Annotated in this window: 61 protein-coding genes, 1 tRNA gene, 1 rRNA gene, 1 other RNA gene and 6 pseudogenes (1 of these 70 running past the window's edge); 63 read left to right on the forward strand and 7 right to left on the reverse strand. The window is 41.5% G+C overall.

The genetic code is table 11. The annotated features are described in order from the left end of the window. Positions 1-10 precede the first annotated feature (10 nt). Both rrf and PCY12_RS05540 read left to right on the forward strand, forming a co-directional pair. Positions 11-126: ribosomal RNA gene (gene rrf / locus PCY12_RS05535) — 5S ribosomal RNA — on the forward strand. Between the two features lie 5 nt (positions 127-131). Continuing rightward, positions 132-205 (forward strand) — tRNA-Asn (locus PCY12_RS05540). A 76-nt stretch (positions 206-281) separates the two neighbouring features. Here PCY12_RS05540 and PCY12_RS05545 read toward each other — a convergent pair. Then, positions 282-578 (reverse strand): annotated as a pseudogene (locus tag PCY12_RS05545) (transposase family protein); the annotation flags it as partial. Positions 579-707: 129 nt separating this feature from the next. Continuing rightward, positions 708-899, reverse strand: a pseudogene (locus tag PCY12_RS05550) (transposase); the annotation flags it as partial. A gap of 235 nt (positions 900-1,134) precedes the next feature. On the opposite strand from PCY12_RS05550, the gene comW reads away from it, so the two are divergent. From comW to PCY12_RS05615, 13 genes and pseudogenes are all read left to right on the forward strand, one after another. Continuing rightward, on the forward strand, positions 1,135-1,371 hold the full coding sequence (gene comW / locus PCY12_RS05555; protein ID WP_301351963.1) for a sigma(X)-activator ComW: 237 nt from the start codon (positions 1,135-1,137) through the stop codon (positions 1,369-1,371). 230 nt (positions 1,372-1,601) lie between these two features. Continuing rightward, positions 1,602-2,888 carry an adenylosuccinate synthase gene (locus tag PCY12_RS05560; RefSeq protein ID WP_301352065.1) on the forward strand — a complete coding sequence of 429 codons (1,287 nt, stop codon included), beginning with the start codon at positions 1,602-1,604 and terminating at the stop codon, positions 2,886-2,888. A gap of 199 nt (positions 2,889-3,087) precedes the next feature. Continuing rightward, entirely contained in the window at positions 3,088-3,555 is a 468-nt protein-coding gene (gene tadA / locus PCY12_RS05565; RefSeq protein ID WP_301351965.1) for a tRNA adenosine(34) deaminase TadA, read from the forward strand. A 32-nt stretch (positions 3,556-3,587) separates the two neighbouring features. Next, positions 3,588-3,686, forward strand: an RNA gene (gene ffs, locus PCY12_RS05570) — signal recognition particle sRNA small type. Between the two features lie 55 nt (positions 3,687-3,741). After that, complete coding sequence (locus PCY12_RS05575) at positions 3,742-4,185, forward strand: dUTP diphosphatase (RefSeq protein WP_060805345.1); 444 nt, start codon at positions 3,742-3,744, stop codon at positions 4,183-4,185. Beyond that, positions 4,145-4,702: a histidine phosphatase family protein gene (locus PCY12_RS05580; protein WP_180948763.1), complete on the forward strand. Its 558-nt coding sequence runs from the start codon at positions 4,145-4,147 to the stop codon at positions 4,700-4,702. The genes PCY12_RS05575 and PCY12_RS05580 overlap by 41 nt, the downstream gene beginning before the upstream one ends. Before the next feature lie 10 nt (positions 4,703-4,712). Next, entirely contained in the window at positions 4,713-6,077 is a 1,365-nt protein-coding gene (gene radA / locus PCY12_RS05585; RefSeq protein ID WP_135783528.1) for a DNA repair protein RadA, read from the forward strand. Between the two features lie 72 nt (positions 6,078-6,149). Continuing rightward, entirely contained in the window at positions 6,150-6,647 is a 498-nt protein-coding gene (locus PCY12_RS05590; protein WP_301351967.1) for a carbonic anhydrase, read from the forward strand. A 24-nt stretch (positions 6,648-6,671) separates the two neighbouring features. Beyond that, a complete protein-coding gene (locus tag PCY12_RS05595) occupies positions 6,672-7,487 on the forward strand; it encodes a PrsW family glutamic-type intramembrane protease (protein WP_301351969.1) in 816 nt (271 codons plus the stop codon). Between the two features lie 145 nt (positions 7,488-7,632). Then, positions 7,633-8,601, forward strand: a complete 969-nt coding sequence (locus PCY12_RS05600; RefSeq protein WP_033682853.1) for a ribose-phosphate diphosphokinase — start codon at positions 7,633-7,635, stop codon at positions 8,599-8,601. 117 nt (positions 8,602-8,718) lie between these two features. Beyond that, the gene (locus PCY12_RS05605; protein ID WP_301351970.1) at positions 8,719-9,657 is read left to right on the forward strand and encodes an Rpn family recombination-promoting nuclease/putative transposase; all 939 of its coding nucleotides are present in this window, start codon (positions 8,719-8,721) and stop codon (positions 9,655-9,657) included. A 7-nt stretch (positions 9,658-9,664) separates the two neighbouring features. Beyond that, positions 9,665-10,096 (forward strand): annotated as a pseudogene (locus PCY12_RS05610) (hypothetical protein); the annotation flags it as partial. Between the two features lie 1,630 nt (positions 10,097-11,726). Beyond that, a pseudogene (locus tag PCY12_RS05615) lies at positions 11,727-12,059 on the forward strand (N-acetylmuramoyl-L-alanine amidase family protein); the annotation flags it as partial. A 179-nt stretch (positions 12,060-12,238) separates the two neighbouring features. Here PCY12_RS05615 and PCY12_RS05620 read toward each other — a convergent pair. Both PCY12_RS05620 and PCY12_RS05625 read right to left on the reverse strand, forming a co-directional pair. Next, positions 12,239-12,664 (reverse strand): annotated as a pseudogene (locus PCY12_RS05620) (hypothetical protein); the annotation flags it as partial. Beyond that, entirely contained in the window at positions 12,665-13,639 is a 975-nt protein-coding gene (locus PCY12_RS05625) for an Rpn family recombination-promoting nuclease/putative transposase (RefSeq protein WP_301351971.1), read from the reverse strand. Between the two features lie 147 nt (positions 13,640-13,786). Here PCY12_RS05625 and polA point away from each other — a divergent pair, with 147 nt between their 5' ends. Together polA and PCY12_RS05635 are read left to right on the forward strand one after the other, a co-directional pair. Further along, positions 13,787-16,420, forward strand: coding sequence for a DNA polymerase I (polA, locus tag PCY12_RS05630; RefSeq protein ID WP_301351972.1), 2,634 nt, complete (start codon positions 13,787-13,789; stop codon positions 16,418-16,420). 84 nt (positions 16,421-16,504) lie between these two features. Continuing rightward, positions 16,505-16,942, forward strand: coding sequence for a CoA-binding protein (locus tag PCY12_RS05635; protein WP_301351974.1), 438 nt, complete (start codon positions 16,505-16,507; stop codon positions 16,940-16,942). Between the two features lie 182 nt (positions 16,943-17,124). Here PCY12_RS05635 and PCY12_RS05640 read toward each other — a convergent pair whose 3' ends face one another. Then, positions 17,125-18,135 (reverse strand): YeiH family protein, encoded by a 1,011-nt coding sequence (locus PCY12_RS05640; RefSeq protein ID WP_301351976.1) that lies wholly within the window; start codon positions 18,133-18,135, stop codon positions 17,125-17,127. 148 nt (positions 18,136-18,283) lie between these two features. On the opposite strand from PCY12_RS05640, the gene PCY12_RS05645 reads away from it, so the two are divergent. Genes PCY12_RS05645 through PCY12_RS05660 form a run of 4 tightly spaced genes read left to right on the forward strand, consistent with a single transcriptional unit; the run spans position 18,284 to position 21,448 of the window. Beyond that, a complete protein-coding gene (locus PCY12_RS05645; RefSeq protein WP_301351977.1) occupies positions 18,284-19,453 on the forward strand; it encodes a pyridoxal phosphate-dependent aminotransferase in 1,170 nt (389 codons plus the stop codon). Beyond that, complete coding sequence (gene recO, locus PCY12_RS05650; RefSeq protein WP_301351978.1) at positions 19,450-20,220, forward strand: DNA repair protein RecO; 771 nt, start codon at positions 19,450-19,452, stop codon at positions 20,218-20,220. The genes PCY12_RS05645 and recO overlap by 4 nt, the downstream gene beginning before the upstream one ends. After that, positions 20,217-21,209 carry a phosphate acyltransferase PlsX gene (plsX, locus tag PCY12_RS05655; RefSeq protein WP_301351979.1) on the forward strand — a complete coding sequence of 331 codons (993 nt, stop codon included), beginning with the start codon at positions 20,217-20,219 and terminating at the stop codon, positions 21,207-21,209. Before recO ends, plsX begins: the two co-directional genes overlap by 4 nt. Positions 21,210-21,214: 5 nt before the next feature. After that, a complete protein-coding gene (locus PCY12_RS05660) occupies positions 21,215-21,448 on the forward strand; it encodes an acyl carrier protein (RefSeq protein WP_000136445.1) in 234 nt (77 codons plus the stop codon). 45 nt (positions 21,449-21,493) lie between these two features. Here PCY12_RS05660 and PCY12_RS05665 read toward each other — a convergent pair whose 3' ends face one another. After that, positions 21,494-21,685 carry a hypothetical protein gene (locus PCY12_RS05665; protein WP_301351981.1) on the reverse strand — a complete coding sequence of 64 codons (192 nt, stop codon included), beginning with the start codon at positions 21,683-21,685 and terminating at the stop codon, positions 21,494-21,496. A 293-nt stretch (positions 21,686-21,978) separates the two neighbouring features. Here PCY12_RS05665 and PCY12_RS05670 point away from each other — a divergent pair, with 293 nt between their 5' ends. The 37 genes and pseudogenes from PCY12_RS05670 to purB all read left to right on the forward strand — a co-directional run bounded on the left by PCY12_RS05670 (position 21,979) and on the right by purB (position 50,698). Then, the gene (locus PCY12_RS05670; protein ID WP_301351982.1) at positions 21,979-23,088 is read left to right on the forward strand and encodes an N-acetylmuramoyl-L-alanine amidase family protein; all 1,110 of its coding nucleotides are present in this window, start codon (positions 21,979-21,981) and stop codon (positions 23,086-23,088) included. Between the two features lie 157 nt (positions 23,089-23,245). Further along, positions 23,246-23,428: pseudogene (locus PCY12_RS05675) on the forward strand (LytTR family transcriptional regulator DNA-binding domain-containing protein); the annotation flags it as partial. A gap of 242 nt (positions 23,429-23,670) precedes the next feature. Next, positions 23,671-23,799, forward strand: coding sequence for a smi_0059.1 family bacteriocin-like peptide (locus tag PCY12_RS05680; protein ID WP_000658222.1), 129 nt, complete (start codon positions 23,671-23,673; stop codon positions 23,797-23,799). Between the two features lie 11 nt (positions 23,800-23,810). Then, positions 23,811-23,951: a hypothetical protein gene (locus PCY12_RS05685; RefSeq protein WP_261061981.1), complete on the forward strand. Its 141-nt coding sequence runs from the start codon at positions 23,811-23,813 to the stop codon at positions 23,949-23,951. Between the two features lie 110 nt (positions 23,952-24,061). Then, the gene (locus PCY12_RS05690; RefSeq protein ID WP_061439961.1) at positions 24,062-24,244 is read left to right on the forward strand and encodes a class IIb bacteriocin, lactobin A/cerein 7B family; all 183 of its coding nucleotides are present in this window, start codon (positions 24,062-24,064) and stop codon (positions 24,242-24,244) included. Positions 24,245-24,263: 19 nt separating this feature from the next. Next, positions 24,264-24,452, forward strand: a complete 189-nt coding sequence (locus PCY12_RS05695) for a hypothetical protein (RefSeq protein WP_301351983.1) — start codon at positions 24,264-24,266, stop codon at positions 24,450-24,452. A gap of 32 nt (positions 24,453-24,484) precedes the next feature. Continuing rightward, positions 24,485-24,685 carry an SPPN_00645 family bacteriocin-like peptide gene (locus PCY12_RS05700; RefSeq protein ID WP_301351984.1) on the forward strand — a complete coding sequence of 67 codons (201 nt, stop codon included), beginning with the start codon at positions 24,485-24,487 and terminating at the stop codon, positions 24,683-24,685. 193 nt (positions 24,686-24,878) lie between these two features. Further along, the gene (gene blpU / locus PCY12_RS05705; protein WP_049512844.1) at positions 24,879-25,109 is read left to right on the forward strand and encodes a bacteriocin-like peptide BlpU; all 231 of its coding nucleotides are present in this window, start codon (positions 24,879-24,881) and stop codon (positions 25,107-25,109) included. A gap of 2 nt (positions 25,110-25,111) precedes the next feature. After that, a complete protein-coding gene (locus tag PCY12_RS05710) occupies positions 25,112-25,237 on the forward strand; it encodes a PncF family bacteriocin immunity protein (protein WP_007284823.1) in 126 nt (41 codons plus the stop codon). 606 nt (positions 25,238-25,843) lie between these two features. Further along, positions 25,844-26,431, forward strand: a complete 588-nt coding sequence (locus PCY12_RS05715; RefSeq protein ID WP_061439959.1) for a recombinase family protein — start codon at positions 25,844-25,846, stop codon at positions 26,429-26,431. A gap of 198 nt (positions 26,432-26,629) precedes the next feature. After that, positions 26,630-27,802 (forward strand): CAP domain-containing protein, encoded by a 1,173-nt coding sequence (locus PCY12_RS05720; RefSeq protein ID WP_301351986.1) that lies wholly within the window; start codon positions 26,630-26,632, stop codon positions 27,800-27,802. Between the two features lie 46 nt (positions 27,803-27,848). Then, complete coding sequence (locus PCY12_RS05725; RefSeq protein ID WP_301351988.1) at positions 27,849-28,730, forward strand: N-acetylmuramoyl-L-alanine amidase family protein; 882 nt, start codon at positions 27,849-27,851, stop codon at positions 28,728-28,730. A 30-nt stretch (positions 28,731-28,760) separates the two neighbouring features. Further along, positions 28,761-29,321, forward strand: a complete 561-nt coding sequence (locus PCY12_RS05730) for a DUF6287 domain-containing protein (RefSeq protein WP_134990278.1) — start codon at positions 28,761-28,763, stop codon at positions 29,319-29,321. A gap of 242 nt (positions 29,322-29,563) precedes the next feature. Further along, positions 29,564-29,692 (forward strand): smi_0059.1 family bacteriocin-like peptide, encoded by a 129-nt coding sequence (locus PCY12_RS05735; RefSeq protein WP_000658224.1) that lies wholly within the window; start codon positions 29,564-29,566, stop codon positions 29,690-29,692. 11 nt (positions 29,693-29,703) lie between these two features. After that, positions 29,704-29,859 (forward strand): hypothetical protein, encoded by a 156-nt coding sequence (locus PCY12_RS05740; protein ID WP_001004584.1) that lies wholly within the window; start codon positions 29,704-29,706, stop codon positions 29,857-29,859. Positions 29,860-29,893: 34 nt separating this feature from the next. Next, positions 29,894-30,088, forward strand: coding sequence for a class IIb bacteriocin, lactobin A/cerein 7B family (locus PCY12_RS05745; protein ID WP_000180815.1), 195 nt, complete (start codon positions 29,894-29,896; stop codon positions 30,086-30,088). A gap of 236 nt (positions 30,089-30,324) precedes the next feature. Then, on the forward strand, positions 30,325-30,492 hold the full coding sequence (locus PCY12_RS05750; RefSeq protein ID WP_001047582.1) for a class IIb bacteriocin, lactobin A/cerein 7B family: 168 nt from the start codon (positions 30,325-30,327) through the stop codon (positions 30,490-30,492). A 3-nt stretch (positions 30,493-30,495) separates the two neighbouring features. Then, positions 30,496-30,711, forward strand: coding sequence for a bacteriocin immunity protein (locus PCY12_RS05755; protein ID WP_261061575.1), 216 nt, complete (start codon positions 30,496-30,498; stop codon positions 30,709-30,711). Positions 30,712-30,791: 80 nt separating this feature from the next. Then, on the forward strand, positions 30,792-30,971 hold the full coding sequence (locus PCY12_RS05760; protein ID WP_042900083.1) for a hypothetical protein: 180 nt from the start codon (positions 30,792-30,794) through the stop codon (positions 30,969-30,971). Positions 30,972-31,049: 78 nt separating this feature from the next. After that, positions 31,050-31,280 carry a bacteriocin immunity protein gene (locus tag PCY12_RS05765; protein WP_301351990.1) on the forward strand — a complete coding sequence of 77 codons (231 nt, stop codon included), beginning with the start codon at positions 31,050-31,052 and terminating at the stop codon, positions 31,278-31,280. 543 nt (positions 31,281-31,823) lie between these two features. Beyond that, on the forward strand, positions 31,824-33,977 hold the full coding sequence (gene comA, locus PCY12_RS05770; RefSeq protein ID WP_301351991.1) for a peptide cleavage/export ABC transporter ComA: 2,154 nt from the start codon (positions 31,824-31,826) through the stop codon (positions 33,975-33,977). A 12-nt stretch (positions 33,978-33,989) separates the two neighbouring features. Then, positions 33,990-35,339, forward strand: coding sequence for a competence pheromone export protein ComB (gene comB, locus PCY12_RS05775; protein WP_301351993.1), 1,350 nt, complete (start codon positions 33,990-33,992; stop codon positions 35,337-35,339). Positions 35,340-35,508: 169 nt separating this feature from the next. After that, the gene (purC, locus tag PCY12_RS05780; protein ID WP_301351995.1) at positions 35,509-36,216 is read left to right on the forward strand and encodes a phosphoribosylaminoimidazolesuccinocarboxamide synthase; all 708 of its coding nucleotides are present in this window, start codon (positions 35,509-35,511) and stop codon (positions 36,214-36,216) included. A gap of 1 nt (position 36,217) precedes the next feature. Continuing rightward, positions 36,218-36,361 carry a phosphoribosylaminoimidazolesuccinocarboxamide synthase gene (locus tag PCY12_RS10320; protein ID WP_134990285.1) on the forward strand — a complete coding sequence of 48 codons (144 nt, stop codon included), beginning with the start codon at positions 36,218-36,220 and terminating at the stop codon, positions 36,359-36,361. A gap of 54 nt (positions 36,362-36,415) precedes the next feature. Further along, the gene (locus PCY12_RS05790; RefSeq protein ID WP_301351997.1) at positions 36,416-40,141 is read left to right on the forward strand and encodes a phosphoribosylformylglycinamidine synthase; all 3,726 of its coding nucleotides are present in this window, start codon (positions 36,416-36,418) and stop codon (positions 40,139-40,141) included. A 93-nt stretch (positions 40,142-40,234) separates the two neighbouring features. Continuing rightward, positions 40,235-41,677 (forward strand): amidophosphoribosyltransferase, encoded by a 1,443-nt coding sequence (gene purF / locus PCY12_RS05795; protein ID WP_140834211.1) that lies wholly within the window; start codon positions 40,235-40,237, stop codon positions 41,675-41,677. Positions 41,678-41,889: 212 nt separating this feature from the next. Next, positions 41,890-42,909: a phosphoribosylformylglycinamidine cyclo-ligase gene (gene purM / locus PCY12_RS05800; protein WP_301351999.1), complete on the forward strand. Its 1,020-nt coding sequence runs from the start codon at positions 41,890-41,892 to the stop codon at positions 42,907-42,909. Continuing rightward, complete coding sequence (gene purN / locus PCY12_RS05805; RefSeq protein WP_049512606.1) at positions 42,906-43,460, forward strand: phosphoribosylglycinamide formyltransferase; 555 nt, start codon at positions 42,906-42,908, stop codon at positions 43,458-43,460. The genes purM and purN overlap by 4 nt, the downstream gene beginning before the upstream one ends. Then, a complete protein-coding gene (locus PCY12_RS05810; RefSeq protein WP_001017821.1) occupies positions 43,457-43,831 on the forward strand; it encodes a hypothetical protein in 375 nt (124 codons plus the stop codon). Before purN ends, PCY12_RS05810 begins: the two co-directional genes overlap by 4 nt. 43 nt (positions 43,832-43,874) lie before the next feature. Continuing rightward, positions 43,875-44,348 carry a GNAT family N-acetyltransferase gene (locus PCY12_RS05815; protein ID WP_049512608.1) on the forward strand — a complete coding sequence of 158 codons (474 nt, stop codon included), beginning with the start codon at positions 43,875-43,877 and terminating at the stop codon, positions 44,346-44,348. After that, the gene (gene purH, locus PCY12_RS05820) at positions 44,341-45,888 is read left to right on the forward strand and encodes a bifunctional phosphoribosylaminoimidazolecarboxamide formyltransferase/IMP cyclohydrolase (protein WP_049512610.1); all 1,548 of its coding nucleotides are present in this window, start codon (positions 44,341-44,343) and stop codon (positions 45,886-45,888) included. Before PCY12_RS05815 ends, purH begins: the two co-directional genes overlap by 8 nt. A gap of 121 nt (positions 45,889-46,009) precedes the next feature. Continuing rightward, positions 46,010-47,275 (forward strand): phosphoribosylamine--glycine ligase, encoded by a 1,266-nt coding sequence (gene purD, locus PCY12_RS05825; protein ID WP_049512612.1) that lies wholly within the window; start codon positions 46,010-46,012, stop codon positions 47,273-47,275. A gap of 102 nt (positions 47,276-47,377) precedes the next feature. Continuing rightward, positions 47,378-47,494 (forward strand): phosphoribosylaminoimidazole carboxylase, encoded by a 117-nt coding sequence (locus PCY12_RS05830; protein WP_079114924.1) that lies wholly within the window; start codon positions 47,378-47,380, stop codon positions 47,492-47,494. Positions 47,495-47,525: 31 nt separating this feature from the next. Continuing rightward, positions 47,526-48,017, forward strand: a complete 492-nt coding sequence (gene purE, locus PCY12_RS05835) for a 5-(carboxyamino)imidazole ribonucleotide mutase (RefSeq protein ID WP_049512614.1) — start codon at positions 47,526-47,528, stop codon at positions 48,015-48,017. Continuing rightward, a complete protein-coding gene (gene purK, locus PCY12_RS05840) occupies positions 48,004-49,095 on the forward strand; it encodes a 5-(carboxyamino)imidazole ribonucleotide synthase (protein ID WP_301352001.1) in 1,092 nt (363 codons plus the stop codon). The genes purE and purK overlap by 14 nt, the downstream gene beginning before the upstream one ends. Before the next feature lie 9 nt (positions 49,096-49,104). Beyond that, on the forward strand, positions 49,105-49,332 hold the full coding sequence (locus tag PCY12_RS05845) for a phosphoribosylaminoimidazole carboxylase (protein WP_301352003.1): 228 nt from the start codon (positions 49,105-49,107) through the stop codon (positions 49,330-49,332). 70 nt (positions 49,333-49,402) lie between these two features. Further along, positions 49,403-50,698, forward strand: a complete 1,296-nt coding sequence (purB, locus tag PCY12_RS05850) for an adenylosuccinate lyase (protein ID WP_301352005.1) — start codon at positions 49,403-49,405, stop codon at positions 50,696-50,698. Positions 50,699-51,075: 377 nt separating this feature from the next. Here purB and PCY12_RS05855 read toward each other — a convergent pair whose 3' ends face one another. Continuing rightward, the gene (locus PCY12_RS05855; RefSeq protein WP_049512623.1) at positions 51,076-51,792 is read right to left on the reverse strand and encodes a GntR family transcriptional regulator; all 717 of its coding nucleotides are present in this window, start codon (positions 51,790-51,792) and stop codon (positions 51,076-51,078) included. A 347-nt stretch (positions 51,793-52,139) separates the two neighbouring features. Between PCY12_RS05855 and PCY12_RS05860 the strand changes: the two genes are divergently transcribed. The 5 genes in view from PCY12_RS05860 to PCY12_RS05880 are tightly spaced (at most 27 nt apart) and all read left to right on the forward strand, a layout consistent with a single transcriptional unit that may run on beyond the window. Continuing rightward, on the forward strand, positions 52,140-53,927 hold the full coding sequence (locus PCY12_RS05860; protein ID WP_301352006.1) for a beta-galactosidase: 1,788 nt from the start codon (positions 52,140-52,142) through the stop codon (positions 53,925-53,927). Then, positions 53,924-54,400: a PTS system mannose/fructose/N-acetylgalactosamine-transporter subunit IIB gene (locus PCY12_RS05865; protein WP_000156958.1), complete on the forward strand. Its 477-nt coding sequence runs from the start codon at positions 53,924-53,926 to the stop codon at positions 54,398-54,400. The genes PCY12_RS05860 and PCY12_RS05865 overlap by 4 nt, the downstream gene beginning before the upstream one ends. 27 nt (positions 54,401-54,427) lie before the next feature. Continuing rightward, entirely contained in the window at positions 54,428-55,333 is a 906-nt protein-coding gene (locus tag PCY12_RS05870) for a PTS mannose/fructose/sorbose/N-acetylgalactosamine transporter subunit IIC (protein ID WP_172931688.1), read from the forward strand. After that, positions 55,320-56,135, forward strand: a complete 816-nt coding sequence (locus PCY12_RS05875; RefSeq protein WP_301352008.1) for a PTS system mannose/fructose/sorbose family transporter subunit IID — start codon at positions 55,320-55,322, stop codon at positions 56,133-56,135. The genes PCY12_RS05870 and PCY12_RS05875 overlap by 14 nt, the downstream gene beginning before the upstream one ends. A 6-nt stretch (positions 56,136-56,141) precedes the next feature. After that, positions 56,142-56,429, forward strand: the 5' portion of a protein-coding gene (locus PCY12_RS05880) for a PTS sugar transporter subunit IIA (protein WP_000167446.1). Its footprint extends 117 nt past the window's final position; only the first 288 of its 405 coding nucleotides appear in the window; it begins with the start codon at positions 56,142-56,144; the stop codon falls past the right edge of the window.

Genomic DNA, 56,429 nt, shown 5'->3' on the forward strand with positions numbered 1-56,429 from the left:
TTACTCAGAGTTAAGTGACGATAGCCTAGGAGATACACCTGTACCCATGCCGAACACAGAAGTTAAGCCCTAGAACGCCGGAAGTAGTTGGGGGTTGCCCCCTGTGAGATATGGAAGTCGCTTAGCTTTATTCCGCCATAGCTCAGTTGGTAGTAGCGCATGACTGTTAATCATGATGTCGTAGGTTCGAGTCCTACTGGCGGAGTAGTTAATTAAAAGAGGTTTTGACCTCTTTTTTGTTATATAATTAATCATCTATCTCTCACCTAATGAAGCGAGATATTTTTCTTGACGATAGAAGTTTCAGACACCATCATTTTTGAACAGTGATAGCACTTGAATCGACGCTTTCTAAGGAGAATTCTAGTAGGCATACTAGTCGTTTCGAGGTAAGGGATCTTAGAGGTTTTTTGAAAGTCATATTTTTTCATTATACTTCCACAATCAGGACAAGATGGGGCATCATAATCCAATTTAGCAATGATTTCTTTGTGGGAATCCCTATTGATGATATCTATAATTTGAATATTAGGGTCTTTAATGTCTAGTAGTTTTGTGATAAAATGTAATTGTTCCATATGAATCTTTCTAATGATGGTTTGGTCGCTTTTCATTATAAATCTTATGGAATTTTTTTCTACCCTAAAATAGGTTCCATAATATCCATAGGGGATTTACCCACTACAAATATTATAGAGCCAGAAAAGCTAATCTCGAGAAAAGGCAAATTTCGTCCTTTCTTTGAAGTTTTTAAAGTTCCAAAAACCAAAGGCGTTGCGCTTGATAAGTTTGATGAGATTATTAGTGACTTCTAGTTTGGCGTTAGAATAGGCTAGTTTAAGGGCATTGACAATTTTCTTGTTATCTTTGAGAAATGTTTTAAAGATAGTTTGAAAAATTTGATACTATGCGTTTTTCTTATTTTAAGATTTTTACCTCAGTCTCTTTTAGTATTTACCTCAGTTAATAAGGTCTATAATAGTCTAATTTAGGTAGTAAATTTGTTTCTATTCTGTCAACTTTTCCTATTTTTTATCTTATTGAGGTTGGTATTTTAACAATTCAGGAATTATTAATGATTAATTAAAATTTTTTGTTAGAATAAGATCATAAAAAGTAAAGGAGTGTATGCTTATGCTAAAAAGTATTTATGAGCAGATGGCGGATTTCTATGACAGTATCGAAGAAGAGTATGCTACTTTCTTTGGTAATAGTTGGGACTGGGAACATTTTCATTTTAAATTTTTGATTTATTATTTAGTTCGATATGGCATTGGGTGTCGTAGGGATTTTATCGTTTACCATTATCGTGTTGCTTATCGTTTGTATCTTGAAAAATTGATAATGAAACAAGGTTTTGTTGCTTGTTGAGACAATATGAGTTAATTTCCGAACAAATTTAACTTTTTGTGGGAAAATAATGATAAATAGCCGGAATTTTTTCTAAAACATTTTTTAATAGTTGGAAATAGCAAATCTTTCTATTGTTTCTTCTTGATAAAAAGGCGATTTTTTCTTATAATAAATTGTAAGATATAATTGCAGGTGAGAGTCCTGCCATGTATGTGAGAAAGGAAGAGCCTGAGGGCTCAGACAAGATTATGACTTCAGTTGTTGTTGTAGGTACCCAATGGGGGGATGAAGGTAAAGGGAAGATTACAGACTTCCTTTCAGCGAATGCAGAAGTGATTGCACGTTACCAAGGTGGTGATAATGCAGGGCACACGATTGTGATTGATGGCAAGAAGTTTAAATTGCACTTGATTCCATCCGGAATTTTCTTCCCTGAAAAAATTTCTGTTATTGGGAATGGTATGGTTGTAAATCCTAAATCTCTTGTGAAAGAGTTGAGCTATCTTCATGAGGAGGGTGTGACAACTGATAACTTGCGTATTTCTGATCGCGCGCATGTTATTTTGCCTTATCATATCGAGTTAGACCGTTTGCAAGAAGAAGCTAAGGGCGACAATAAGATTGGGACTACAATCAAGGGAATTGGTCCAGCTTATATGGACAAGGCTGCTCGTGTTGGAATTCGTATCGCCGATCTTTTGGATAAAGATATTTTCCGTGAGCGTTTAGAACGTAACCTTGCTGAAAAGAATCGTCTTTTTGAAAAATTGTATGACAGTAAAGCTATTGCTTTCGATGATATTTTTGAAGAGTATTACGCATATGGTCAACAAATCAAGAAATATGTGACAGACACATCTGTCATTTTGAATGATGCGCTTGATAACGGGAAACGTGTGCTTTTTGAAGGTGCACAAGGTGTTATGCTAGATATTGACCAAGGTACTTATCCATTTGTTACTTCTTCAAACCCTGTGGCTGGTGGTGTTACGATTGGTTCTGGTGTTGGTCCAAGTAAGATTGACAAGGTTGTTGGTGTATGTAAAGCCTATACGAGTCGTGTAGGAGACGGTCCTTTCCCAACTGAGTTGTTTGATGAAGTGGGAGAACGTATCCGTGAAGTAGGTCATGAATATGGTACAACAACTGGTCGTCCACGTCGTGTAGGTTGGTTTGACTCAGTTGTGATGCGTCATAGCCGTCGTGTTTCTGGTATTACTAATCTTTCATTGAACTCTATCGATGTTTTGAGTGGTTTAGATACAGTGAAAATCTGTGTGGCCTATGATCTTGATGGTCAACGTATTGACTACTATCCAGCTAGTCTTGAGCAATTGAAACGTTGCAAGCCTATCTATGAAGAGTTGCCAGGTTGGTCAGAAGATATTACTGGAGTTCGTAATTTGGAAGATCTTCCTGAGAATGCGCGTAACTATGTTCGTCGTGTGAGTGAATTGGTTGGAGTTCGTATTTCTACTTTCTCAGTAGGTCCTGGTCGTGAACAAACAAATATTTTAGAAAGTGTTTGGTCCTAAGAGAATTTTAAGATTTGTTTAAGATAGGTCGGGTATACTATAGACAGTTACAAGAAGACCTCCTAACTTGTTGTAACAAATATCCTAAACTTTTCTTTTTCATAATAATCTCCCTATAAAGTCACCGCATTCGGTGGCTTTTTTTGTCTTGGGATTCATGATATAATAATAAAATCGACAAGTAGAAAAAGGGAAATTGATGAATTATACAGTTGAAGAAAAAGAAAGCTTCATGAGAGAGGCATTGAAAGAGGCTGAGATTGCTCTTGAACACGATGAAATTCCAATTGGTTGTGTGATTGTTAAGGACGGAGAAATCATTGGTCGCGGGCATAATGCACGTGAGGAATTGCAACGAGCGGTTATGCATGCGGAGATTATGGCTATAGAGCATGCGAACCTTAGTGAGGAGAGCTGGCGCTTGCTGGATTGCACTCTTTTTGTGACCATTGAGCCTTGTGTCATGTGTAGTGGGGCGATTGGACTTGCCCGTATTACAAACGTGGTCTATGGGGCTAAAAACCAGAAATTTGGCGCTGCTGGAAGCTTGTACGATATCTTGACAGATGAGCGTCTTAATCATCGTGTGGATGTTGAAACGGGAATTTTGGAAGATGAATGCGCAGCTATTATGCAGGACTTTTTTAGAAATAGACGGAAAAAATAATTTTGCTTTTAAAATGAATAGGAATGTGATATAATTAATAGTGGAGCAACAGTTCTGCGTGAAGCGGGTCAGGGGAGGAATCCAGCAGCCCTAAGCGATTTGAATTGTGTGCTCTTTTTTTCGTGCTTTTTCCGAATAAATAAGATAGAATAATCTAGAATAAATGATAATAGAAAAGAGAAGATGATGAAAATTCGTGGTTTTGAATTAGTTTCGACTTTTACAGATGAAAATTTATTGCCGAAGCGTGAGACGGCGCATGCGGCTGGTTACGATTTAAAGGTTGCTGTGCGTACGGTTATTGCGCCAGGAGAGATTGTCTTGGTTCCGACAGGGGTTAAGGCTTATATGCAGCCGACTGAGGTTCTTTACCTTTATGATCGTTCTTCAAATCCTCGTAAGAAGGGTCTGGTCTTGATTAACTCGGTTGGTGTCATTGATGGGGATTATTATGGAAATCCTGGAAATGAAGGGCATATTTTTGCGCAGATGAAGAATATCACAGACCAAGAAGTGATTCTCAAAGTTGGGGAACGTGTGGTCCAGGCTGTCTTTGCTCCTTTCTTAATTGCAGATGGAGATGCGGCTGATGGCGTTCGAACTGGTGGATTTGGTTCAACAGGGCACTAGAATGAAGATTATCTTTGTACGTCACGGGGAGCCAGATTACCGTGAGTTAGAGGAACGTTCTTATACGGGTTTTGGGATAGATTTGGCGCCCTTGTCTGAGAAGGGACGGCAGCAGGCTCAGGAACTGAGCAAAAATTCTTTACTCTCGTCAGCTGAAATAATCGTATCTTCTGCAGTCACAAGAGCTTTAGAAACGGCTTCTTATGTAGTTTGTACTACGGGACTTCCTTTGAGAGTAGAGCCATTATTGCATGAATGGCAGGTCTATGAAAGTGGCACAGATAATTTTGAAAAAGCTCGTACTATGTTTCTAGAAAATAAGGGGGAATTACTTCCTAATAGTCCTATTCAATATGAGACAGCTGCGGAGATGAAGTCTCGGTTTCTAGAATGTATGTCTAAGTATCGAGAACATCAGACTGTGGTAGTTGTTGCTCATCGAATGCTCATGCGTCAGTTTGTGCCAAATGAGAAGATTGATTTTTGCCAAGTGATTGAGTGTGAGTTAGAAATATAGAAAGAGGTTTATTATCGCAAAGAAAAAAGCGACATTTGTATGTCAAAATTGTGGCTATAATTCCCCTAAATATCTGGGGCGTTGTCCCAACTGTGGGTCTTGGTCTTCTTTTGTAGAAGAGGTTGAGGTTGCCGAGGTCAAGAATGCGCGTGTGTCCTTGACAGGTGAGAAAACCAAGCCCATGAAACTGGCTGAGGTGACGTCAATCAACGTCAATCGAACCAAGACGGAGATGGAGGAATTTAACCGTGTACTTGGAGGCGGAGTGGTACCAGGAAGTCTCGTACTCATAGGTGGGGATCCTGGGATTGGGAAGTCAACGCTTCTCCTACAAGTCTCAACCCAGTTGTCCCAAGTGGGGACAGTTCTCTATGTCAGTGGGGAGGAGTCTGCCCAGCAAATTAAGCTACGAGCAGAGCGCTTGGGAGATATTGATAGCGAGTTTTATCTCTATGCAGAGACCAATATGCAGAGTGTTCGCGCAGAGGTAGAAAGAATTCAGCCAGACTTTCTCATCATCGACTCCATTCAAACCATCATGTCTCCTGAGATTTCAGGGGTACAGGGATCTGTTTCTCAAGTGCGTGAGGTAACCGCTGAGCTTATGCAGTTGGCTAAGACCAACAATATTGCTATTTTTATCGTAGGCCATGTGACCAAGGAAGGAACCTTAGCTGGGCCGAGAATGTTGGAGCATATGGTGGATACAGTGCTTTACTTTGAAGGAGAGCGCCACCATACCTTTCGTATTTTGAGAGCGGTCAAAAACCGTTTTGGCTCCACTAATGAGATTGGGATTTTTGAGATGCAGTCAGGCGGATTGGTTGAGGTACTCAATCCGAGTCAAGTTTTCCTAGAAGAGCGTTTGGATGGGGCGACTGGTTCATCAATCGTTGTGACCATGGAAGGGACGCGTCCGATTTTGGCGGAGGTTCAGGCTTTGGTGACACCTACCATGTTTGGAAATGCCAAGCGTACTACGACAGGACTTGATTTTAATCGTGCTAGCTTGATTATGGCTGTTTTGGAAAAACGGGCAGGTCTTCTCTTGCAAAATCAGGATGCTTATCTTAAATCTGCTGGCGGTGTTAAATTGGATGAACCTGCCATTGACTTAGCTGTTGCGGTTGCTATTGCTTCGAGCTATAAAGACAAGCCAACTAATCCTCAGGAATGTTTTGTAGGAGAACTTGGCTTGACGGGAGAGATTCGGCGCGTGAATCGTATTGAGCAGCGCATCAATGAAGCTGCTAAACTGGGTTTTACTAAGATTTATGTACCTAAGAATTCCTTGACAGGAATCACTCCGCCTAAGGAAATTCAGGTTATTGGAGTGACAACGATTCAGGAAGTTTTGAAAAAGGTCTTTGCATAATCCGTGACAAATCTTCTTAAAAATGATAAGATAGGAGAAATATTTGACTATCAAATTTTCGAGGAGGGAATCGTGTCGTATTTTGAACAGTTTATGCAAGCCAATCAGGCTTATGTTGCCCTACATGGGCAGTTAAATCTGCCACTTAAACCCAAAACTAGAGTAGCCATTGTGACCTGTATGGACTCACGTCTGCACGTTGCTCAAGCTTTGGGATTAGCACTTGGGGATGCTCATATCTTGCGGAATGCAGGTGGTCGAGTGACAGAAGACATGATTCGTTCGCTAGTTATTTCCCAGCAACAAATGGGGACAAGAGAGATTGTGGTATTGCACCATACAGACTGTGGTGCTCAGACCTTTGAAAATGGTCCTTTTCAGAAGTATTTAAAAGAGGAACTAGGTGTCGATGTGTCAGATCAGGACTTTTTGCCCTTCCAGGATATAGAGGAGAGTGTACGCGAGGATATGCAACTCCTTATCGAGTCTCCCCTAATACCAGACGATGTCATTATCTCTGGTGCTATTTACGATGTGGATACAGGAAGTATGACAGTCGTAGAATTATAAATACTTCATTTAGAAAGAAAGTGTATGAAGAAAAACAGTACTTTATTTATTTTTATCTTGTTGCTATGTATTGGTTTGCAGTATGAAACCATCTACTATACGGACGGTTCGATGTCAGGTGCGGAATATGGACTAATGGGAGTTTCTATCTTTCTAGCTCTCTTTTACATGATTCCGGCTCTTTATTTCCTTTTCCGTATTGGGAAAAAATGGGAATTGCCAAAGAACTCCTTGATCTTGTCTTTATTGGGGGGAATGTTCCTTTCAGGCTGGTTGTCTAGCTTTGCTAATACCTATATCCATGATTTACTGGGTGTTCTTTTCCCAGATAGTGCATTTTTAAATGCTTTTGAAAGTGCTATTGTGGCTCCTTTGGTAGAAGAACCCTTGAAATTGTTGCCACTTGTTTTTGTTTTAGCTTTGATTCCTATACGAAAATTAAAATCTTTGTTTTTACTAGGCATTGCTTCTGGTTTGGGATTCCAAATGATTGAGGATATTGGTTATATCCGTACAGATTTGCCAGAGGGATTTGACTTTACTATTTCGAGAATTTTAGAGCGTATCATCTCAGGTATTGCCTCTCACTGGACTTTTTCAGGTCTGGCTGTAGTAGGTGTTTACTTGCTTTACAGAGCCTATAAAGAACAGAAGGTTGGCAAGAAAGATGGGCTTATTTTCCTAGCTTTAGCCTTAGGAACTCACTTCTTGTTTAACTCTCCTTTTGTAGAATTAGAGACAGAGTTGCCTTTAGCAATTCCATTGGTTACGGCTATTGCTCTCTATGGTTTTTATCAGGCTTATCGCTTTGTTGAGAAGAACGATGGGTTGATGAACTAGAATACTTTTCAAAAGAATGATGCAAGGGCACAAATATGCTGCCCTTCTTTTATTTTTGATTGAAAAATAGTGTAAAAAGCGCTACAATGGTAGATGGAAAAATCTTGTGAAAAGCACAAGCGATACATATATACCGGAGGAAATCATGTCTTTTTCTGATTTAAAGCTGTTTGCCCTTTCTTCTAATCAAGAATTGGCAAAACGTGTGGCGCAGGAGATTGGGATAGAGTTGGGGAAATCAAGTGTTCGCCAATTTTCAGATGGAGAGATTCAGGTCAACATCGAAGAATCAATCCGTGGGAAACACGTCTTTATCCTACAATCAACTAGCTCACCTGTAAATGACAATCTGCTTGAAATTTTGATTATGGTAGATGCTTTGAAGCGTGCGAGTGCAGAATCTGTCAATGTTGTCATGCCTTACTATGGGTATGCACGTCAGGATAGAAAGGCGAGAGCGCGTGAGCCAATCACTTCAAAACTTGTCGCAAATATGCTTGAAGTAGCTGGAGTGGATCGTTTATTGACAATCGACTTGCATGCTGCGCAGATTCAAGGATTCTTTGATATTCCTGTGGATCATTTGATGGGAGCTCCTCTGATTGCGGATTATTTTGAGCGTCGTGGCATGGTTGGTTCTGACTATGTGGTTGTCAGTCCAGACCATGGAGGGGTGACTCGTGCCCGTAAGTTGGCAGAATTTTTGAAAACATCTATTGCTATCATTGACAAACGTCGTAGTGTTGATAAGATGAATACCAGTGAAGTCATGAACATCATCGGTAAGGTAGAAGGCAAGACTTGTATCTTGATTGATGATATGATTGATACTGCTGGAACGATTTGTCATGCGGCAGATGCTCTTGCGGAAGCTGGTGCTGTTGAAGTCTATGCAAGTTGTACGCACCCAGTTCTTTCTGGTCCTGCTATGGATAATATCCAAAAATCAGCTATCAAGAAATTGGTTGTTTTGGATACCATCTATCTGCCAGAAGAGCGTTTGATTGATAAGATTGAGCAGATTTCAATCGCTCATCTCCTAGGGGATGCTATCGTACGTATTCATGAAAAACGACCACTTTCTCCACTTTTCAGTATTGAGAAAAAGATTTAATGACCAAGCCTGAGATAATTCTCAGGTTTTTTCGTCTCTTTTGCGAATAAATAGATAGTAGCAGTGAATCTAGTAAACCTAGATTTAAAAATGTGCTATAATGAAAGGAGAAGAAATATGACTGTACGTCATCCGGGCATCAGCCCAACCAATGACTTGGTTGCTAAGAAAATCTTTAGCAATCCAGAAATCACTTGTCAATTTATCCGCGATATGCTAGACTTGCCCGCAAAAAATGTGACCATTTTGGAGGGAAGTAATATTCACGTCTTGCCATCTCTGCCCTACTCGGCTCAGGATTTTTACACTAGTATAGACGTCTTGGCGGAGTTGGATAATGGGACACAGGTTATTATTGAAATCCAAGTCCATCATCAGAATTTTTTCATCAATCGCCTGTGGGCTTACCTATGTAGTCAGGTCAATCAAAATCTTGAAAAAATTCGCCAACGAGAAGGTGACACCCACCAGAGTTACAAGCATATCGCACCAGTATACGCTATCGCAATTGTGGACAGCAACTACTTCCAAGATGAATTGGCTTTTCATAGCTTTAGTATGCGAGAGGACACGACAGGTGAGGTCTTAACCATCACAAATAACGGTCAAGCAAACCATCTGGTTAAAATGGCGTTCTTAGAATTAAAAAAATATAGAGAAACCAGCAAAGATAAGGTTCGCAAGCCGTGGTTGGAGTTTTTCGGGAACAAACCCTTTACCCAAGAACCCGAGCGAGCCATCAGCCAAGCAGATCAACTGCTGGACTACAAGAGCTGGTCCGAGGAGGACAGGAAAATGTTTAGTCAACTACGTATGCGCGAAGAACAGGCATTGTTGGCACAGGACTATGCCTTGGAACAAGCAGAGGAAAAGGGCTTAGAACTTGGACTTGAACGTGGTCGTGCAGAGGGGCTTGAACAGGGTTTAGAACGTGGAAAACTTTTTGCCTTCTTAGACATGGTTCGCCAACATGTTTTAAGCTCTGAATTTGCCAGTCAGCAATTAGGCATGACTGTCGCTGAGTTTGAAGAATTATTGAAGGACCATCATAAATAAGACCTAAAAATACAGAGAAACCAGCAAAGACGAGGTTCGCAAACCGTGGTTGGAGTTTTTCGGGAATAAACCATTTACTCAGCAACCCGAGCGAGCCATCAGTCAAGCAGACCAACTGCTGGACTACAAGAGCTGGTCCGAGGAGGACAGAAAAATGTTTAGTCAACTACGTATGCGTGAAGAACAAGCCTTGTTAGCACAGGACTATGCCTTGGAAACTGCTAGGGCTGAAGGTCTTGAACAAGGACTAGAGCGTGGTATTGAACGTGGTCGTGCAGAGGGTCGTGAACAAGGACGAGAAGAAGGTATTGAAGAGGGATTAAAAGTAGGTTTAGTAAATCTCGTTCGCCAACATCTCCTGACTTCCGAGGTTGCCAGTCAGCAATTGGGCATGACTGTCTCTGAGTTTGAAGAATTATTGAAAGACCATCATAACTAAGAACTAAAAAATACAGAGAAACCAGCAAAGATGGCATTCGCAAACCCTGGTTGGAGTTTTTCGAGAATAAACCCTTTACTCAACACCCCGAGCGAGCCATCAGCCAAGCCAGCGGTTAGGCGTGTCCATTGCTGAGTTGGTGTCCTTTCTATGAACTCACATTTTTAATAGTAGAAAGTTGATGGGATGGCAAATTATTATAAAAATATTTGTCATTTTTGCTTGACATTTGCAGTTCTTTATTAGATAATACCAGAGAAGTAAGAATAATCTAGCAATCCATACAGCTTATATATTGAGATTTGTTCAAAGTACCGCATGCTTGAGAAAATGTTTTCCTTGTTTAGTAAAATGATGAAAAAAATTAAAAAATTAGCAGAAAACTCTTGACAAATCCTGCAAATATTTATATACTGTATGGTAGTAAGATAGTCTTACAAAATATTATAAAGAAAATGAAGGAGATAAAACGATGAAAAAAGTTTTATTGACAAGCGCTGTTGTTTTAACAGCTTTCGGTGCATATACTGTTGCAAATGCAGAGGATGTAACTATCCCATCACTCACAGCTAACACTAGTACTTATGTGCAAACTTTGAAACAAAAGATTGCAATGGTGAAATCTGGCTATCCTTATAGAAATAGTGTTACAGGAGAGATTACTGATGCTAATAAACAACAGGGTGGTCAAGATGCAGCTCTATTGGAAACCTCTGTTGAAAATGTTCAAAAAGCAGTTGCTGCATTGACAAAACTCCAAAACGAGTATAAGGTTCTTTTTACTAAGTATCACAATGCTTTGACTGAACGTCAAGAGCGTGAAGCTAAACAAGACGAATTGGCGAAAGCAGTTGGAGCTGCTAAAACAAAAGTAGATGATTTGATGTATGATCAACAAGGTTCTAAGGTTGCTAATTCAGCTTTGACTACTGAATATAATGCTTTGATTGATAGTGTTGCTAATACTAATAGTGTTGCCTATGCTCAACAACAAGTAACTACTAAGGAACAAGATTTATCTGACAAGAAGGCGGCACTTGCAACCTATAAAGCAGAAAATGTAACTGAGTTGGCAAGTAATTATCAAACTGAAGTAACACGATTGACAGGTGAAGTTAATCAAGCACAACTTGCTGTAGATGATGCTAAGAAAGAACTTGCTAAACGTTCTGCTCGCGCTGAATCATTAGAAACTGAGATTATTCTTGCATTGGACGTAGATTATGCTACTGGTTATGCAATTCGTCAAGCCAATAAAGAACTACGTGCAGCGAATAAAGCACAAGCAGAAAATGACGGTAAATTAGCAGCAGTTATTGAGTCAGTAAACAAACCTGATACAGGACTTCAAGCTAGACTTACAAAACTTAAAGGTGACGCTACTGTTGATGGTAGTATCAAACACGCACAAGCAGACTTGGATACAAAAGTTGGTGTTGCAAAAACTAATTTTGCTACTGTAGAAACAAACATTGCTAATGTTAATCCAGCAGAGGCTAAACGTGTTGGTTTGAAATTTGAATTTGAAAAACTAGCAGACGCAGTTAAAGCTGTCCTAGCAACAGAAACTCCAGATGTTCCTGCAACTCCAGCTCCAGCAAAAGCTGCTTGGGTTCAATCAGGTTCTAGCTGGTGGTACAAACACGCTGATGGTTCTTACACAACTAACGGTTGGGAAAAAATCAACGGCACTTGGTACTACTTCGACCAAGCTGGTTGGATGGCAACTGGTTGGGTTAAAGATAACGGTACTTGGTACTACCTAAACAACAACGGTTCTATGGCAACTGGTTGGGTTAAAGACAACGGTACTTGGTACTACCTAAACAACAACGGTTCTATGGCAACTGGTTGGTACAAAGTTGGTGAAAAATGGTACTACTCATACGCTTCAGGTGCCCTTGCAGTTAACACAACTGTAAATGGCTACACTGTAAATGAAAACGGTGAGTGGGTTAAATAATCCAAGATAATTTAAAACTAGGAGAGAACTCTCCTAGTTTTTTTGCTCTTTGTTAGCTATAGGGGTAGAGTTTTGGGGATTTTCCTTGGAACTTTGTCTATTGGTTAGAAGAAAATAAAAAGTGAACAAGACGATATTTCAGTCCTGTTCACTTTTATGTTATAAGTTATTCTATAGTCTTACAACAACGCCTCAAACTCAGCGACAGTCATGCCTAACTGCCGGCTGGCGAATTCGGAAGTTAAAACATGTTGGCGAACCATGTCTAAGAAGGCAAAAAGTTTTCCTTCTTCCCTTCCTTCAACTTTCCCACGCTCCAGTCCCTGTTCAATACCTTCTGCTCGACCACGTTCAAGACCACGCTCTAAGCCTTTTTCCTCCGCTTGTTCCAAGGTATAGTCATGAGCTAACAAGGCTTGTTCTTCTCGCATACGTAGTTGACTAAACATCTTCCTGTCCTCCTCGGACCAGCTCTTGTAGTCTAGCAGTTGGTCTGCTTGGCTGATGGCTCGCTCGGGTTCTTGGGTAAAGGGTTTATTCCCGAAAAACTCCAACCACGGCTTGCGAACCTCGTCTTTGCTGGTTTCTCTGTATTTTTTTAATTTTTATTTATGATGGTCTTTCAATAATTCTTCAAACTCAGAGACAGTCATACCCAGCTGCTGGCTGGCAAATTCAGAGCTTAAAACATGTTGGTGAACTAAATCAAGAAAGGTAAAAATTTGTCCTTCAACTTTCCCACGCTCTAGTCCCTGTTCAATGCCTTCTGCTCGTCCTCGTTCCAGTCCTTGTTCAATCCCCTCCGCACGACCACGTTCTAAGCCTTTTTCCTCCGCTTGTTCCAAGGCATAGTCCTGTGCTAACAAAGCTTGTTCTTCACGCATACGTAGTTGACTAAACATTTTCCTGTCCTCCTCGGACCAGCTCTTATAGTCTAGCAGTTGGTCTGCCTGGCTGATAGCTCGCTCGGGTTGCTGGGTAAAGGGTTTATTCCCGAAAAACTCCAACCACGGCTTGCGAACCTCGTCTTTGCTGGTTTCTCTATATTTTTTTAGTTCTAAGAACGCCATCTTAACCAGATGGTTTTCTTGACCGTTACTTGTGATGGTTAAGACTTCACCCGTCGTGTCTTCGCGCATGCTGAAACTGTGGAAAGCCAAGTCATCCGAGAAGTAATTGCTATCCACGATTGCGATAGCGTATACTGGTGCGATGTGTTTGTAGCTCTGGTGAGTATCTCCTTCTCGTTGGCGAATTTTTTCTAGGTTTTGATTGACCTGACTGCATAGGTAAGCCCACAGGCGATTGATGAAAAAATTCTGATGATGCACCTGAATCTCAATAATTACTTGCGTTCCATTGTCCAACTCCGCCAAGACGTCTATACTGGTATAGAAATCCTGGGGCGAGTACGGTGTAGTGGGCAAGACGTGAATGTTACTTCCCTCCAAAATGGTCACATTTTTTGCTGGCAAGTCCAGCATATCGCGGATAAATTGACAAGTGATTTCTGGATTGCTAAAGATTTTCTTAGCAACCAAATCATTGGTTGGGCTAATGCCCGGATGACGTACAGTCATATTTCTTCTCCTTTCATTATAGCACATTTTTTAATCTAGGTTTACTAGATTAAATGCTTCTATCTATTTATTCGGAAAAAGTATGAAAAATATTGGGTATGGCTCTTTCCAATGGTATTTTTTGATGCTTTCCTTTATAATGGGTGTATGGATAAGAAAAAATTATTATTGATTGATGGGTCTTCTGTTGCTTTTCGGGCGTTTTTTGCGCTCTATCAGCAGTTGGACCGTTTTAAGAATGTGGCTGGTTTGCATACCAATGCGATTTATGGTTTTCAGTTGATGTTGAGCCATTTGTTGGAGCGGGTTGAGCCTAGTCATATTTTGGTGGCTTTTGATGCGGGAAAGACGACCTTCCGGACAGAGATGTATGCGGACTATAAGGGTGGTCGAGCTAAGACTCCTGATGAGTTTCGTGAGCAATTTCCTTTCATTCGTGAGTTGCTGGATCATATGGGGATTCGTCACTATGAGTTGGCTCAGTATGAGGCGGATGACATCATTGGGACACTGGATAAGCTAGCAGAGCAGGATGGTTTTGATATTACCATTGTCAGTGGGGACAAGGATTTGATTCAGCTGACGGATGAGCATACGGTGGTTGAAATTTCCAAGAAAGGTGTGGCTGAGTTTGAGGCCTTTACGCCAGAATATCTCATGGAAAAGATGGGCATCACACCAGCTCAGTTTATCGATCTCAAGGCGCTTATGGGTGATAAGTCGGATAATATCCCTGGGGTGACCAAAATCGGTGAAAAGACGGGTATCAAGCTCTTGCTGGAGCATGGTTCACTTGAGGGAATTTATGAAAATATTGATGGGATGAAGACTTCTAAGATGAAGGAAAATCTCATCAATGATAAGGAACAGGCCTTTTTGTCGAAAACACTGGCGACCATTGATACCAAGGCACCGGTTGAGATTGGTTTAGAGGATTTGGTCTATAGTGGTCCAGATGTGGAAAATCTTGGGAAATTCTACGATGAGATGGGCTTCAAACAGCTCAAGCAGGCTTTAAATGTATCGTCGGCTGATGTGGCTGAAAGCTTGGACTTTACTATCGTTGACCAAGTCAGTCAAGATATGCTGAGTGAGGAATCTATCTTCCATCTTGAGCTTTTTGGTGAGAATTACCATACGGACGATTTGGTTGGATTTGCCTGGTCTTGTGGGGAAAAGCTCTATGCCACAGACAAGCTTGAGCTGTTGCAAGACCCAATTTTCAAGGATTTCCTAGAAAAAACACCTCTGAGAGTTTATGATTTTAAAAAGGCCAAGGTTCTCTTGAATCGTTTTGGTGTGGATTTGCAGGCGCCTGCTTTTGACAGCCGCTTGGCCAAATACCTCCTTTCGACTGTGGAGGACAATGAAATTGCGACTATTGCTAGTCTTTATGGTCAGACTTATTTGGTTGATGATGAGACTTTCTATGGTAAGGGGGTCAAGAAGGCCCTTCCTGAACGGGAGAAATTCTTGGAGCATTTAGCTCGTAAGCTTGCTGTGTTGGTCGAAACAGAGCCTATTTTGCTTGAAAAACTCAGCGAAAATGGGCAATTAGAGCTTCTTTATGATATGGAGCAACCTCTGGCCTTTGTCCTTGCTAAGATGGAAATTGCTGGGATTAAGGTTAAAAAAGAAACCTTGCTTGAAATGCAGGCTGAAAATGAGCTTGTCATTGAAAAACTCACTCAGGAGATTTACGAACTGGCTGGTGAGGAGTTTAATATCAACTCGCCTAAGCAGTTGGGCGTGCTTCTCTTTGAAAAATTGGGACTTCCTCTGGAATACACTAAAAAAACCAAGACAGGTTATTCGACAGCGGTGGATGTATTGGAGCGTCTGGCTCCGATTGCACCAATCGTTAAGAAAATCTTGGATTACCGTCAGATTGCCAAGATTCAATCGACTTATGTGATTGGCTTGCAAGACTGGATTTTGGCTGATGGCAAGATTCATACTCGCTATGTGCAGGATTTGACCCAGACTGGGCGTTTGTCTAGTGTGGATCCAAACTTGCAAAATATTCCTGTGCGTTTGGAGCAGGGCCGTCTCATTCGTAAGGCTTTTGTGCCTGAGTGGGAGGATAGTGTCCTTCTCAGCTCGGACTATTCACAGATTGAATTGCGCGTTTTGGCGCATATCTCTAAGGATGAGCACTTGATTAAGGCCTTCCAAGAGGGGGCAGATATCCATACTTCGACAGCCATGCGGGTCTTTGGCATTGAGCGTCCTGAGGATGTGACTGCAAACGATCGTCGCAATGCCAAGGCGGTCAACTTTGGAGTGGTTTACGGGATTTCAGACTTTGGCTTGTCTAATAATCTGGGCATTAGCCGTAAGGAGGCCAAGACCTACATTGATACCTACTTTGAACGCTTCCCAGGTATTAAAAACTACATGGATGAAGTGGTGCGTGAGGCGCGTGATAAGGGCTATGTAGAAACTCTCTTTAAGCGTCGTCGTGAGTTGCCAGATATCAATTCGCGCAACTTTAACATTCGTGGTTTTGCGGAGCGGACAGCTATCAACTCACCTATCCAGGGTTCGGCAGCAGATATTCTCAAGATTGCTATGATTCAGCTGGATAAAGCCTTGGTTGCAGGTGGTTATCAGACTAAGATGCTTCTGCAAGTGCATGATGAAATCGTCCTTGAAGTTCCTAAATCTGAATTGGCAGAGATGAAAAAATTAGTCAAACAAACTATGGAAGAAGCTATTCAACTCAGTGTTCCCCTCATCGCAGATGAGAATGAAGGGGCAACCTGGTACGAGGCTAAATAAAAAGGGGACTAGTCCTCCTTTTTTGTAGTAGAATTCTGCAAGCCTTTTCAAATTGTGCTATACTGATGAAAAAGGAGGATTTCTATGAGTCAAGAATTTATCAATCCAAGTGATGGCGTGATTCGTCAGTATCTAGCAACGAGCAAAACCCTTGCTGTGGTGGGCTTGTCAGACCGTGAAGAAACAACCAGTAATCGAGTGACCAAGGAAATGCAGGCTCGGGGTTATAAAATCATCCCAGTCAATCCCAAGGCAGCAGGTGGCGCAATCTTGGGTGAAAAGGCTTATGCAAGCCTCGCTGAGATTCCTTTTCCTGTAGATATTGTCAATGTTTACCGTCGCAGTGAGTTTTTGCCAGATGTGGCGCGTGATTTTCTCAAGGCTGATGCCAAGATTTTTTGGGCACAGCTAGGACTTGAAAGTCTAGAAGCGGAAGAAATCTTGCGTGCTGGTGGATGTGATGACATCGTGATGAATCGTTGCATCAAGAGAGAACATACACGCTTAATTGAGGAAGCATAAGAAAAAGGTAGCTGGTGGGCTACCTTTTGTGTTATATTCAATGAAAATCAAAGAGCAAACTAGGAAACTAGCCGCAGGCTGCTCAAAACACTGTTTTGAGGTTGTAGATAAGACTGACGAAGTCAGTCACATATATACAGCAAGGCGACGTTGACGTGGTTTGAAGAGATTTTCGAAGAGTATTAGAAAATGCCGATAAGGGTCTGCATACCAAGACTAGTGAGGATGATGGCAATCCAGCAGATGGCTCCGAGAACAATGGATTTTCCGCTGGATTTGACCATAGCGACCAGATTAGTTTTGAGACCGATAGCACTCATGGCCATGACAATAAGGAATTTGGAGAGTTGTTTGAGAGGGGTAAAGAAACTACTAGACACACCTAGAGAGGTGAGTAGTGTAGTGAGGAGAGAGGCAAGGATAAAGTAAAGGATAAAAAGTGGGAAGACTTTTTTCAGTTGTAGGCTTTGCTTGTTTTCTTGTTGGCGACTTTGCCAGTAGGATAGAAAGAGCGTGATAGGGATAATGGCCAAAGTACGTGTGAGTTTAACAATGGTTGCAGACTCGAGGGTATTGCTTTGGTAAAGACTGTCCCAAGCGCTGGCGGCAGCCGTTACAGAGGAAGTGTCGTTGACCGCAGTCCCTGCAAAGAGGGCGAAGCCTTCATTGGATAGATGAAGCCAGGTGCCGAGGGTTGGAAAGATGAGCGCAGCCAAGACATTGAAGAAAAAGATAACGGAAATGGATTGGGCTACTTCCTTTTCCTTAGCATCAATAACGGGCGCTGTCGCTGCAATGGCAGAGCCACCACAGATTGAAGAACCTACTCCAACCAAGGTAGCCAGTTTTGTATCCAGTGCAAAGAAGCGCTGGAAGAAGTAGGCAATAATCAGAGCTATTGAGATAGTGGACAGGATGACAGGGAGTGAAGATTGGCCAACTGCGAAGACCTGCGAGATATTGAGACCAAAACCAAGCAAGACAACGGCATACTGGAGCAATTTCTTGGAACTAAAGGTCAATCCCGCATCCAGTTGTTTATAAGACGAGAGAAAGGGATGTAGGAGCATTCCCATGAAAATGGCAAAAACGGGCGCGCCAATGACAGGGAAGAATCCTCCTAAGTACCAAGATACGATAGAAATGAGAAGGCAGGCCAAGATACCTGCTCCATTTTTTGATAGAAATGACATAAAAACCTCCAAATAAAATCTTTTACCATTGTAGACATAAAAACAGGAAAAGTCAAATAGAAAGTGGAAAGCTATTCTCTAATGTATTTTTGCGGTCGGGGGGCTTTTGTAGTATAATAGAGATACGTTTTGAAAGTAGGAGGTATCTATGGATTTAACTAAGCGCTTTAATAAACAGTTAGATAAGATTCAAGTTTCGTTGATTCGTCAGTTTGACCAGGCTATTTCGGAGATTTCTGGGGTCTTGCGTTTGACCTTGGGGGAACCTGATTTTACAACGCCAGATCATGTCAAGGAGGCGGCCAAGCGAGCGATTGATCAGAACCAATCCTACTATACAGGGATGAGTGGTCTGCTGACTCTACGTCAGGCGGCCAGTGATTTTGTTAAGGAAAAGTACCAACTGGACTATGCTCCTGAAAATGAAATCTTGGTTACAATTGGGGCGACAGAGGCCTTATCTGCTACTTTGACAGCTATTTTGGAAGAGGGAGACAAGGTGCTCTTGCCAGCTCCTGCTTATCCGGGTTATGAACCGATTGTCAATCTAGTTGGGGCAGAGGTTGTCGAGATTGACACAACTGAAAATGGTTTTGTCTTGACTCCTGAGATGTTGGAGAAGGCCATTTTGGAGCAGGGAGACAAGCTCAAGGCGGTTATTCTCAACTATCCAGCTAATCCGACAGGAATTACCTATAGTCGGGAGCAGTTGGGAGCCTTGGCAGATGTTTTACGCAAGTACGAGATTTTCGTTGTCTGTGATGAGGTCTACTCAGAATTGACCTATACAGGGGAAGCCCATGTATCTCTAGGAACGATGTTGAGAGACCAGGCTATCATTATCAATGGTTTGTCGAAATCGCATGCTATGACCGGTTGGCGTTTGGGTCTGATTTTCGCTCCTGCGGCCTTCACAACCCAGTTAATCAAGAGTCACCAGTATCTGGTTACTGCTGCAAACACCATGGCTCAACATGCTGCGGTGGAAGCCTTGACGGCTGGTAAAAACGATGCGGAACCGATGAAGAAGGAATACATCCAGCGTCGGGACTATATTATCGAGAAAATGACTGCTCTTGGTTTTGAGATTATCAAGCCAGACGGTGCCTTCTATATCTTTGCTAAGATTCCAGCGGGCTACAATCAAGACTCCTTTGCTTTTCTGAAGGATTTTGCTCAGAAGAAGGCTGTTGCCTTTATCCCTGGTGCTGCCTTTGGGCGTTACGGGGAAGGTTATGTGCGTCTGTCTTATGCAGCTAGCATGGAGACGATCAAAGAAGCCATGAAACGGCTTGAGGAGTATATGAGAGAAGCATGATTCAGTCTATCACGAGTCAAGGCTTGGTGCTCTACAATCGCAATTTTCGTGAGGATGATAAGCTCGTCAAGATTTTTACAGAGCAGGCTGGTAAGCGCATGTTTTTCGTTAAACATGCTGGCCAGTCTAAGCTGGCCCCTGTTATTCAGCCCTTGGTGCTGGCTCGATTTCTCTTGCGAATCAATGATGATGGGCTCAGTTACATTGAGGACTATCATGAGGTCATGACCTTTCCCAAGATCAATAGTGACCTCTTTGTCATGGCCTATGCGACCTATGTGGCAGCTCTTGCCGATGCTAGTTTGCAGGACAATCAGCAGGATGCTCCCTTGTTTGCTTTTTTGCAAAAGACTTTGGAGTTGATGGAAGCGGGTTTGGATTATCAAGTTTTGACCAATATTTTTGAAATTCAAATCTTGACTCGATTTGGTATTAGCCTCAATTTTAATGAGTGTGTCTTTTGCCATCGGGTCGGTCAGGCTTTTGACTTTTCTTTCAAATATGGAGCCTGCCTCTGCCCAGATCATTATCATGAAGATGAGAGACGTTGCCATCTCAATCCCAATATCCCCTATCTGCTCAATCAGTTTCAAGCTATTGATTTTGAGACCTTGGAGACCATTTCGCTCAAGACTGAAATCAAGCAAGAGCTACGCCAATTTATGGATCAACTCTATGAAGAGTACGTTGGGATTCATCTAAAATCAAAGAAATTTATTGATTCCCTAGCAGACTGGGGTCAATTACTAAAAGAGGAAGACAAATGAAAAAAATCGCAGTAGATGCCATGGGGGGCGATTACGCACCCCAGGCCATCGTTGAGGGTGTCAATCAAGCCCTGGCTAACTTTTCAGATATTGAGGTTCAACTCTACGGAGATGAAAGAAAAATCAAGCAATACCTGACAGCGACAGAGCGCGTCAGCATTATCCATACGGATGAGAAGATTGATTCAGACGATGAACCTACGAGAGCTATTCGGAAGAAAAAGAATGCCAGCATGATCTTGGCGGCCAAGGCTGTCAAAGAGGGTGAAGCAGATGCTGTCCTCTCGGCTGGGAATACAGGTGCTTTGTTGGCAGCAGGATTTTTCATCGTGGGTCGTATCAAGAATATCGACCGTCCTGGCCTTATGTCGACCTTGCCGACTGTAGATGGAAAAGGTTTTGACATGCTAGACCTCGGTGCCAATGCGGAAAATACAGCCCAGCACCTCCATCAATACGCTGTCCTCGGTTCCTTTTATGCTAAAAATGTCCGTGGTATTGCGCAACCACGTGTTGGTTTGCTCAACAATGGAACAGAGAGTAGTAAGGGCGACCCGCTTCGCAAGGAAACTTATGAATTACTAGCAGCTGATACGAGTTTAAACTTTATCGGAAACGTGGAAGCGCGTGATTTGATGAATGGCGTTGCAGATGTTGTCGTGGCAGATGGTTTCACGGGAAACGCTGTGCTCAAATCTATTGAAGGGACAGCCATGGGAATCATGGGCTTGCTCAAGACAGCTATTACAGGTGGTGGTCTTCGAGCGAAATTAGGCGCCCTCCTTCTCAAGGACAGCCTCAGAGGTTTAAAAAAACAGCTTAACTATTCAGATGTTGGTGGAGCGGTCTTGTTTGGTGTTAAGGCACCGGTTGTTAAGACTCATGGCTCAAGCGATGCCAAGGCTGTTTATAGTACAATTCGCCAGATTCGTACCATGCTAGAAACAGACGTAGTTGCCCAGACTGCGCGTGAATTTTCAGGAGAATAAAAGAGATGACAGAAAAAGAAATTTTTGACCGTATTGTGACCATTATCCAAGAGCGACAGGGAGAGGACTTTGTCGTCACAGAATCTTTGAGTCTGAAAGATGATTTGGATGCTGACTCAGTTGACTTGATGGAGTTTATCTTGACACTGGAAGATGAATTTAATATCGAAATCAGCGATGAGGAAATTGACCAACTCCAAAGTGTAGGAGATGTGGTTAAAATCATTCAAGCAAAATAAAGATAAGAAGTTCCAAGGCATTTGCTTTGGAATTTTTTATTTGGCTTAATACTCTTCAAAAATCTCTTCAAACCACGTCAGCGTCGCCTTACCGTAGGTATGGTTACTGACTTCGTCAGTTCTATCCACAACCTCAAAACAGTATTTTGAGCTGACTTCGTCAGTTCTATCTACAACCTCAAAGCCGTGCTTTGAGCAACCTGCGGCTAGCTTCCTAATTTTCTCTTTGATTTTCATTGAGTATAAGTGACCGTTTAGGAACAGATTTAGTCTTTCTAGGGACAGGAGAAATCTGAGGACAAATAAGGGATATAATGAAATCAGAAAAATCAATCTCTAAAAGGAGAAAAAAGAAAGGACTTTTATAGAGTTATAGCAATACGGTATTACTTAAAATACAATTTGTAGATATTGATAACATTGTCTAATTTTTCACAATATTATTGACTTTGACAATGAAAAGTATTAGAATATAGCTAAATAAAGAGGGGAAGCCCTCTTATAGCTATTCAATAAAGGAGGAAATGGCTATGAAAAAATCTAAACTACTCACACTTGGTTTGCTTGCAGGTGCTGGTCTACTTTTATCTATCAACCAAGCACAGGCTGCAGATACTTGGGTTAAAAATGGCACTGACTGGAATCTTTCTCAAGATGGTAGTCTCGTTAAAAATAAATGGGTACAAAACGCAGGTTCTTGGTATCACTTCGACAGCACTGGTAAAATGCAGACAGGCTGGCTCAAAGACGGTGATACGTGGTATTCGCTCGCAGATAGTGGCGCCATGCGTACAGGTTGGTACAAAGAAGGGTCTACATGGTACTATCTTCATTTTAGTGGTTCTATGATGACAGGTTGGGAGTTCATAGATGGTAAATGGTCTTACTTTGAAAAATCAGGTGCTATGGTCGCAGATAGAGCTGTTCCAGCCAGTGATGGGGAAAGTTATGTCATTGGTAAGGATGGCTATCTAGCAAATAGAAAAGATGCTGGATACAATATTCATGATATTGTCAAACTTGGAGATGGGCAAGAATATTTGCTAAATGCTAAAGGTGACGATGTTATTATTGAAAAAAACACTTGGTATATCAGACCAGAGTTCAAGAAGTTCTCTAACAAATATGGGGATGAGGTTGCAAATACTACCTTAGCTTTAGTGGATAATAAAGAAGAAGGACAAGAAATTGATCCTAAGGCAGTTGTACAGAACTTCCAAAACTTACCAAATCGCTACTACTTTGATGAAAATGGACATCGTGTGGTTAATATCCCAGCAATGACAACCTATTCAGAGATTAAAAAAGTTGGCAATGATGTCTATTTAGAAAATCCAGGTGCACGACTTCGTCTTGGAGCTACCCACTTTACAATCAATAACAATAAACTATACTATTTAGAAAATGAGCAAGGTAAGCTCAAAACAGGTTACTTTGTATTAATTGATGATGGTATGGCTACAACCCACTATCACTTCCTAGCCTATGCGGATCAATCTGGTGAAATTCTTAAGATGAAACGCTTGCCATCAGGAGTTTCAGATTATCTGGATAAAGAAATCGATGGTTTATACGGTGAAAAAATTAAGATTGAATCTCCACACTCAAACGAATATTATAAAGTGGTTGTGGTTAAATAAAAATAACATCTTCACAACTAATCGTTAACACTCTAACCAATATACCATTTTCAGGAGGCTTTAGATTTCTTGTATTTTAAAAGGAAACTAAAGCCTTTTGTAGATGGAGCAGGGGATAGAGTTATCTATAAAATAATGAAAAGGAGTCTGTCATGGCAGTCTCAAGGATATCGCTGCCAAGGCTGAAAAAGATTACTTTGTCTATGCCAATCGCAATACGTTAGTCAGTTTACAGGCCATTGAAGAGATGACTGCGACAGAAGTGACCCTGTTAGAAGGTCTGCACTTCCCCGTATCACGAACAGCCAGAAGAACCCTTAAAAAACATCTCAATGTCTAATATCTGTTAGACTTGAATCAAATTATCAATAAGAATGCCGGAAAATTTTCTGATATTCTTATTTTTTTGACTTTTTTTCGAATAGATAAGTAAGAGGAAAAAGAAAGGAGCCTAGTTCATGTTTATATCAATGTTCTACCCATGGTTCACTGAGTTATTTTTTAAATAAATTTAATTTCGTTGTACATTTTCGAAATTTTTTTCGAATAGATAAGTAAGAGGAAAAGGAAAGGAATAAAATAATGAAAGAACATTATTACGGATTTGTTGAGCTAACTTCGGAAGAATTGACCGATATTCAAGGTGGAGAAAATTGGACGAAAACCCTTGTAGATTGGTACATTGGATTTCGTAGAGGTTTAGGTTTTTAGGAGGATAAGCGATGAATGAAATGAATGATAAGTATACTATTGAGGTATTAAAGGAAAGCGACTTAGCCTTGCTGGTGGGTGGTAGCAAGGAAAGCTATCAACGGGGTTTAAATACAGGTCTATGGTTACGTCGTGCATTATTTGGATTCTAAGATAATATTTAGAGAGTAAAGGTTATCTATAACAACGAATAGAATATATGAAAAAGGAAAGACAAAAAACTACCTTTTTCAATCGTTAAGAATCAAAAAAGGAGAATAAGATGGAACAAATTAAAAATATGGAAAATAGTTTTCATGTAATGAGTCATGAGGAATTGGCCGATGTAGAAGGAGGCTTGCTATTTGGTCTGGTAGTAGTTGGAGGAGTCGCAATTGCAGGAACATTTTTATTGGGTGCGGTAGATGGTGCTTCAGGAGCACATGCTAAGCGTCGTGGACGTTAACAGGGAAGGAAGAGCGCTGATGGAACGCATGATAGAAAGTTGGATTACTAGGGTAGAGAACTTTTACAGTTTGCAGTCAATTCCTGTAAAAGTATTCATTTTCATAGTTGGAGTAGTTGGGGTTTATGCTTTAGGGACCTTACTTTTAGGACCGGTTTATTGGGCAGGACAGAAGTTTGGCGAAATGGTTTACAATTATTTATTTTAATAAAAAATTATAGATAAAGAGGAACAGACATAATGAATATGATAAAAATTGAAGAAAAATTTACAAGTCTTACAGAAAAAGATTTAGCAATAGTAGAGGGCGGTCGAGTGTCATGGAGAGGTAATATTAACATCGATGTCCATAAAGTGATTGATAGTACGGGAAGATTTTTCGGTGGTATCTATAATGCTGGTAGAGCATTTGGGCGAAATGTTTACAATGCATTTTATTAATATAGTTTATTAAAACGAATATCATATATTATATTTTTGAATTCGTTTTCGAATAGATAAATAAGAAGAATACAGGGAATGATTATTTCAGTAATTCAAGATTTAGATGAAACAATTTAATAAACACTGCTATACCAAACTTGTCAAGTTTGCAACAAGACAAGCATTAAAAATACAAAAGGAGGCATTCGTTATGAATACAAAAACGATGTCACAATTTGAAATTATGGATACTGAGATGCTTGCTTGCCTTGAAGGTGGCGGATGCAATTGGGGAGATTTTGCCAAAGCAGGTGTTGGAGGAGGAGCAGCACGAGGTCTTCAGCTAGGAATTAAAACAGGAACATGGCAAGGTGCAGCAACTGGTGCTGCGGGAGGAGCTATACTTGGAGGTGTGGCATATGCAGCGACATGTTGGTGGTAATTATGGATTTTAAAAGTTTTATTATTGGTTTAGTAGTTGGTATATTTGGTCCCTATATGGATGATTTAATTAGAAAAAAATTTTTAAAGTCTTCGGAGAAGAAAACAGAAAAATTTGTCAAAAAATAATCAAAACGATAAATGATGAATCTGATTCAAAATTATCTTGCACATGTAAAGAGGACCATCTCTCCTCTTATCAGGTAAATAGGAATCTTGCAGTAGCGAATCAAAAAAAGGAGTAACTATGAATCGTAATTTAGAACGGTGTTATCTATTCTGACTAGGAATAGATCATACCAGAGGTGGCTTAGAAATAGCAGGGACATTAAAAATTGAAGTAACTTTAAATAGGATGTCGTAAATGTTACTATCAATGATTTATTTGTTCCAAGCTTGCCTAGGGTATCAGTAAAAAATCATTTTCCTTTCAATAGCATATTTTTAGTAGGTAGGACGTTTGTTCTGCCTATTTTTTGCTAAAAAGTGCAGTTGAAGTGTCTATTTGCATCATTTGGAGTTTTACATGTATTTTTGATAAAAAATAGGTATAGAAATTAGGAAAGTTGAAGAAAAGGAATGAAGAAGGTCTTAGTTTGTGATTTTTTACATACTTTTAAGTCTTGATGAACCAGCTTGAACTAATGTATAATTGATAGAAATTGAATACACTACTCCTTGAGGGCATTTTGCCCTCTTTTATATTTTACAATAAGTGTAAAAAGGAGAGTTTTTATGCGTTACGGTTATGTTCGAGTATCTACAAAAGAACAAAATATTGATAGGCAATTTTCAGCCTTAGTAGAAAACAAATTATCAAAAGAGAATATTTTTATTGATTACGTTTCAGGAAAAGATTTTGACAGAATGGAATATCAAAAATTATTAACTACCTTGAAAGAAAATGATGAATTGGTTATTAAATCAATTGATAGGTTGGGAAGAAACTATGATGAAATTTTAGAACAATGGCAAGCAATTACTAAGAAAAAGAAAGTAAATATAACTGTTTTAGATTTCCCCTTATTAAATACAAAGAATAGCAATGATAATATCACAGGAAAACTAATCTCCGATATCGTTTTACAAGTCCTATCTTATGTGGCACAGTTTGAAAGAGAACAAATCAAACAAAGACAAATGGAAGGAATACGGGAAGCACAGAAAAAAGGGAAGAAATTCGGTAGACCAAAATTGATTGTCCCGAATAATCTCCCTGATGTGATAGCTCAATATAAGAAAAAAGAAATAACCTTACGAGAAGGTGCAGACATCTTAGGAGTATCAAAAAGCACCTTTCACAATTGGATAAAAAATTCATAGTTCTTGTCAAAAAACCTAGGATTTTTTGGACAGAAAATACAGTCTATTTTAGAAGCGTTTTCGTTAGAAAAAAGGTTCTAAAATCCAGCATTTTGACCAATTATTATTACACTTCCATTTTATCAAGTTTGTCCAAAAAAGTCTAGATTTTAGGACAAACTGATTATTTTACAATAAATAAAAATAGGGGGACACGAAATGGACACCAAAGCTAAAAAGTTCACACTTGCAACGATTTCAGCTCTATCACTTCTTGGGGTAGGAATTGTTACATCACAATCAGTAGCTGCTAATGATAGGCTGGTTTCCACTCAAGCAATCAATGGTCAATCCTACAATATCTTAAACTCTGAGGTCACTAGTACTTCTTCTGGTACTACTCTAGTTGGGATTGAAGGGACTTTCTTAACGCCAGATAAACAGGCTATCTTAGATCGTATCAATGCTATTCGAAAAGAGGCAGCAGATGAAGGTCTAGTTACTAGCTATGTTCCGATCAAATGGTCAACTGAACTAGAAAAAACAGCCTTCGTTCGGGCAGCAGAAGCTTCTGTAACTAGGCATCATAAACGTTTATCTAATAAAGATATTTGGAGTGCCTGGCCTTCAGGGAATTTTTCACTAGCCGAAAACTTAGCTTGGAACTATGATGGATTTATGACAGCTATTAATCAATGGTATGACGAAAAAGCAGATTACGTCAAATCTCGTAGTGGGGCAAGTGTATCTGGTCAAACTGGACACTACGAATCCTTAATCAATTCAGAATTGACCTATATGGGTTTGGCAGCCTTTGAAAACCCTGTCACTCAAAATGGATGGATTACCGTTGCACAAAGTTTCGGAACATCATCTGGTGGCTCTGAAGAATTAACTGGTGGTTATGGAAAGGCCATTCAATATACAGAAGCAAATTCTTCTCAGATTCAAACATTTGCGACTAAGGCGAATCTTTTTGACAAAGACTTGAAGGCAATCGGAACTCATACCAGTAAGAAAACAAAACAAGGTAAGTCTAACGGGACTAATAAACCAGGTTTCTTTTTTCAAATGCAAGATATTGGTAGGGGTATGGGTTTTTGGCGACAATCGGGCTCTCGTTGGTGGTTTATGCAACTTGATGGGTCTTACCCTTACAATCAGTGGGCAAAATTAGATAATATCTGGTATCACTTCGATAGTTCAGGCTGGATGCAAACAGGCTGGGTGAAAGATGGTAGCTGGTACTACCTTGATAGCTCAGGTGCTATGAAAACAGGCTGGTTTACAGTTTCTGGCAAATGGTACTATGCCTATAGCTCTGGTGCACTCGCGATCAATACGACTACACCTGATGGCTACCGTGTCAATGCTGACGGTGAGTGGGTCTAGGATAAGATTATAAAAAATAGATAAAAAGAAAAGGAATACAAAAATTATGAAAAAAATCGTTTTAACTACTACAGCAGTTTTATCACTCCTAGCAACAGGAGCTACAATTTCAAGTGTCAACGCCTCAAGTGATCCAGCACCTCAAACAAACACTCAGTCAGATAGTATTATTGCAACAGATGTGACTCTTGTAGAGAAAAGAGAAGCAAAAATTCAAAGAGCAGTTGATGATTTATCTAAACAAGCTATTAGTATAGAATTGGTTGATGAAAATTATAGTAGCAATTTTAAAAATCAATTCCCAAACTTTTTTAAAAATCTTCCAGAAGGTCAAGTACAGATTGATGGAAAACAAGTTACATTTAAGGCAACAAATTTTGGAATCTATAGTATGAACTTTGAGTCAAAAGGAGTTCGATACAAAGCGACAGTAGATGTGAGAGAAAATGTAGGTAAAGGTCTTGCTTTCTACATTTACCTAACTAAACTAGAAGTTTTATCAACTAATCAAACTTCTGGGAATACAACTACTCCAGCATCTTCCCCTACAACTCCAACACCAACAAAAACAGACCGTTGGGTTCAAGCTGGTTCTCGCTGGTGGTTCAAGCATTCCGACGGCTCTTACACAACTAACGGCTGGGAAAAAATCAATGGTGTTTGGTATCGATTTGACAACTCTGGCTGGATGCAAACTGGCTGGGTAAAAGACGGTAGTTGGTACTACCTCGACGGCTCAGGTGCGATGAAGACAGGTTGGGTCAAAGATAATGGTAGCTGGTACTATCTTCAAGACTCAGGTGCAATGAAAACTGGCTGGATGAAAGTATCTGGTAAATGGTACTATGCCTATAGCTCTGGAGCGCTCGCAATCAATACAACGACCCCTGATGGCTACCGTGTCGATTACAATGGAGAATGGGTATAATAAACAATTCAAAATTGCAAAATTAAATAAATGAGAAAATTAGTTTTAGTCAGTATCAGTGTTTTAGCTGTTCCTATTTTAACTGCTTGCCAAGTTCAGAGTGAAAACACTTCCTCAGCAAGTTCTGAAGCAATTGCTTCAAGTACTAGTTCAACTTCTTCTACATCGGAAGAAAATAAATCTGTAACAAATCCAATATCAGGAGAAACAACACCTTCACAAGAAATTAAAGGAATGGATATTACTGCAATTCAAAATGGAGATTTTTCTAGTGTCTCAGGAACTTGGAGGAATAGTACAGGTATTGAATTTACTTTCGATAAAAATGGCTTAGTAAGTGATTATTCACAGATTTCAATTGAACATGCTAAAGAAATTGACCACTATCTCAAGGCAAGTTCTGTTTCTAAAGATGGAGGTGCTGGTGCAGCTATTGCCTTTTTACCAGCAGGAATCCCTCTAACCATGTCTGTCACCTCTTCTACAGATAATGGCTATACTGACTCGTCTGACATCACACAAGACCGCTTATGGTCTGGACACCAACTCATCAATGGTAGTACTGAGGGATTTTTTTACAAGGTAGAATAGTTTTAATAGACTTACAAATTTATCAATAAGAATATCGGAAAATTTTCTGATATTCTTATTTTTTTAACTTCCTTTTCGAATAGATAAGTAAGAGGAAACAGAAAGGAGTCTGGTTTATGTATCTACCGATTTTCTATTCATGGTACATTAAATTATTTTTGAAATAAAATTTAATTTAGTTGTACATTTTCGAATTATTTTTCGAATAAATAAGTAAGAGGAAAAAAGAAAGGAATAAAATAATGAAAGAACATTACTATGGATTTGTTGAGCTAACTTCGGAAGAATTGACCGATATTCAAGGTGGAGAAAGTTGGGTGAAGACCCTTGCAGATTGGTACATTGGATTTCGTAGAGGTTTTGGTTTTTAGGGGGATAAGAGATGAATGAAATGAATGATAAGTATACTATTGAGGTATTAAAGGAAAGCGACTTAGCCTTGCTGGTGGGTGGTAGCAAGGAAAGTTATCAACGGGGTCTAATTACAGGTCTATTGTTACGCGGTATATTTATTGGAACCCCATTTTTTAGAAGATAAGATTTAGAAAAAATAGAACAAGAGGAGAAAAAAGATGACAAATTTTGACAAAATGGAACAGAACTTTGTAGCTCTTACAGAAGAAGAGTTGATGGATGTGGATGGGGGAGCATTGCCTCTTGTAATCGCCGGAGTGTCTATCTGGAAGATAGGTGCAGCAGTAGCAGGTGGAGCAGCAGCGCTTTTTGCTGGAGGAGCAGCTTTGGGGTATTATGCGAATAGACCATAATCTGATTGTAGTCAGAGAGGCATTTCTATGTTTTTAAAAAAAGAAGTGATATTATTAGGGGTATTGTTATCGCTACGTATTATTTTTACTATCGTTCAAATTTTAATTGATTATAAAATATTATCTGGACAGTATAGTGTAAATTTTATGGATATTTCAGAAGTATTTACTTATCCAATACTCATTTTAATCATTTACATAGCAATAAAATATAATACAAAGGAGTAATGACGAATATGAACTTAGAACAATTTTATCAATTATCTGACGATGAATTAGTGGGAACAAAAGGTGGTTTTGGTCTTGCGGAAGCAGTTGGGATTGCAGGAGTACTGAATGCTGCTGTACAAATTTTTAATGCTGGTTACAAATTTGGTTCAGATTTTGCTCGTCGTGGGCGTTAGATAATGAATAATCGCAACCTTAATCTCAATACATTGTTACCTAAACTAGCCACGATATGTCCTTTGTTGGGAATAACTCTTAATGTCGCGCTTCATGTGATTCGTACAGGTTCGTTAGTATCCTTTAATTGGCAATGGACTTTGGTTGGTTTGCTTTTCTCAGCATATTTTGGTATTTTTCGCAAAGATTTGTCAAAAAATAATCAAAACTATAAATGAAGAACATGAATCAAAAGGATTTTGTGTATATGAATGGTAGCGTTTTTCCGCCATTCTTGTCAGGTAATTAGGAGTTTCTTATGAAAACATTTTTATTAGGATTTGCTGAGGGTTATTTTACCGTATCACTCATTATCTACATCGCAACGTATTTGATGTTGAAAAATCCAATCAATACCCTATTTTATCCAGAAATTTACCCTGTTTTATTTGGACTCTTTTATCTAGGATATAAGGTCAATAAAAAGCAAGTAGAGTAAGCAGCTAAGAATGACTTGTTAGTCTGCGCTGAAAATGGTTAGGGTAGAATCTAAGAATGCATCACATTGGAGTTTAATATGAAATTTGTTAAATCAATACTGAAAGTTTGGCCTGAAATCATGGTATTACTTAGTTCAATGTTCTATATCATCATCAGATTAGTAGCTGATATGAATAAAGTATCTTTACCTACTTGGTTTGATAGTTTCAATATACCAACGATTGCATTATTTATGATGGTCTTCATTCTTTTATACAGAAGTAAAGAAAAAAGAATAGATAAAATTGAAGCAGTAGACGCTCTATAGGGAATAGGTGTCTTATAGTAACGAATCAACAAAAGGAGTAACTATGAATCGTAATTTAGAACGGTGTTATCTATTCTGACTAGGAATAGATCATACCAGAGGTGGCTTAGAAATAGCAGGGACATTAAAAATTGAAGTAACTTTAAATAGGATGTCGTAAAGGTTACTATCAATGGTTTATTTGTTCCAAGCTTGCCTAGGGTGACAGTAAAACATCATTTTCCTTTCAATAGCATATTTTTAGTAGGTAGGACGCTTGTTCTGCCTATTTTTTTATCCAAAAAGTGCAGTTGGGAGGTAGATAGGCGCATTTGAGGAGGAAGTCCAGTTTTTGTTTGGAGATTGGGGTAAGATAGTTGTTATCAGATGAGTTTATACTCTTCGAAAATCAAATTCAAACCACGTCAACGTCGCCTTGCCGTATATATGTGACTGATTTCGTCAGTCCTATCTACAACCTCAAAACAGTGTTTTGAGCAGCCTGCGGCTAGTTTCCTAGTTTGCTCTTTGATTTTCATTGAGTATTAGGAAAAGGAGATGAATATGAAATTTGGGAAACGTCACTATCGTTCGCAGGTGGATCAGATGGACTGCGGTGTAGCTTCATTAGCCATGGTTTTTGGCTACTATGGTAGTTATTATTCTTTGGCTCACTTGCGAGAATTGGCCAAGACGACCATGGATGGGACGACGGCTTTGGGCTTGGTCAAGGTGGCAGAGGAGATTGGTTTTGAGACGCGAGCCATTAAGGCGGATATGACGCTTTTTGATTTGCCAGATTTGACTTTTCCTTTTGTTGCCCATGTGCTTAAGGAAGGAAAATTGCTCCACTACTATGTGGTGACTGGGCAGGATAAGGATAGCATTCATATTGCAGATCCAGATCCTGGGGTGAAATTGACCAAACTGCCACGTGAGCGTTTTGCGGAAGAATGGACAGGAGTGACTCTTTTTATGGCACCGAGTCCAGACTACAAGCCTCATAAGGATCAAAAGAATGGCCTGCTCTCTTTTATCCCTATATTAGTGAAGCAGCGTGGCTTGATTGCCAATATTGTTTTGGCAACATTCTTGGTAACCGTGATTAACATTGTGGGTTCTTATTATCTGCAGTCTATCATTGATACCTATGTGCCAGATCAGATGCGTTCGACACTGGGGATTATTTCTATTGGGCTGGTGATTGTTTATATTCTCCAGCAAATCTTGTCTTACGCTCAGGAGTATCTCTTACTTGTTTTGGGGCAACGCTTGTCTATTGATGTGATTTTGTCCTATATCAAGCATGTTTTTCACCTGCCTATGTCCTTTTTTGCAACACGTCGGACAGGGGAAATCGTGTCTCGTTTCACGGATGCTAACAGTATCATCGATGCGCTGGCTTCGACCATTCTTTCGATTTTCCTGGATGTATCAACTGTTGTCATTATTTCCCTTGTTTTATTTTCACAAAATACCAATCTCTTTTTCATGACTTTATTGGCACTTCCTATCTATACAGTGATTATCTTTGCCTTTATGAAGCCGTTTGAAAAGATGAATCGGGATACCATGGAAGCCAATGCGGTGCTGTCTTCTTCTATCATTGAGGACATCAACGGTATTGAGACTATTAAGTCCTTGACCAGTGAAAGTCAGCGTTACCAAAAGATTGACAAGGAATTTGTGGATTATTTGAAAAAATCCTTTACCTATAGTCGGGCAGAGAGTCAGCAAAAGGCTCTGAAAAAAGTTGCCCATCTCTTGCTCAATGTCGGCATTCTCTGGATGGGGGCTGTTCTGGTCATGGATGGCAAGATGAGTTTAGGGCAATTGATTACCTATAATACCTTGCTGGTTTACTTTACCAATCCTTTGGAAAATATCATCAATCTGCAAACCAAGCTTCAGACAGCGCAGGTTGCCAATAACCGTCTAAATGAGGTTTATCTAGTAGCTTCTGAGTTTGAGGAGAAGAAAACAGTTGAGGATCTGAGCTTGATGAAGGGAGAGATGACCTTCAAGCAGGTTCATTACAAGTATGGCTATGGTCGAGATGTCTTGTCAGATATCAATTTGACCATTCCCCAAGGCTCTAAGGTGGCTTTTGTGGGAATTTCAGGGTCAGGTAAGACGACCTTGGCCAAGATGATGGTTAATTTTTATGATCCAAGTCAGGGAGAGATTAGTCTGGGTGGTGTCAATCTCAATCAGATTGATAAAAAGACTCTGCGTCAGTATATCAACTATCTGCCTCAACAGCCCTATGTCTTTAACGGAACGATTTTGGAGAATCTTCTCCTTGGGGCCAAGGAAGGGACGACTCAAGAGGATATCTTACGGGCAGTCGAATTGGCAGAGATTCGGGAGGACATTGAGCGCATGCCACTGAATTACCAGACAGAATTGACTTCGGATGGGGCAGGGATTTCAGGTGGTCAACGTCAGAGAATTGCTCTAGCGCGTGCTCTCTTGACAGATGCACCAGTCTTGATTTTGGATGAGGCGACCAGCAGTTTGGATATCTTGACAGAGAAGCGAATTGTCGATAATCTGATGGCTTTAGACAAGACCTTGATTTTCATCGCCCACCGCTTGACCATTGCTGAGCGGACAGAGAAGGTTGTTGTCTTGGATCAGGGCAAGATTGTTGAAGAAGGAAAGCATGCTGATTTGCTTGCACAGGGTGGCTTTTATGCCCATTTGGTAAATAGCTAGAAAGAGGAGAGGATGAAACCAGAATTTTTAGAAAGTGCGGAGTTTTATAATCGTCGTTACCATAATTTTTCCAGTCGGGTGATTGTACCCATGTCCCTTCTGCTCGTGTTTTTACTTGGCTTTGCAACTGTTGCAGAGAAGGAAATGAGTTTGTCTACTAGAGCTACTGTCGAGCCTAGTCGTATCCTTGCAAATATACAGTCAACTAGCAACAATCGTATTCTTGTCAATCATTTGGAAGAAAATAAGCTGGTTAAAAAGGGAGAACTGTTGGTTCAATACCAAGAAGGGGCAGAGGGTGTCCAAGCGGAGGCCTATGCTAGTCAGTTGGACATGCTCAAGGATCAAAAAAAGCAATTGGAGTATTTGCAAAAAAGTCTGCAAGAAGGGGAGAACCACTTTCCAGAGGAGGATAAGTTTGGCTACCAAGCCACCTTTCGCGACTACATCAGTCAAGCAGGCAGTCTTAGGGCTAGTACATCGCAACAAAATGAGACCATCGCGTCCCAGAATGCAGCAGCTAGCCAAACCCAAGCCGAAATCGGCAACCTCATCAGCCAAACAGAGGCTAAAATTCGCGATTACCAGACAGCTAAGTCAGCTATTGAAACAGGTGCTTCCTTGGCCAGTCAGAATCTAGCCTACTCTCTCTACCAGTCCTACAAGTCTCAGGGCGAGGAAAATCCGCAAGCTAAGGCTCAGGCTGTTGCGCAGGTTGAAGCGCAGCTTTCTCAGTTAGAATCTAGTCTTGCTACTTACCGTGTCCAGTATGCAGGTTCAGGTACCCAACAAGCCTATGCATCAGGCTTAAGTAGTCAATTGGAATCCCTTAAATCCCAACACTTAGCAAAGGTTAGTCAGGAATTGACCCTTCTAGACCAGAAAATCTTGGAGGTGGAGTCAGGTAAGAAGGTACAGGGAAATCTTTTAGACAAGGGGAAAATTACGGCGAGTGAGGATGGGGTGCTTCACCTTAATCCTGAGACTAGTGATTCTACCATGGTAGCAGAGGGGACTCTACTAGCCCAACTCTATCCGTCCTTGGAAAAAGAAGGGAAAGCCAAACTCACAGCTTATCTAAGTTCAAAAGATGTAGCAAGGATCAAGGTCGGTGATTCTGTTCGTTATACGACGACTCATGATGCCAAGAATCAACTTTTCCTAGATTCTACTATTACAAGTATTGATGCGACAGCTACCAAGACTGAAAAAGGGAATTTCTTTAAAATCGAGGCGGAGACTAATCTAACTTCGGAGCAGGCTGAAAAACTTCGGTACGGGGTGGAAGGTCATCTGCAGATGATTACGGGCAAGAAAAGTTACCTACGTTATTATTTAGATCAATTTTTGAACAAAGAGTAATGTTCGTGTTTTTAGAGTTAAATGATTTTAAAACTGTGAGAAAGATTCTTCTTGCAGTTTTTTCTTTATGATTTTTGATGCTACTACGTTATTTATTCGGTTAAATTCTTGTAATTTTAGGTTTTTTATGGTAGAATGTGCTCAAGTAATACGAAAGGCGAACTTTAAAATGTCAAAACAATTGATCTATTCGGGAAAAGCTAAAGATATCTATACAACTGAGGATGAAAATCTTATTATTTCAACTTACAAGGACCAGGCGACTGCTTTCAATGGTGTCAAGAAGGAGCAGATTGCGGGCAAGGGAGTGTTGAATAATCAGATTTCATCTTTTATTTTTGAGAAATTAAATGCGACTGGTGTGGCGACTCACTTTGTGGAGAAACTTTCAGATACGGAACAACTCAATAAAAAGGTGGAAATCATTCCTTTGGAAGTCGTGCTTCGCAACTACACGGCTGGTTCCTTTTCAAAACGTTTTGGTGTGGATGAGGGAATCGCATTTGAGACTCCGATTGTCGAATTTTACTACAAAAATGATGATTTGGATGACCCGTTTATCAATGACGAGCATGTGAAATTCCTAAAGATTGCGGATGACCAGCAGATTGCCTACTTGAAGGAAGAAACTCGTCGTATCAATGAACTTTTGAAAGTCTGGTTTACTGAGATTGGGCTTAAGTTGATTGACTTTAAGCTAGAGTTTGGTTTTGACAAGGATGGCAAGATTATCTTAGCAGATGAATTTTCACCAGATAACTGCCGTTTGTGGGATGCAGATGGCAACCACATGGATAAGGATGTTTTCCGTAGGGGACTAGGTGAATTAACCGATGTTTATGAAGTTGTTTGGGAGAAGCTGCAAGGTTTGAAATAATCTGTTTGCAACGGAAAACCTTCGTCTCTCAAATAAAAGGACTCAGGCTGAAAAGGTCCCCCAGACCTTTTCACTCCGTAGAGGATTGGGAGAACTAACCGACGTTTACGAAATTGTTTGGGAAAAGTTGCAGGGGTTGAAATAGCAACCTCAAGGTCGTTGGAACATTGTAAGAGCTGAAATAAAGGAATAAGAATTGATGGATAAACGTATTTTTGTTGAAAAAAAGGCTGATTTTCAGGTCAAGTCAGAGAGTTTGGTGAGAGAACTCCAGCACAACTTGGGACTTTCAAGCTTGAAAAGTATTCGCATCGTGCAAGTGTATGATGTATTTGACTTGGCAGAGGACCTGTTTGCACCTGCAGAGAAACACATCTTCTCTGAGCAGGTGACAGACCATGTTTTGGACGAAGCGGCTGTGCAGGCGGATCTTGCCAACTATGCTTTCTTTGCTATTGAAAGCCTGCCAGGGCAGTTTGACCAGCGTGCAGCTTCTTCGCAAGAAGCCTTGCTTTTGTTGGGAAGTTCGAGTGATGTGACGGTCAATACAGCTCAACTTTACTTGGTCAATAAAGATATTGATGCGACTGAGTTGGAAGCGGTCAAGAACTATCTGCTCAACCCAGTTGATTCTCGTTTCAAGGATATTACGGCAGGGATTGCCAAGCAGGAATTTTCTGAGTCAGACAAGACCATTCCTAAATTGGCTTTCTTTGAAAACTATACAGCAGAAGACTTTGCTCGCTACAAGGCCGAGCAAGGGATGGCTATGGAAGTGGATGATTTGCTCTTTATCCAAGACTACTTTAAGTCAATCGGGCGCGTGCCAACTGAGACTGAACTCAAGGTTTTGGATACTTACTGGTCTGACCACTGCCGTCACACGACGTTTGAGACTGAGTTGAAGCAGATTGATTTCTCAGCTTCTAAATTCCAAAAACAATTACAGGCAACCTATGACAAATATATCGCTATGCGCGATGAGTTGGGGCGTTCTGAAAAACCGCAAACCTTGATGGATATGGCGACTATTTTCGGTCGTTATGAGCGTGCTAATGGACGTTTGGACGATATGGAAGTGTCTGACGAAATCAATGCTTGCTCAGTTGAAATCGAAGTGGACGTTGATGGTGTGAAAGAACCATGGCTCCTAATGTTCAAGAATGAAACTCACAACCACCCAACGGAAATTGAGCCATTTGGTGGCGCGGCTACCTGTATCGGTGGAGCCATTCGTGACCCATTGTCAGGTCGTTCCTACGTTTATCAAGCCATGCGTATTTCAGGTGCGGGTGATATTACAGCACCGATTTCGGAAACTCGTGCTGGTAAGCTGCCACAACAAGTCATTTCTAAAACAGCTGCTCATGGTTATTCTTCATATGGTAACCAGATTGGGCTTGCGACGACCTACGTTCGTGAATATTTCCACCCAGGTTTTGTAGCTAAACGTATGGAGTTAGGTGCAGTAGTCGGTGCGGCTCCTAAGGGCAATGTTGTCCGTGAAAAACCGGAAGCGGGTGATGTTATTATCCTCCTTGGAGGTAAGACTGGACGTGATGGTGTCGGTGGTGCGACAGGTTCTTCTAAGGTTCAAACGGTTGAGTCTGTGGAAACTGCTGGAGCTGAGGTTCAAAAAGGGAATGCCATCGAAGAACGTAAGATTCAGCGCCTCTTCCGTAATGGCAATGTCACTTGTCTTATCAAGAAATCTAATGACTTTGGTGCTGGTGGAGTCTGTGTGGCTATCGGTGAATTAGCAGACGGTCTTGAAATTGATCTTAACAAGGTGCCTCTTAAATACCAGGGCTTGAATGGTACCGAAATTGCCATCTCTGAATCACAAGAACGGATGGCGGTTGTGGTGCGTCTTGAAGACGTAGATGCCTTCGTTGCGGAATGTAACAAAGAAAATATTGATGCTGTTGTAGTTGCAACAGTGACGGAAAAACCAAATCTTGTCATGCACTGGAATGGCGAAACGATTGTAGACTTGGAACGCCGTTTCCTTGATACCAATGGTGTACGAGTGGTTGTCGATGCCAAGGTTGTAGACAAGGATGTCAAACTCCCAGAAGAGCGTACAACAAGCGCTGACACACTGGAAGCAGATACCCTTGCGGTTCTATCTGACCTCAACCATGCGAGTCAAAAAGGCTTGCAGACCATCTTTGACTGTTCGGTTGGTCGTTCAACAATCAATCATCCTCTTGGCGGACGCTACCAACTCACACCAACTGAGGCATCTGTGCAGAAATTACCAGTTCAACACGGTGTGACTCATACTGCGTCAGTCATGGCCCAAGGTTTCAACCCTTATGTAGCTGAATGGTCTCCATACCACGGTGCTGCTTATGCTGTGATTGAAGCCACTGCTCGTTTGGTTGCTGCTGGTGCTAACTGGTCTAAGGCTCGTTTCTCTTACCAAGAGTATTTCGAGCGCATGGATAAGCAGGCTGAACGTTTTGGTCAGCCAGTAGCTGCTCTCCTAGGTTCTATCGAAGCTCAGATTCAGCTTGGCTTGCCATCTATCGGTGGTAAGGACTCTATGTCTGGTACCTTTGAAGAATTGACCGTTCCGCCAACCTTGGTTGCCTTTGGGGTAACGACGGCAGATAGCCGTAAGGTGCTTTCTCCTGAGTTCAAAACTACTGGGGAAAACATCTACTACATCCCAGGTCAAGCCCTCTCTGCAGAAATTGATTTTGACTTGATTAAGTCTAACTTTGCTCAGTTTGAAGCCCTTCAAAAGGCTCACAAAGTAACAGCAGCTTCAGCTGTTAAATACGGTGGTGTGGTTGAAAGTTTGGCTCTTGCTACCTTTGGAAATCATATCGGTGCAGAGGTGACCTTGCCTGAACTTGAAACGGCTTTGACAGCTCAATTGGGTGGCTTTGTCTTTACCTCTCCTGAAGAAATTGCTGGAGTGGAGAAGATTGGACAAACAAGTGCAGACTTTACACTCCTTGTCAACGGTGTGAAGCTAGATGGACACAAACTTGACAATGCCTTCCAAGGAAAACTGGAAGAAGTTTACCCAACAGAATTTGCCCAAGCCAAAGAACTAGCTGAAGTACCAGCTGTGGCATCAGATGTTGTGATTAAATCCAAAGAAAAGGTTGAAAAACCTGTGGTCTATATCCCAGTCTTCCCAGGAACAAACTCAGAGTATGATTCAGCTAAGGCATTTGAAAAAGAAGGCGCAGAGGTCAACTTGATGCCATTTGTGACCTTGAATGAAGAGGCTATTGTCAAGTCAGTTGAAACCATGGTTGACAACATTGGCAAGGCTAACATCCTCTTCTTTGCAGGTGGTTTCTCAGCTGCGGATGAGCCGGATGGATCAGCTAAGTTTATCGTCAACATCCTGCTCAATGAAAAAGTCCGTGTGGCTATTGATAGCTTTATTGCCCGTGGTGGCTTGATTATCGGTATCTGTAATGGATTCCAGGCTTTGGTCAAATCAGGTCTTCTTCCATACGGGAACTTTGAAGATGCCAAAAGTACTAGCCCAACCCTCTTCTACAATGATGCCAACCAACACGTGGCTAAGATGGTGGAAACTCGGATTGCCAATACCAACTCACCATGGTTAGCTGGAGTGGAAGTTGGTGAGATTCATGCCATTCCTGTTTCGCACGGTGAAGGGAAGTTTGTCGTGACAGCTGAGGAATTCGCAGAGCTCCGTGACAATGGTCAAATCTTTAGCCAATACGTTGACTTTGCTGGAAAACCAAGTATGGATTCTAAGTACAATCCAAATGGTTCTGTCCATGCCATCGAAGGAATTACCAGCAAGAACGGCCAAATCATCGGTAAGATGGGCCACTCAGAACGCTATGAAGACGGTCTTTTCCAAAACATTCCAGGAAATAAAGACCAGCACCTGTTCGCGTCGGCGGTTAAATACTTTACTGGAAAATAAGACTTGCAGATGTTTTAATAGATAGTATCAGTAATGTAAAAGTCATGTAGATTTAGCTCTTGGTGCTACACAAATAAAAATTAGGTATAAAAAATGACATACGAAGTAAAATCTCTTAATGAAGAATGTGGTGTTTTCGGTATCTGGGGACATCCAGATGCTGCTAAATTGACCTATTTTGGTCTCCATAGTCTTCAGCACCGTGGTCAGGAGGGGGCAGGAATCCTCTCCAACGATCAGGGACAATTGAAGCGCCATCGTGATATGGGACTTTTATCAGAAGTCTTCAGAAATCCTGCTAATTTGGATAAATTGACGGGAACTGGTGCGATTGGGCATGTGCGTTACGCGACTGCTGGCGAAGCTTCTGTAGATAATATCCAGCCCTTCCTTTTCCGTTTTCACGATATGCAGTTTGGCTTGGCTCATAATGGAAATCTGACCAATGCGGCCTCTCTCAAGAAAGAATTGGAAGATAGAGGAGCGATTTTCAGCGCGACTTCGGACTCGGAAATCTTGGCTCATCTCATTCGTCGCAGCCATAATCCGAACTTGATGGGCAAAATCAAGGAAGCGCTCAGCCTTGTCAAAGGTGGTTTTGCCTATATCTTGCTGTTTGAAGACAAGCTGATTGCGGCTCTTGATCCCAATGGTTTCCGTCCGCTTTCTATTGGGAAAATGGCCAACGGAGCGGTGGTTGTTTCCTCTGAAACCTGTGCTTTTGAGGTTATTGGTGCTGAATGGATTCGTGATTTGAAGCCAGGTGAGATTGTGATCATTGATGACAAGGGAATCCAGTATGATAGCTATACAGATGATACTCAGTTAGCAATCTGTTCTATGGAGTATATCTATTTTGCCCGCCCTGATTCTAATATCCACGGTGTCAATGTCCATACGGCTCGCAAACGTATGGGTGCCCAATTGGCGCGTGAATTCAAGCATGAGGCAGATATTGTAGTTGGTGTGCCCAATTCTTCCCTAAGCGCAGCCATGGGATTTGCGGAAGAATCTGGTCTGCCAAATGAAATGGGTCTTATCAAGAACCAATATACGCAACGTACCTTTATCCAACCGACTCAAGAATTGCGGGAGCAAGGGGTGCGGATGAAACTATCTGCTGTTTCTGGTGTTGTAAAAGGCAAGCGTGTGGTTATGATTGATGACTCTATTGTACGTGGAACAACCTCTCGTCGGATCGTTCAACTCTTGAAAGAAGCGGGTGCGACTGAGGTTCACGTTGCCATTGGTAGTCCAGCGCTAGCTTATCCATGTTTCTACGGGATTGATATCCAGACACGTCAGGAGCTGATTGCGGCTAATCATACGGTCGAAGAAACTCGCCAAATCATTGGTGCGGACAGTCTGACTTATCTTTCTGTTGAGGGGTTGATTGATTCAATTGGTATTGAAACGGATGCGCCAAATGGTGGTCTCTGTGTCGCTTATTTTGATGGTGATTACCCAACGCCTCTCTACGACTATGAAGAAGACTATCGTAGAAGTTTGGAAGAAAAGACCAGTTTTTATAAATAGACAATAGATCCTCCATTAAAGAAAAGGAATATAAAAATGACAAATAAAAATGCTTATGCTTCACGTCTCACTACTGACTAAAAGCTAAAGCATTTGTCAGTAGACGCTTTGTCCTATAGGATCAAAGCTAGAGCCCTGACTAGTATTTTTAGATAAAATAATTGTTTATCTAAAAATACGTCGCAATCTTCTCAAAGAAAAGGAATAAATAAATGACAAAAAATGCTTATGCCCAGTCGGGTGTGGATGTTGAAGCGGGTTATGAAGTTGTTGAACGAATCAAAAAGCATGTGGCTCGTACGGAGCGTGCAGGTGTCATGGGAGCTCTGGGTGGCTTTGGTGGTATGTTTGACCTTTCAAAAACAGGTGTCAAAGAACCTGTCTTGATTTCAGGAACTGACGGTGTCGGAACTAAGCTCATGCTGGCTATCAAGTACGACAAGCACGATACCATTGGTCAGGACTGTGTGGCCATGTGTGTCAATGATATCATCGCTGCGGGTGCAGAGCCTCTCTATTTCCTTGACTACGTAGCGACAGGGAAGAATGAACCAGCTAAGCTAGAACAAGTGGTTGCTGGTGTGGCAGAAGGTTGTGTACAGGCAGGCGCTGCCCTCATTGGTGGGGAAACGGCTGAAATGCCTGGTATGTATGACGCAGATGACTATGACTTGGCTGGTTTTGCGGTCGGTGTGGCTGAAAAATCTCAAATTATTGACGGCTCAAAGGTGGTAGAAGGAGATATTCTGCTCGGACTTGCTTCAAGTGGGATTCACTCCAATGGTTACTCACTCGTCCGTCGTGTCTTTGCGGACTATACAGGTGAGGAAGTCCTACCAGAATTGGAAGGCAAGCAACTCAAGGAAGTTCTTCTTGAGCCGACTCGTATCTATGTCAAGGCTGTCTTACCACTCATCAAGGAAGGGTTGGTCAACGGCATTGCCCACATCACAGGTGGTGGCTTTATTGAGAATGTCCCTCGTATGTTTGCAGCTGATCTAGCAGCTGAGATTGAGGAAGACAAGGTTCCAGTTTTACCGATTTTCAAAGCCCTTGAAAAATACGGTGAAATCAAGCATGAAGAAATGTTTGAAATCTTCAATATGGGTGTGGGACTCATGCTGGCAGTTAGCCCTGAGAATGTAGATTGCATCAAGGAATTGTTGGATGAACCAGTCTATGAAATTGGTCGTATCGTCAAGAAAGAAAACGAAAGTGTTATCATCAAATGAAAAAAATAGCGGTTTTTGCCTCTGGTAATGGCTCAAATTTTCAGGTGATAGCGGAACAATTTCCAGTAGAGTTTGTCTTTTCAGACCATCGTGATGCCTATGTGCTCGAGCGTGCAGACAAGCTCGGCGTTCTGTCCTATGCTTTTGAACTCAAGGAGTTTGAGAACAAGGCAGACTACGAAGCAGCTCTTGTCGAACTCTTGGAAGAACATCAGATTGACTTGATTTGCCTAGCGGGCTACATGAAAATCGTTGGGCCAACCTTATTGGCGGCTTATGAAGGTCGGATTATCAACATTCATCCAGCCTACCTGCCAGAATTTCCAGGAGCTCATGGGATTGAGGATGCTTGGAATGCTGGCGTGGATCAGTCTGGTGTGACCATTCACTGGGTAGATTCTGGTGTGGATACTGGTAAGATCATCAAACAAGTCCGTGTGCCACGGTTATCTGATGATACCATAGCCAGTTTTGAAGCTCGCATCCATGAGGCAGAGTACAAGTTGTATCCAGAGGTGCTGGATAGTTTGGGAGTGGAGAGGAAGAAATGAATATTGACCACTACTATATGGAGTTAAAGAATAAGTTATCTAACAGACCAACCCTACTGGATAATACTAATGATTTTCTTTTTGTTTTAGTAAATACAGTGAAAGCTATGATAGAAAATACTGATAAAAGTCAGCTTTCAGAGTTAGATAAAATTTTAGATGGTGTCACAAGTCAAGAATTAAAACTTGCCTATGATTTCTGTCAAGGGAGATTCGGTCAAGCGGGTTTTTCTTATCGTAGGCACCCGAATTATTTTTATTTGTCCAGTTTAATTGCGACTTTTCCAGAATTTGAGTTGTCTAAAGCAGACCGAGATTATCTCAAAGGAATCATAAATTTTGATAACTACCTTTTATATGAGTTGGATTAGTCTTTAATCAACTCAAAACCCTATTTATTCAAAAGGAGAAAAAATGATTGAGCTGAAATTAGTAGATGAGAGCAGTTTTCAGGCAGTGCTGGATTTGAAAATATCTGAAGCTGATGAACGAGCACGTTTTGTGGCTCCAAATGTACGCTCTTTAGCTGACGCATGGCTCTACCGGGAAAATGAAGATGTGTTTCCGAGGGCAATCTATTGGGATAAGCAAGTGGTTGGCTTTCTCCTGCTGGAAATAGACAAGGATGAAGCAGAATACTTTATCTGGCGGATAATGATTGGTCAGCAGTACCAAGGAAGAGGTTATGGTCGAAAAGCCTTGGAAGTTCTAATCAAAGAGGCTCAGATGGATAGCACTTGCAATCATATTATCGCAGATTATGTGGTTGGAAATGAAAAAATGAAGCACCTGTTGACTAGTTTGGGTTTTCAGGAAACAGGATTTATAGAAGAAAATAACGAAGTCGCTATGCGCTTGGACTTAAAGAAAGAGGAATATAATGACTAAACGCGCCTTAATCAGCGTCTCAGACAAAGCGGGCATTGTTGAATTTGCCCAAGAACTTAAAAAACTGGGTTGGGATATTATCTCGACAGGTGGGACCAAGGTTGCCCTTGATACTGCTGGGGTGGACACCATTGCTATCGATGATGTGACTGGTTTTCCAGAAATGATGGACGGTCGTGTCAAGACCCTTCACCCAAATATCCACGGAGGTCTCTTAGCTCGTCGTGACTTGGATAGTCACTTGGAAGCGGCCAAAGACAATCAAATCGAGCTTATTGACCTTGTAGTGGTCAACCTCTATCCTTTCAAGGAAACGATTCTCAAACCAGATGTGACGTACGCTGACGCAGTTGAAAATATCGATATCGGTGGGCCATCTATGCTTCGCTCAGCTGCGAAAAATCATGCTAGCGTAACAGTTGTGGTGGACCCAGTGGATTATGCTGTGGTGCTTAACGAATTGGCAGCTAACGGCGAAACGACTTACGAAACTCGCCAACGTTTGGCAGCCAAGGTTTTCCGTCACACAGCGGCTTACGATGCCTTGATTGCAGAGTATTTCACTACTCAAGTGGGCGAAAGCAAACCTGAAAAGCTCACTTTGACCTATGACCTCAAACAAGCTATGCGTTACGGTGAGAACCCTCAACAAGATGCCGATTTCTACCAAAAAGCTTTGCCTACAGACTACTCCATTGCATCCGCTAAACAGCTCAACGGTAAGGAATTGTCCTTTAACAATATCCGTGATGCTGACGCTGCCATTCGTATCATCCGTGATTTTAAAGACCGTCCAACCGTTGTGGCTCTCAAACACATGAACCCATGTGGAATCGGTCAGGCTGATGACATCGAGACTGCTTGGGACTACGCTTATGAGTCTGACCCAGTGTCTATCTTTGGTGGGATTGTCGTTCTCAACCGTGAGGTGGATGCTGCGACAGCTGAAAAGATGCATGGTGTTTTCCTTGAAATCATCATCGCACCAAGCTATACGGATGAAGCGCTAGCCATTTTGACCAACAAAAAGAAAAACTTGCGCATCCTTGCCTTGCCATTTGACGCACAAGATGCCAGTGAAGCAGAAGCAGAATATACTGGTGTTGTTGGTGGACTTCTTGTGCAAAATCAAGACGTTGTCAAAGAAAGCCCAGCCGACTGGCAAGTGGTGACCAAACGCCAACCAACTGAGACAGAAGCGACAGCTCTTGAGTTTGCTTGGAAGGCTATCAAGTACGTCAAATCAAACGGTATCATCGTGACCAATGACCACATGACACTTAGCGTTGGCCCAGGTCAAACCAACCGTGTGGCTTCTGTTCGTATTGCCATCGACCAAGCCAAGGATCGTCTGGATGGCGCTGTGCTTGCTTCGGATGCCTTCTTCCCATTTGCGGATAATGTGGAAGAAATCGCCAAAGCAGGAATCAAGGCCATCATCCAGCCAGGTGGGTCCGTCCGTGACCAAGAATCTATCGAAGCCGCTGACAAATATGGCTTGACTATGGTCTTCACAGGAGTGAGACATTTTAGACATTAAGAATGTTAAAGGGAAGAAAACAGTTTCTTTCCTTTTTTGCGTAAAAATGCGGAGTGAAACAAGATTAAAACGAACGTTTGTGATATAATGTTATTAAATAATTCGCAAAAGAGGTTGAGGAATGAAGCTGTTAGTTGTCGGTTCGGGTGGTCGTGAACATGCGATTGCTAAGAAGTTGCTTGAGTCAAAAGACGTTGAAAAAGTCTTTGTAGCTCCTGGGAATGACGGTATGACTCTGGATGGTCTGGAATTGGTAGATATCTCTATTTCCGAACATTCTAAATTGATTGACTTCGCAAAGGCCAACGATATTGCTTGGACCTTTATCGGTCCAGATGATGCCCTTGCTGCTGGTATCGTGGATGATTTTAACCAAGCTGGTCTCAAAGCCTTTGGTCCGACAAGATTGGCGGCAGAGCTAGAGTGGTCCAAAGATTTTGCTAAGGAAATCATGGTCAAATATGGCGTTCCGACAGCAGCCTATGGCACATTTTCAGATTTCGAGGAAGCCAAGGCCTATATCGAAAAGCAGGGTGCGCCTATCGTAGTCAAGGCGGATGGCTTGGCGCTTGGGAAGGGTGTTGTCGTTGCTGAGACAGTCGAGCAAGCGGTTGAAGCCGCTCATGAGATGCTATTGGACAATAAATTTGGTGACTCAGGTGCGCGCGTGGTCATCGAGGAATTCCTCGACGGTGAGGAGTTCTCTCTCTTTGCCTTTGTCAATGGTGACAAGTTCTACATCATGCCAACGGCTCAGGATCACAAACGTGCCTACGACGGCGATAAGGGGCCTAACACTGGTGGCATGGGTGCCTATGCGCCAGTTCCTCACTTGCCAGAGAGTGTAGTTGACACAGCGGTTGAGACTATTGTCAAGCCAGTCCTTGAAGGGATGATTCAAGAAGGTCGTCCTTATCTGGGTGTCCTTTACGCAGGGCTTATCCTGACAGCTGATGGACCTAAAGTTATCGAGTTTAATGCTCGCTTTGGAGATCCTGAAACTCAGATTATTCTACCTCGATTGACATCTGACTTTGCACAAAATATTACGGATATTCTGGATGGCAAGGAGCCAAACATCATCTGGACGGACAAGGGTGTGACTCTGGGTGTGGTTGTCGCATCAAACGGCTACCCACTAGACTATGAAAAAGGTGTCAAGTTGCCAGCCAAAACCGATGGCGACATCATTACCTACTATGCAGGGGCTAAGTTTGCGGAAAATAGCAGAGCACTGCTCTCAAACGGCGGACGAGTTTATATGCTCGTCACCACAGCAGAAACCGTCAAAGAAGCTCAAAGTACCATCTATCAAGAACTCGCCCAACAAAAAACAGAAGGCCTCTTTTACCGAACAGATATCGGAAGCAAGGCCATAAAAGATTAACAGATATTATAGTTGTCATGGCGAGCGAAAGCGAGCCAAAGTGAGATAATGGTCGTTTGATTGCGAGCATTAGCGAGCTAATATAGAACAAACACCGCTGTTGTGAAAGAACGATTGGATGACAACCCAATCGTTCAGGGAAATTGGAAGACCTTGGGCTTCCGATTTAGGCATGAGACACCTTTGGTGGCTGCTGCCGTCCCTCACAACCTAAGGTGATTGAAAAAAGAAAGGAAAGAAAAGGAAAATTATGACCAAGCCAATTATTTCCATCATCATGGGCTCAAAATCCGATTGGGCAACCATGCAAAAAACAGCAGAAGTCTTAGACCGCTTTGGTGTAGCCTATGAAAAGAAGGTTGTCTCTGCCCACCGTACACCAGACATTATGTTCAAGCATGCAGAAGAAGCCCGTAGCCGTGGTATTAAGGTCATCATCGCAGGTGCTGGAGGCGCAGCTCACTTGCCAGGTATGGTAGCAGCGAAAACAACCCTTCCAGTCATTGGTGTGCCAGTCAAATCTCGTGCGCTTAGTGGCGTGGACTCGCTCTACTCCATCGTACAGATGCCGGGTGGCGTACCTGTTGCGACAATGGCTATCGGTGAAGCAGGAGCGACAAACGCTGCCCTCTTTGCCCTTCGTCTCCTCTCAGTAGAGGACCAAGCTATCGCGACAGCATTGGCAGATTTTACAGAAGAACAAGGAAAAATCGCAGAGGAGTCGACGAATGAGCTCATCTAAAACAATCGGAATTATCGGTGGTGGTCAGCTTGGTCAAATGATGGCCATTTCTGCTATCTACATGGGGCACAAGGTTATCGCGCTGGATCCTGTGGCAGATTGCCCAGCCTCTCGCGTGGCGGAAATCATCGTGGCTCCTTATAACGATGTGGATGCTCTTCGTCAGCTGGCAGAGCGTTGCGATGTCCTCACCTATGAGTTTGAAAATGTCGATGCTGACGGTTTGGATGCTGTTATCAAGGATGGACAACTCCCTCAGGGGACAGACCTGCTTCGCATTTCCCAAAATCGGATTTTTGAAAAGGACTTTCTCTCAAATAAGGCTCAAGTCACTGTAGCACCTTACAAGGTTGTGACTTCTAGCCAAGACTTGGCGGAGATTGACCTGTCCAAAAACTATGTCCTCAAGACTGCGACTGGTGGCTACGATGGGCATGGGCAAAAGGTCATTCGCTCGGCAGAAGATTTAGAAGAAGCCTATACGCTAGCGGATTCTGCAGACTGTGTTTTGGAAGAATTTGTTAATTTTGACCTTGAAATCTCTGTCATCGTGTCAGGAGATGGCAAGGATGTGACAGTTTTCCCAGTTCAGGAAAATATCCACCGCAACAACATCTTGTCTAAGACTATCGTGCCTGCTCGCATTTCAGCAAGTTTAGCTGACAAGGCTAAAGCAATGGCAGTGCGAATCGCAGAACAGCTCAAGTTGTCTGGAACCCTCTGTGTGGAAATGTTTGCGACGGCTGATGACATCATTGTCAATGAGATTGCCCCACGCCCACACAACTCTGGGCACTATTCAATCGAAGCCTGCGACTTCTCCCAGTTTGACACTCATATTCTGGGAGTTCTGGGAGCACCATTGCCAGCTATCAAACTGCATGCGCCAGCCGTTATGCTTAATGTACTCGGCCAACACGTCGAGGCTGCTGAAAAATATGTCACAGAAAATCCAAGCGCCCACCTCCACATGTATGGTAAAATAGAAGCGAAGCACAACCGCAAGATGGGGCATGTGACTTTGTTTAGTGATGCACCGGATGAAGTTGAAGAATTTGGGAAAGGGATAGATTTTTAGGACAAGTCTATGATTCAAATCATCGTAAATGCATTTATTGAAAAAGATAAGACCGGAGCAGTTGTCGAAGTCTTGTTTGCTAGTGCTGACCATAATAAGGTACAAGCGAAATATGCAGAGCTAGTTGCACAATACCCTGAAAACTATTTAGCAATTTATGACTTGCCACTGGATACAGACCTTAATTCATTGGAACATTACCCGTCTGTATGGATTGGGAAAGAAGAATTTGAATAATTTGACTAATCAATGTTTTATGCTTTGTTTGCACATCGTGAAGTAGAAAAAGAAAGGAAAAATTAACAACATGATCAACCGTTACTCTCGCCCTGAGATGGCGAATATTTGGAGTGAAGAAAATAAATACCGTGCTTGGCTTGAGGTGGAAATCTTGGCTGACGAGGCATGGGCTGAGTTGGGGGAAATCCCTAAGGAAGATGTGGCTTTGATTCGCGAGAAGGCGGATTTTGACATCGACCGTATTTTGGAGATTGAACAGGAGACTCGCCATGATGTGGTGGCTTTCACGCGTGCGGTTTCTGAAACGCTTGGCGAAGAACGCAAGTGGGTTCACTATGGATTGACTTCTACCGACGTAGTAGATACTGCCTACGGTTACCTCTACAAGCAGGCTAACTACATCATCCGTCGTGACCTTGAAAACTTCACCAACATCATCGCTGATAAGGCTAAGGAGCACAAGTTCACCATCATGATGGGGCGTACCCACGGTGTGCACGCTGAGCCGACAACTTTTGGTCTTAAATTGGCGACTTGGTACAGCGAAATGAAACGTAACATCGAGCGTTTCGAGCATGCGGCTGCTGGTGTTGAGGCTGGGAAAATTTCTGGTGCAGTTGGGAACTTTGCCAATATCCCGCCATTCGTTGAGCAATACGTCTGCGACAAATTGGGTATCCGTGCTCAGGAAATCTCTACACAGGTCCTTCCTCGTGACCTTCACGCTGAGTACTTTGCAGTTCTTGCCAGCATCGCGACTTCTATCGAACGTATGGCGACTGAGATTCGTGGCTTGCAAAAATCTGAACAACGTGAAGTAGAAGAGTTCTTTGCTAAGGGACAAAAAGGGTCTTCAGCAATGCCTCACAAACGCAACCCAATCGGTTCTGAAAATATGACAGGTCTTGCGCGTGTTATCCGTGGTCATATGATTACAGCTTATGAAAACGTGGCTCTCTGGCACGAACGTGACATCTCTCACTCATCAGCTGAGCGTATCATCACACCAGATACGACCATTTTGATTGATTACATGCTTAACCGTTTTGGAAATATTGTCAAGAACTTGACGGTCTTCCCAGAAAACATGATTCGCAACATGAATTCTACGTTTGGTCTTATCTTTAGCCAACGGGCTATGTTGACTTTGATTGAAAAAGGCATGACCCGTGAGCAAGCCTATGACTTGGTACAACCAAAAACAGCCTACTCTTGGGACAATCAAGTAGACTTCAAACCACTGCTAGAAGCAGATCCAGAGGTGACATCACGCCTCACACAAGAAGAAATCGATGAGATTTTTAACCCTCTTTACTACACCAAACGAGTGGATGATATTTTTGAACGTCTTGGATTAGGATAATTAGAATAAAAATCGAATTTCTATTACTCCATTTATAGGAGTAGCAGAACTTCGATTTTTCTTTTTTATTAAAGTGCTTTTGAAAAAAATAACCAATATTTTATAATATATTGAATATAGAATAGTATACTGTAACTTCTAAAATATTACTAGAAATTCAACAAGAGACTGAGCAAGTCTACTATAAAAACTAAAGAAACTCAATCTACATATTTAATTTTGTATAATATAGTAAATTGAAATAAAAACAGGACAAATCAATTAGAGCAGTCAAATTGATTTCTAGCAATGTTTTAGAAGTAAAGGTGTACTATTCTAGCATCAATATACTATATATAGAGAAAAAGCCCAAGCGATTAGGTGCTCAGGCTTTCTTCTTAGTGATCACGGTCACATGAGATGAATTTAATCTTGTAATAATCAGATCGTTTGTAAGTTTCACTGTATCCCAAAACTTGACCAGTTGATTCGAGTTTGGTGATTTTAGTTTGTAGGACAGTAGGGAATTGTTCATCGACTCCGAGGACTGAAGCCGCATGTTCTGGAGTTGGAAAGACTATTTCATTGATTTCTTCAAAGTGTTCATCATTCATGTGAATGTGGTAGTCTAACTTGAAACGGTTATAGATAGAACTATAGTATTCAAGGTTTGGATAATTTGCGTTGATATATTGTTCTGGGATGTAGGATGTATGGTAGATATAAACGACACCGTTTGATTCGCGGATACGTTCAATCTTGTAGTAGAATTGATCGCCGCGTAGACCCAATTTTTCCAAGTAAACGAGCTTGTTTCCGCGTTCAATTGAAAGAACAGTTACCTTATCATCTTTAGCATTAAAGAGTTCAATATCTGAAAACTCTACAAGCTTGTGTTTGCGTGCACGTGAAACGAAGGTTCCTTTTCCTTGTTGGCGGACAATATAGCCATCTTTAGCAAGGTCGTTTAAGGCGCGGACAACTGTGATGGAGCTAACATCGTACATTGAAATGAGCTCTGCTTCAGTGTAAAATTTATCTCCACTGCTAAACTGCCCAGAGATGATTTTATTTTTTAATTCGTCTTTTATGTATTGATATTTGGGAATTGCCATATTTTTACCTCTATTTTCCTTCTCCATAGAAAATTTTACCATAAAAGCGAAAAAAATAGTAGTCTTTTGAATAAAAAATTAGAATAATAGTTTGAAAAATTAAGCTATATAGGGATTGCTCGTATTTTATAAATGTATTTTATACAAAATTATTTTAGGTTCTATATTCTGAATGTAAAGAGCGTTTGAAATGGGTCTGAAAATGTTTGAAACTAATTGAACGTGTGTATAATAGTAAAATTCTAGCAAATATTCCGACAATTTCTATTGACAATTCAAACAGATTGGTTTATAATTACCATAACAACAAATGAAAGCGTAAACTTTCGCGGTCAGAAGGTAGTTTTATGACACGATTTGAGATACGAGATGATTTCTATCTTGATGGAAAATCATTTAAGATTTTATCTGGCGCCATTCATTATTTTAGGGTTCCTCCAGAGGATTGGTATCATTCGCTCTATAACTTGAAGGCTCTTGGGTTTAATACGGTAGAGACTTATGTTGCTTGGAATTTACACGAGCCTCGTGAGGGTGAGTTTCACTTTGAAGGAGCTCTGGATTTGGAGCGGTTTCTTCAGACAGCGCAAGACTTGGGTCTCTACGCTATCGTTCGTCCGTCGCCCTTCATCTGTGCGGAATGGGAATTCGGTGGTTTGCCGGCTTGGCTCTTAACCAAAGACATGAGGATTCGTTCTTCAGATCCTGCCTATATTGAGGCTGTCGGTCGCTATTATGATCAGCTCTTACCACGATTGGTTCCACATCTGTTGGACAATGGTGGCAATATCCTCATGATGCAGGTTGAAAATGAGTATGGTTCTTACGGAGAAGATAAGACTTACCTGAGAGCGATTCGACAGTTGATGGAAGAGCGTGGCGTAACCTGTCCTCTATTTACATCAGATGGTCCATGGAGAGCTACTCTGAAAGCTGGAACTTTGATCGAAGATGATCTCTTTGTGACAGGCAACTTTGGTTCTAAGGCACCTTACAACTTTTCACAGATGCAGGAATTCTTTGATGAGTATGGCAAGAAATGGCCACTCATGTGTATGGAGTTCTGGGATGGCTGGTTCAATCGTTGGAAAGAACCGATTATCACACGGGATCCAAAAGAGTTGGCAGAAGCTGTTCGAGAGGTTTTGGAACAAGGCTCCATCAATCTTTACATGTTCCATGGTGGGACAAACTTTGGTTTCATGAATGGTTGCTCGGCTCGAGGAACTTTGGACCTGCCACAAGTTACATCTTATGATTATGATGCCCTTCTGGATGAAGAAGGGAATCCAACTGCTAAATATCTGGCAGTCAAGAAGATGATGGCAACACATTTCCCAGAGTATCCGCAGTTGGAACCACTCTACAAAGAGAGTATGGAGTTGGATGCTATTCCACTGGTTGAAAAAGTTTCCTTGTTTGAAACCTTAGATAGCTTGTCAAGTCCTGTAGAAAGTCTCTATCCTAAAAAGATGGAGGAGTTGGGACAAAGCTATGGCTACCTACTCTATCGAACAGAAACAAACTGGGATGCAGAAGAAGAAAGACTTCGTATCATTGATGGTCGAGATAGGGCCCAGCTGTATGTCGATGGTCAGTGGGTTAAAACCCAATATCAGACAGAGATTGGGGAAGATATTTTTTATCAAGGTGAAAAGAAAGCGCTGTCTAGGATTGATGTCTTGATAGAAAATATGGGGCGTGTCAACTATGGACACAAGTTCTTAGCGGATACGCAACGTAAGGGAATTCGGACAGGGGTTTGTAAGGATTTGCACTTCTTACTAAACTGGAAACACTATCCACTCCCACTAGACAATCCTGAGAAAATTGATTTTTCAAAAGGATGGACTCAAGGACAACCAGCCTTTTATGCTTATGACTTTACAGTCCAAGAGCCAAAAGATACTTACCTAGACTTATCTGAGTTTGGTAAGGGAGTTGCCTTTGTAAACGGGCAGAATCTAGGACGTTTTTGGAACGTCGGCCCAACCCTCTCGCTTTATATCCCTCATAGCTATCTCAAGGAAGGTGCCAACCGCATCATTATCTTTGAAACAGAAGGTCAATATAAAGAAGAGATTCATTTAACTCGTAAACCTACACTAAAACACATAAAGGGGGAAAACTTATGACAATTGTAGGATGCCGTATCGATGGACGTTTGATCCACGGACAAGTAGCCAATCTTTGGGCTGGAAAACTAAATGTTTCACGCATTATGGTTGTAGACGACGAAGTTGTCAACAACGATATTGAAAAGAGTGGTTTGAAACTTGCGACACCACCAGGTGTGAAATTGAGTATTTTGCCAATTGAAAAAGCGGCAGCCAATATTCTTGCTGGTAAGTACGATAGCCAACGTCTCTTTATCGTGGCTCGTAAACCAGACCGCTTCCTTGGCTTGGTCGAAGCAGGTGTACCACTTGAAACCCTCAATGTTGGGAATATGTCTCAAACACCAGAAACTCGTTCTATTACACGTTCTATCAACGTAGTAGACAAGGATGTGGAAGATTTCCACAAACTGGCAGAAAAAGGTGTTAAACTTACTGCTCAAATGGTTCCAAATGATCCAATTTCAGACTTTTTGAGCTTATTAAAATAGGAAAAAATTTTTTAGGAGGTCATTGTTATGATACAATGGTGGCAAATTTTACTTCTCACTTTGTACTCAGCTTATCAAATCTGTGATGAGTTGACGATCGTTTCATCTGCAGGTTCCCCTGTATTTGCTGGTTTCATTACTGGTTTAATCATGGGAGATGTGACTACGGGTCTGCTTATCGGTGGTAACTTGCAACTGTTCGTTCTTGGGGTTGGTACCTTCGGTGGTGCTTCTCGTATCGACGCAACTTCTGGTGCGGTTCTTGCGACAGCCTTCTCTGTTTCACAAGGAATTGATGCACCGCTTGCAATTACTACAATCGCTGTACCAGTAGCATCTCTCTTGACTTACTTCGACGTTCTTGGACGTATGACAACTACTTTCTTCGCTCACCGTGTGGATGCTGCCATCGAACGCTTTGACTATAAAGGTATTGAACGCAACTACCTACTTGGTGCGATTCCTTGGGCTTTATCTCGTGCCCTTCCAGTCTTCTTTGCCCTTGCTTTTGGTGGTGAATTTGTACAACATGTAGTAGACTTCGTTACAAAATACCAATGGGTTGCAGATGGTTTGACACTCGCAGGACGTATGCTTCCAGGTCTTGGATTTGCAATCTTGCTTCGTTACCTTCCAGTTAAACGTAACCTTCACTACCTTGCTATGGGATTCGGTTTGACAGCTATGTTGACTGTTCTTTACTCATATGTAACAGGTCTTGGTGGCGCTGTTGCTGGTATCGTAGGTACTCTTCCTGCTGAAGTTGCTGAAAAAATTGGTTTCGTGAACAACTTCAAAGGTTTGTCTATGATTGGTATTTCTATCGTAGGTATTTTCCTTGCAGTGCTTCACTTCAAAAATAGCCAAAAAGTAGCTGTAGCAGCACCTTCTACACCATCAGAAAGTGGGGAAATCGAAGATGACGAATTCTAATTACAAACTAACAAAAGAAGATTTTAATCAAATCAACAAACGTAGCTTGTTTACTTTCCAATTAGGTTGGAACTACGAACGTATGCAAGCTTCTGGTTACCTTTACATGATCTTGCCTCAATTGCGTAAAATGTATGGGGATGGAACTCCTGAATTGAAAGAAATGATGAAAGTTCATACTCAATTCTTCAATACTTCACCATTCTTCCATACTATTATCGCTGGTTTTGACCTTGCCATGGAAGAAAAAGATGGTGTAGGTTCAAAAGATGCCGTTAACGGTATCAAGACAGGTTTGATGGGACCATTCGCTCCTCTTGGAGATACAATCTTTGGTTCACTTGTACCTGCTATCATGGGGTCAGTCGCAGCAACTATGGCTATCGCTGGCCAACCTTGGGGGATCTTCCTTTGGATTGCAGTTGCAGTAGCGTATGACATCTTCCGTTGGAAACAGTTGGAATTTGCCTACAAAGAAGGGGTTAACCTTATCAACAACATGCAAAGTACCTTGACAGCTTTGATTGACGCTGCATCTGTACTTGGTGTCTTCATGATGGGTGCTCTTGTAGCAACAGTGATTAACTTTGAAATTTCTTACAAATTGCCAATCGGTGAAAAAATGATTGACTTCCAGGACATCTTGAACTCAATCTTCCCACGCTTGCTTCCAGCAATCTTTACTGCCTTTATCTTCTGGTTGCTTGGTAAGAAAGGTATGAACTCTACTAAAGCTATCGGTATTATTATCGTACTTGCTTTGGCTCTTTCTGCCCTTGGTCACTTTGCATTTGGAATGTAATTCCTTATGACCAAATCATTAATTTTGGTGAGCCATGGTCGCTTCTGTGAGGAGCTTAAAGGTAGCACAGAAATGATTATGGGCCCACAAGACAACATTTACACAGTAGCTCTTCTTCCAGAAGATGGCCCAGAAGACTTTACTGCAAAATTTGAAGCAGCTATTGAAGGATTGGATGATTTCCTAGTCTTTGCGGATCTTCTCGGCGGTACACCTTGTAACGTGGTCAGCCGTTTGATCATGGAAGGTCGTGACATCGAACTTTATGCAGGGATGAATCTTCCAATGGTGATT

The sequence above is a fragment of the Streptococcus sp. SPS1 genome (assembly GCF_030439915.1).
In the GTDB taxonomy this organism is placed as follows: domain Bacteria; phylum Bacillota; class Bacilli; order Lactobacillales; family Streptococcaceae; genus Streptococcus.

Bases quoted from the DNA above. Each gene is read 5' to 3' on its own strand.
- PCY12_RS05660 (WP_000136445.1), top strand. From the start codon at position 21,215: ATGACAGAAAAAGAAATTTTTGACCGTATTGTGACCATTATCCAAGAG.
- PCY12_RS05845 (WP_301352003.1), top strand. From the start codon at position 49,105: ATGATTCAAATCATCGTAAATGCATTTATTGAAAAAGATAAGACCGGA.
- PCY12_RS05875 (WP_301352008.1), top strand. From the start codon at position 55,320: ATGACGAATTCTAATTACAAACTAACAAAAGAAGATTTTAATCAAATC.
- purD (WP_049512612.1), top strand. From the start codon at position 46,010: ATGAAGCTGTTAGTTGTCGGTTCGGGTGGTCGTGAACATGCGATTGCT.
- PCY12_RS05635 (WP_301351974.1), top strand. From the start codon at position 16,505: ATGAGTCAAGAATTTATCAATCCAAGTGATGGCGTGATTCGTCAGTAT.
- plsX (WP_301351979.1), top strand. From the start codon at position 20,217: ATGAAAAAAATCGCAGTAGATGCCATGGGGGGCGATTACGCACCCCAG.
- PCY12_RS05810 (WP_001017821.1), top strand. From the start codon at position 43,457: ATGAATATTGACCACTACTATATGGAGTTAAAGAATAAGTTATCTAAC.
- tadA (WP_301351965.1), top strand. From the start codon at position 3,088: ATGAATTATACAGTTGAAGAAAAAGAAAGCTTCATGAGAGAGGCATTG.
- PCY12_RS05715 (WP_061439959.1), top strand. From the start codon at position 25,844: ATGCGTTACGGTTATGTTCGAGTATCTACAAAAGAACAAAATATTGAT.
- comB (WP_301351993.1), top strand. From the start codon at position 33,990: ATGAAACCAGAATTTTTAGAAAGTGCGGAGTTTTATAATCGTCGTTAC.
- PCY12_RS05865 (WP_000156958.1), top strand. From the start codon at position 53,924: ATGACAATTGTAGGATGCCGTATCGATGGACGTTTGATCCACGGACAA.
- PCY12_RS05600 (WP_033682853.1), top strand. From the start codon at position 7,633: ATGTCTTTTTCTGATTTAAAGCTGTTTGCCCTTTCTTCTAATCAAGAA.
- recO (WP_301351978.1), top strand. From the start codon at position 19,450: ATGATTCAGTCTATCACGAGTCAAGGCTTGGTGCTCTACAATCGCAAT.
- PCY12_RS05860 (WP_301352006.1), top strand. From the start codon at position 52,140: ATGACACGATTTGAGATACGAGATGATTTCTATCTTGATGGAAAATCA.
- purC (WP_301351995.1), top strand. From the start codon at position 35,509: ATGTCAAAACAATTGATCTATTCGGGAAAAGCTAAAGATATCTATACA.
- purE (WP_049512614.1), top strand. From the start codon at position 47,526: ATGACCAAGCCAATTATTTCCATCATCATGGGCTCAAAATCCGATTGG.
- blpU (WP_049512844.1), top strand. From the start codon at position 24,879: ATGAATACAAAAACGATGTCACAATTTGAAATTATGGATACTGAGATG.
- PCY12_RS05855 (WP_049512623.1), bottom strand. From the start codon at position 51,792: ATGGCAATTCCCAAATATCAATACATAAAAGACGAATTAAAAAATAAA.
- PCY12_RS05690 (WP_061439961.1), top strand. From the start codon at position 24,062: ATGGAACAAATTAAAAATATGGAAAATAGTTTTCATGTAATGAGTCAT.
- PCY12_RS05730 (WP_134990278.1), top strand. From the start codon at position 28,761: ATGAGAAAATTAGTTTTAGTCAGTATCAGTGTTTTAGCTGTTCCTATT.
- purF (WP_140834211.1), top strand. From the start codon at position 40,235: ATGACATACGAAGTAAAATCTCTTAATGAAGAATGTGGTGTTTTCGGT.
- PCY12_RS05560 (WP_301352065.1), top strand. From the start codon at position 1,602: ATGACTTCAGTTGTTGTTGTAGGTACCCAATGGGGGGATGAAGGTAAA.
- PCY12_RS05720 (WP_301351986.1), top strand. From the start codon at position 26,630: ATGGACACCAAAGCTAAAAAGTTCACACTTGCAACGATTTCAGCTCTA.
- PCY12_RS05710 (WP_007284823.1), top strand. From the start codon at position 25,112: ATGGATTTTAAAAGTTTTATTATTGGTTTAGTAGTTGGTATATTTGGT.
- purM (WP_301351999.1), top strand. From the start codon at position 41,890: ATGACAAAAAATGCTTATGCCCAGTCGGGTGTGGATGTTGAAGCGGGT.
- PCY12_RS05645 (WP_301351977.1), top strand. From the start codon at position 18,284: ATGGATTTAACTAAGCGCTTTAATAAACAGTTAGATAAGATTCAAGTT.
- PCY12_RS05700 (WP_301351984.1), top strand. From the start codon at position 24,485: ATGAATATGATAAAAATTGAAGAAAAATTTACAAGTCTTACAGAAAAA.
- PCY12_RS05670 (WP_301351982.1), top strand. From the start codon at position 21,979: ATGAAAAAATCTAAACTACTCACACTTGGTTTGCTTGCAGGTGCTGGT.
- PCY12_RS05640 (WP_301351976.1), bottom strand. From the start codon at position 18,135: ATGTCATTTCTATCAAAAAATGGAGCAGGTATCTTGGCCTGCCTTCTC.
- PCY12_RS05740 (WP_001004584.1), top strand. From the start codon at position 29,704: ATGAATGAAATGAATGATAAGTATACTATTGAGGTATTAAAGGAAAGC.
- PCY12_RS05580 (WP_180948763.1), top strand. From the start codon at position 4,145: ATGGCGTTCGAACTGGTGGATTTGGTTCAACAGGGCACTAGAATGAAG.
- polA (WP_301351972.1), top strand. From the start codon at position 13,787: ATGGATAAGAAAAAATTATTATTGATTGATGGGTCTTCTGTTGCTTTT.
- PCY12_RS05750 (WP_001047582.1), top strand. From the start codon at position 30,325: ATGAACTTAGAACAATTTTATCAATTATCTGACGATGAATTAGTGGGA.
- PCY12_RS05735 (WP_000658224.1), top strand. From the start codon at position 29,564: ATGAAAGAACATTACTATGGATTTGTTGAGCTAACTTCGGAAGAATTG.
- purN (WP_049512606.1), top strand. From the start codon at position 42,906: ATGAAAAAAATAGCGGTTTTTGCCTCTGGTAATGGCTCAAATTTTCAG.
- PCY12_RS05575 (WP_060805345.1), top strand. From the start codon at position 3,742: ATGAAAATTCGTGGTTTTGAATTAGTTTCGACTTTTACAGATGAAAAT.
- purB (WP_301352005.1), top strand. From the start codon at position 49,403: ATGATCAACCGTTACTCTCGCCCTGAGATGGCGAATATTTGGAGTGAA.
- PCY12_RS05605 (WP_301351970.1), top strand. From the start codon at position 8,719: ATGACTGTACGTCATCCGGGCATCAGCCCAACCAATGACTTGGTTGCT.
- PCY12_RS05695 (WP_301351983.1), top strand. From the start codon at position 24,264: ATGGAACGCATGATAGAAAGTTGGATTACTAGGGTAGAGAACTTTTAC.
- PCY12_RS05685 (WP_261061981.1), top strand. From the start codon at position 23,811: ATGAATGAAATGAATGATAAGTATACTATTGAGGTATTAAAGGAAAGC.
- PCY12_RS05745 (WP_000180815.1), top strand. From the start codon at position 29,894: ATGACAAATTTTGACAAAATGGAACAGAACTTTGTAGCTCTTACAGAA.
- purH (WP_049512610.1), top strand. From the start codon at position 44,341: ATGACTAAACGCGCCTTAATCAGCGTCTCAGACAAAGCGGGCATTGTT.
- PCY12_RS05815 (WP_049512608.1), top strand. From the start codon at position 43,875: ATGATTGAGCTGAAATTAGTAGATGAGAGCAGTTTTCAGGCAGTGCTG.
- PCY12_RS05760 (WP_042900083.1), top strand. From the start codon at position 30,792: ATGAAAACATTTTTATTAGGATTTGCTGAGGGTTATTTTACCGTATCA.
- comW (WP_301351963.1), top strand. From the start codon at position 1,135: ATGCTAAAAAGTATTTATGAGCAGATGGCGGATTTCTATGACAGTATC.
- PCY12_RS05790 (WP_301351997.1), top strand. From the start codon at position 36,416: ATGGATAAACGTATTTTTGTTGAAAAAAAGGCTGATTTTCAGGTCAAG.
- PCY12_RS05680 (WP_000658222.1), top strand. From the start codon at position 23,671: ATGAAAGAACATTATTACGGATTTGTTGAGCTAACTTCGGAAGAATTG.
- PCY12_RS05725 (WP_301351988.1), top strand. From the start codon at position 27,849: ATGAAAAAAATCGTTTTAACTACTACAGCAGTTTTATCACTCCTAGCA.
- purK (WP_301352001.1), top strand. From the start codon at position 48,004: ATGAGCTCATCTAAAACAATCGGAATTATCGGTGGTGGTCAGCTTGGT.
- PCY12_RS05765 (WP_301351990.1), top strand. From the start codon at position 31,050: ATGAAATTTGTTAAATCAATACTGAAAGTTTGGCCTGAAATCATGGTA.
- PCY12_RS05595 (WP_301351969.1), top strand. From the start codon at position 6,672: ATGAAGAAAAACAGTACTTTATTTATTTTTATCTTGTTGCTATGTATT.
- PCY12_RS05755 (WP_261061575.1), top strand. From the start codon at position 30,496: ATGAATAATCGCAACCTTAATCTCAATACATTGTTACCTAAACTAGCC.
- PCY12_RS05870 (WP_172931688.1), top strand. From the start codon at position 54,428: ATGATACAATGGTGGCAAATTTTACTTCTCACTTTGTACTCAGCTTAT.
- comA (WP_301351991.1), top strand. From the start codon at position 31,824: ATGAAATTTGGGAAACGTCACTATCGTTCGCAGGTGGATCAGATGGAC.
- PCY12_RS05665 (WP_301351981.1), bottom strand. From the start codon at position 21,685: ATGAAAATCAAAGAGAAAATTAGGAAGCTAGCCGCAGGTTGCTCAAAG.
- PCY12_RS05625 (WP_301351971.1), bottom strand. From the start codon at position 13,639: ATGACTGTACGTCATCCGGGCATTAGCCCAACCAATGATTTGGTTGCT.